Origin of the sequence: Micromonospora globbae (genome assembly GCF_036184225.1) — a bacterium.
Taxonomy (GTDB): Bacteria; Actinomycetota; Actinomycetes; order Mycobacteriales; family Micromonosporaceae; genus Micromonospora; species Micromonospora globbae.
The window spans coordinates 2,635,190-2,692,860 of sequence record NZ_CP108084.1 but is presented as its reverse complement, the minus strand read 5'-3'; the positions used below and the strand labels follow the sequence as shown (position 1 = coordinate 2,692,860).

Sequence of the window (57,671 nt, the reverse complement as noted above, 5' to 3'; positions counted from 1 at the left end):
GAGGGCGACACCCTGTTGGAGACATTGCTGATCAACCTGGTACCGTTCGCGCCCGGATGGCAGGTAGCCGACGAGCGGGACCTGCCGGTCTGGGAGCGCGAGGCGCACACGGCCATCGAGGAAGCCTACGCAACCCGCGGCCCGTTCGGGCTGCTGAGCCTCTACACATGGCAGTCGCGACGCATCCGGCTCTTCGGCGACCGGACGGGAATTACCGGCGCCATGATCTGCTACGGCGACCAGCTCGACTGGCAGGACCGGCACCTGCTGGAGCCGATGAGCGTGTGGGCGCGCAGCGCAACCCAGGAGAAGAAGCAGAAGCGCACCCCGATCTACACCCCCCGACCGCATGACCACACCCGGGCCCTGTGGCGTGGCCTGCAGAGCCTGCTCCCATCGGCGCCACCCGCTGGCGGCAGCGAGCCACCGCAGCGGCTGTCCCCAGTGGTCGTGCAATGGCTTGCCCATCTGGCCGTTACCGGGCAGGTCGAGCAAAATCGCCGGGTTCGGCCGCGGGCAACCAGCATCACCTACGGCTCCCAGAGCGCCGTCATCGACGAGGTATTCAGCGACGCGTTGACAATGAACGTGATGCTCCTCGACGAGCAGTCCCCGCTGCGTACGACCGCAGTGGACGCGGTCGCCGACGCCGAGCGGGCGGTCAAACAGATCCGCATGCTCGCCGCCAACCTCGCCATCGCCGCCGGAAGCCGCGACAGCGGGACCGGCGAAGCCGACCGTGCGGCCGAACGGGCGTACGCCCTGTTGGACCGTGCCTTCCGCAGCTGGCTGGCGCAGCTCGGTCCAGGCAGCGACCCCGTCGGCGAGCGCGCATCCTGGCAGCGTCTGGTGCGGCAGGCCATCGTGTGGCTCGGCGGCGAGCTCGTCGCATCGGCTGGCCCCACCGCCTGGGTCGGCCGGCCCGGCGTCACCAGAACGGGTGAAACAGTCCACTACTCCAGCTCCCAGGCCGAGGCGTGGTTCCGCCGCGGTCTCGCCGCGGCTCTGCCGATGGCGGACGAGCTCCAGGGCGAGCTGCGCCCGGACCAGAGGCAGGAGGCATCAGCATGACCGCGGTCGCAACCGAACAGCCAGAGCCACCTGCGCGAAAGGCATGGAGCCGGCGTCGACACGAACTCGGCGAACACGTGGCTCGCACGATCGGCGTCCTGCAGGCGCGAGTGCTACGCGACGTGCCAGAGCCCGAGGCGGTGAGCGCTCTCGCCCGGCTGCGTCGAGGAATCGGCCAAGCGCCCGGCTTCGACTACACCCTCGACCGCTACCTGTCCGTGCCCGACAACCTGCTCGGCCACCGGCCACCAAACGACGGCGAGGCCGCCGACAGCGAACACGCTGTCCACGACACAGTAACCCTGTACGCGCTGCACCAGCAGTCGCGGCGAGCGCCGATGCACGTGGCGGGCCGAGGGCTGGGCGCCTCTGTGGCCGCCCTTGTCCGCGCCTCCAGCGGGCCGGACGGGGTGCGCCGGCGCTTCGCCGCCCTGGGCACCGCCAGCACCTACTTCGAGAGCATCCACCACCTGCGCAGCCTCATCACGATGCTGCGAGACCACGAGATCGGGCTCGACTACGGCCTGCTCGCCGACGACCTTCAGACGCTGCGCCGGCCGCAGGGCCGGCCGCAGATGCAAGCCATCTGGGGCCGTGAGTTCTTCCGGAGCCGGCCTGCCGAGGACCTCAACGACCACACCGACGACCAAACCGACGACCTCGAGGAGAAGGCATCATGAGCCGCACCATCATCGACGTCTACGTGCTGCAGACCGTACCGCCGAGCAACCTCAACCGCGACGACACAGGCTCACCGAAGACAGCCATTTACGGCGGAGTCCGCCGCGCTCGGGTCTCCAGCCAAGCCTGGAAGCGGGCCGTCCGCGTCGCCTTCGCCGACCTGCTCGACAGGTCGCAGCTCGGTGAGCGCACCAAGCGGGTCGGGGAGTCGCTGGCCGAGCGAATCAAGGAACTCGACCCGAGCCTGTCCAGGGAGGCGGTGTCCGCGCTCGCCACCGACGTCTTCACTGCCGCCGGCCTGGCCAAGGCGGAGAAGAAGAAGGGCGAACCGAAGGACGCCGAATCCGGCTACCTACTCTTCCTCAGCCGCCGGCAGCTCGACAACCTTGCCGCGGCAGCGCTGGAGGCGTCCCGCGCCGGAACGAAGCTGGACAAAGCCACGTTCAAGGCGCTGGCGGACACCGACCACTCCGTGGACATCGCCATGTTCGGCCGAATGGTAGCCGACCTGCCCGACATCAACGTCGACGCCGCCTGCCAGGTCGCCCACGCCATCAGCGTGCATGCCGCCGACACCGAGTTCGACTACTTCACGGCCGTCGACGACCGCAAGGAGGCGGTCGACGAAGCCGGCGCCGGCATGATCGGCACCATTGAATTCAACTCATCCACCCTCTACAGGTACGCCACCGTCGACGTAAACGCCCTGCACCGCACCCTCGGCGACGCGACCGCCACCCGCCGCGCCGTCGAGGCGTTCCTAACCGCCTTCGTGCGCAGCATGCCGACCGGAAAACAGAACACCTTCGCGCACCGCACGCTGCCCGACGCGGTGCTGGTCCGGATGCGCGACACACAGCCGATCAACCTCGTCGGCGCCTTCGAGACACCCGTCCGCGAGACCGACACCGCCGGACGAATCAAACTGGCCGCAGCCGCCCTGGCCCAGCACACCGCCGCGGTGGAAAACGCCTACGGTGAGCGACCGACCGCCAGCTGGGTCACCCAGGTCGGCGAGCAGACCGCCGTACTGGCCGACCTCGGCAAGGCCGTCACCTTCGGAGAGCTGGTCAACGGCGTAGGGGAGCAGGTCGCCGTCGCACTCGGGCAGCCGGCATGACTGTACTGCTTCTCCAGTTGGCCGGTCCCCTCCAGGCGTGGGGATCACGCAGCCGCTTCGCCCACCGCGGCACCGAGATAGCACCGACCAAGAGCGGCGTGATCGGGATGCTCGCCGCAGCCAAGGGCATCCGACGCACCGAACCGCTCACCGAACTGCTCGGCCTGGAATTCGGGGTACGGCTGGACCAGCCCGGCCAGATCCTGCGCGACTTCCAGACCGCACGCTCACTCGACGGGCGACAACGCCTGCCACTCACCTACCGGTTCTATCTAGCCGACGCCGCATTCCTCGCCGGCATCTCCGGCGAGCCGGAGTTGCTGCACGGCCTGGCCCAAGCGCTGAAGCGACCGCAGTTCCCCCTCTACCTCGGGCGCCGCTCATGCCCGCCTGCCCGGCCGGTCAGCCTCGGCGTGCACGACGGAACCCTCGAACACGCGTTGACCTCGTGGCCCTGGCTCGCCGCCGAGTGGCACCGCCGCCCGGCGGCCCATACCGTGCGACTGGAGATCATCCGAGACGCCAGGCCAGGCGAACAGGTTACCGAAACCGTCCCCGACGAGCCGGTCAGCTTCAACCCCGAGCACCGCCAGCACACCTGGCGGTCAGTGGTGCGCCAGCACGTGGACATCACCAACGAATCCGCCACACGGGCCAGCGTCACCGAGCACGACCCCCTGAGCCTGCTGGGAGGCTGACCATGTTCCTCACACGCTTCCCGGTCAACCCCGCCCGCCGCGGCGCGCGGAAGCTACTCTCCTCACCGCAGGCCATGCATGCCGGCGTGCGCGCCGCCTTCCGCACCCCAGAAGAGTACGAGGGCCCCGACGCCCGAACGCTGTGGCGACTCGACACCCCGGCGCCTGCCACCGTTTACCTCTACATCGTCAGCCCGGGCCGGCCCGACCTCACCCATCTGGTCGAGCAGGCCGGCTGGCCCACAGCCGACGGTGAGCCCTGGGTGACCCGACACTACGACGCGCTCCTCGAGTCGCTGCGCCCCGGCCAACGCTGGGCGTTCCGGCTCACCGCCAACCCCACCCACAGCGGCCGCAAGACCGCCGACGCGAAGGAAACCCAGCGCTTCGCGTACCTACAGGAGGAACATCAGGTCGCGTGGCTGTCCAGCCGCGCCGCCCGGCACGGCTTCGAGTTGGCAACCCAGCGCGACGGCCGCCCGAACCTACGGCTGCACCGACGCCAGACGCAAACCTTCAAGCGAGGCATGGACGCCGTCACCCTCACCACCGTGACCTACGACGGGCTCCTACAGGTCAACAATGCAGACGCCTTGCGCCGTGCCCTAACCAATGGAATCGGGCACGCCAAAGCGTACGGCTGCGGCCTGCTCACCCTCGCCCCACCAAGCCCAACAGAGGCAGACAAATGAAAGTGCCAGGCATACCCCCAGCCGAACTCGCCGACCTCGCCCGCGCCGAAGACCGAATCAGCTTCCTCTACCTCGAACGCAGCATCATCCACCGAGACAGCAACGCCATCACCGCCACCGACGACCAAGGCGTCACACACATCCCCGCCGCGTCGGTCGGTGTACTGCTCCTCGGACCCGGCACCAGCATCACCCACCAGGCCATCGCCCTGCTCGCCGACCACGGCGCCACCGCCGTCTGGGTCGGCGAGCGGGGCATCCGCTACTACGCCCACGGCCGCTCACTCGCGGCGTCCAGCCGACTGCTCATAGCCCAGGCCGAAGCAGTCAGCCACCGCAATCGGAGACTGGCAGTCGCCCGCACCATGTACGCGATGCGCTTTCCAGGCGAGGACACCAGAAACCTCACCATGCAACAGCTACGCGGCAAAGAGGGCGCACGGGTCCGCCGGACGTACCGGGAACACGCCGAGCGAACCGGCGTCGCCTGGCGCTACCGTGACTACGACCGGGCCGACTTCGCCAGTGGTGACCCCATCAACCAGGCACTGTCCGCCGCGCACACATGTCTGTACGGGATCGTGCACGCCGTCATCGTCGCACTCGGCACCGCCCCAGGCCTCGGCTTCATCCACACCGGACACGAACGCGCCTTCGTCTACGACATCGCCGACCTATACAAGGCCGAGATAACCATCCCCGTCGCCTTCGACGTAGTGGCAGCTGGCTCAAGCGACATCAGCACCGACACCCGCCGCGCGGTACGCGACCGCGTACACGATGGCGCCATCCTCGCACGCTGCGTCCGTGATATCCGCATGCTGCTACTCCAACCGCAGAACGGCGGCGACATCGAGGACGACGACAGCCTCCGTCTCTGGGACGAAACCGGGATTGAACTGGCAGCTGGGCGAAACTATGCCGACGTAGGTGACGTGGACTTCTGATGACCGTCATCATTCTGACCGCGTGCCCACCCGGGCTACGCGGCCACCTCACCCAGTGGCTTCTGGAGATATCCGCCGGCGTCTACGTCGGACATATCAGCACCCGCGTACGTGACAGGTTGTGGGCACGCGTCGTCGACATGGCAGGCGCAGGCCGTGCCCTAATGGTATTCCAGGTACGAGGAGAGCAGCGCCTCTCATTCCTCGTGCACGACCACCACTGGATCCCAGTAGACCTGGACGGCGTAACGCTAATCCGCCGACCAAGCGGATCATCCGTTAACCCGGCACTGCCGGCAGGGTGGAGCAAGGCGGCCAAGCGACGCCGATTTGGGCGCCGTGGGCGGCCCACTTAGCCGAGATAGAGCACTTAAACCGCGGTTGATTCGACCGCCGGACTACCTCCCGGGGTGCGGAGGAGACGGACCGAGGATCCGCGGCGGCTGGACTACGGATCACCCCGTGCGCGCGGGGACCAACGCTCGGCCACCGGCACTAAACGAGGCGGAATAACGGATCACCGCCGCACGGGGAGCAGGAAACCGCGCTGACGGAGCAGTAGAAGGTGAGGGATCATCACCGCATGCGCGGGGAGCAGCATGAGTTCCTCGACGTCGATCGGGCCCTCGCACCCAGTTAACGGCGCAGCTCTCGCTCCTCGTCGAGCGGATTCCCCGCGTGCGCGGGGAGCGGTCTGTCTACGACGGCTGAAAACGGACCCTCGTAGCGTCGCGCGGGATCCAGTAGTTGTCGCAACACCTCCTAGATCATTTGGATGTGTTGATGGGACGGCGGGCGCAAGCGGCAATTGGATGTAAGGCCCGTACGTCCGCGCCCACGGATCACCCTCGCGTGCGCGTGGAGCACTCGGGCAGCGGGTCGTGGATGGATCCACCCGGGGTTACCCCCGCGTGCGCGGGGAGCAGTCGGCCGTCAAGCTGACCGACGAGCAGAAGACGGATCACCCCCGCGTGCGCGGGGAGCAGATGCCGCCCACGTCGAGCGTGGGAGGCTTCCGCGGATCATTCCCGCGTGCGCGGGGAGCAGCTGGTGGTCGACGCGTCCCGGTCCGGCGCGACCGGATCACCCCCTCGTGCGCGAGGAGCAGGCGAGGATCAGGGGGCCGTTCATGCGGTCGCCGGGATCACCCCCGCGTGCGCGGGGAGCAGGGCGCCCGCGCCGAGCGCCGGCTGGCCGACGGGGGATCACCCCGCGCGCGGGGAGCAGGACGACGGCCGAGTGTTCGGGCACGCCGCCCTGGGATCACCCCCGCGTGCGCAGGGAGCAGAGGAGGAGCACCCGAGCGAGGTGCAGGTGACCGGGATCACCCCCGCGTGCGCGGGGAGCAGCCGTGCGCAGGAAGGCGCTAGATGCGGGTCTCAGGATCACCCCCGCGTGCGCGGGGAGCAGGACACCCCGCGCGACCCGGGCCGGGTGCAGGCGGGATCACCCCCGCGTGCGCGGGGAGCAGAGGTTAGTTCACATGGTGTTCTGCACCGGTTGAGGATCACCCCCGCGTGCGCGGGGAGCAGAAGATCAACGGCGACGACACCAACGGGGTCCGGGGATCACCCCCGCGTGCGCGGGGAGCAGGAAGAGGACTTGCGCCGGCGGATGGCCGAGCAGGGATCACCCCCGCGTGCGCGGGGAGCAGGCCCGGTGGCGTCGGCTCGCCCGGCGATGGGCAGGATCACCCCCGCGTGCGCGGGGAGCAGGCCTGACGGGCGTACGCGCTCAGCGTCCCCGTGGGATCACCCCCGCGTGCGCGGGGAGCAGCAGGGAGGGGCGCAGTGCGTCCGGGGGCGTTACGGATCACCCCCGCGCGCGCGGGGAGCAGCGCGCGATCCTGATCGCCGGCGGCCGCCATCCGGGATCACCCCCGCGTGCGCGGGGAGCAGGCCCGCTCCGAGTTGGTCAGCTTGGCCTTGCTGGGATCACCCCCGCGTGCGCGGGGAGCAGGTCCTCATGGGCCGCCAGGTCGGCGGAGCTGACGGATCACCCCCGCGTGCGCGGGGAGCAGTTTCGACCGGAACGATCGAGCGGGTGCACATCGGGATCACCCCCGCGTGCGCGGGGAGCAGACGTCGGTGGAGCTGTCCACGGAGGCCGGCCCGGGATCACCCCCGCGTGCGCGGGGAGCAGCTGATGGCCACGAAGAAGGCGGTGAAGGGCCTGGGATCACCCCCGCGTGCGCGGGGAGCAGAGGACACACGACATGGAGTACACCGCCGAGCCGGGATCACCCCCGCGTGCGCGGGGAGCAGCTCGGGTATCTCCTGCTCGTTGTCGCTCACGACGGATCACCCCCGCGTGCGCGGGGAGCAGGTACGTCAGGCCGTGCGGGAACTCCTGATCCGGGGATCACCCCCGCGTGCGCGGGGAGCAGATCCGGCGTTGATCCGCAAGTGGGCGCAGTTGGGGATCACCCCCGCGTGCGCGGGGAGCAGTTCGACGCGGTCGGCTGGCTGACGTTGTACCGGGGATCACCCCCGCGTGCGCGGGGAGCAGTGTCAGCGTCGGCATTGTGCGGAACGGGAACGTGGATCACCCCCGCGTGCGCGGGGAGCAGGAGAACCTGCACGTCAAGGCGTACTCCGACCGGGGATCACCCCCGCGTGCGCGGGGAGCAGACGGTCGGCGTGCAGCGGCGCATCGCCGGCAACGGATCACCCCCGCGTGCGCGGGGAGCAGGTACGGGTCGACGAGCTGGACACCGGCGACCTGGGATCACCCCCGCGTGCGCGGGGAGCAGGACGGGCAGCTGCCGGCCGGGCCGGCGCTCGACGGATCACCCCCGCGTGCGCGGGGAGCAGCCTTCCGACAGGCGCCAAGTGCTGCTCTCGCGCGGATCACCCCCGCGTGCGCGGGGAGCAGGTCACCTGCACCTTGCCGATGTCGTAGACACCGGGATCACCCCCGCGTGCGCGGGGAGCAGCCACCAGCTGCCCGTAGTAGGCGATCTCGTCGGGGATCACCCCCGCGTGCGCGGGGAGCAGCCGGGAGCCTCGACTGGGATTTCCTGGCGTTCGGGATCACCCCCGCGTGCGCGGGGAGCAGCTGCTCGGCGCCGCGATGGTCGCGGCCGCCGTGGGATCACCCCCGCGTGCGCGGGGAGCAGGTTCTACGCAGCCTGGGGCTACCCCCGGGGTGAAGGATCACCCCCGCGTGCGCGGGGAGCAGGGCGCCTGCGGCTGCGGGCATCTCACTCACTCCGGATCACCCCCGCGTGCGCGGGGAGCAGTACCCCGGCGGCACGGTCAACCGCGTCGGAACCGGATCACCCCCGCGTGCGCGGGGAGCAGGGCGAGACGTACGTGTCGCTCAGCGCGGCGGCCGGATCACCCCCGCGTGCGCGGGGAGCAGGCGCTGCTGCACTTGTGCATCGCGCTCGCCGAGGGATCACCCCCGCGTGCGCGGGGAGCAGCGCTTCACCGCCCCGTGGCAGTCGACCCTCGACGGATCACCCCCGCGTGCGCGGGGAGCAGGCCGCCTCTCCCGGACAGCGCCTACCCACCCGGGGATCACCCCCGCGTGCGCGGGGAGCAGATGGGGCCGAGCATCGGCTTGTTGTTGGTGTCGGGATCACCCCCGCGTGCGCGGGGAGCAGCCGTCCGGGCCGGTCGCCTGGGTGCTGTACGACGGATCACCCCCGCGTGCGCGGGGAGCAGTCTATGTTTCTCCGGCCGACGGGAAAGCCTACGGGATCACCCCCGCGTGCGCGGGGAGCAGGTCGATCTTCACGAGGTCACCTCGCTCTCACCGGGATCACCCCCGCGTGCGCGGGGAGCAGCTCCCCCACAACCTGCACTCGCTCGCGATGAGGATCACCCCCGCGTGCGCGGGGAGCAGATCGAGCTTGGCGGGATCGCCGCTGAGTTCGGGGGATCACCCCCGCGTGCGCGGGGAGCAGCCGCTGTGCGCGCCTCCGATCCGCCCACTCGGCGGATCACCCCCGCGTGCGCGGGGAGCAGGCCGCGCGTACGACATTCGACGGGAGTGCCAACGGATCACCCCCGCGTGCGCGGGGAGCAGCCGTCCGCCCAATAGAACGTGATCGCTGCGTCGGGATCACCCCCGCGTGCGCGGGGAGCAGGACGCCCCGTTCTCGTGGCTCCAGACCGTCCAGGGATCACCCCCGCGTGCGCGGGGAGCAGGCCGGCCGGCTGTCCGGCCCGCTGGTCGGCCGGGGATCACCCCCGCGTGCGCGGGGAGCAGCCCCTCCGGGTTGGATCCCGGCGGGCCGGAGGCGGATCACCCCCGCGTGCGCGGGGAGCAGCCTGTTTTTGCCGTTGTTCTTTGACGCTGAGGAGGATCACCCCCGCGTGCGCGGGGAGCAGGACCGGAGCCGTGTCGGCGGCCTTCCGGGCCACGGATCACCCCCGCGTGCGCGGGGAGCAGAAGTACGGGTTTTGCGGACGGAAATGAAGGCAGGGATCACCCCCGCGTGCGCGGGGAGCAGTGACGGTGATCGACCGGCGCGCGGTGATGGAGCGGATCACCCCCGCGTGCGCGGGGAGCAGGAGGACACCACCGACTTCGACAGTGACGGCGAGGGATCACCCCCGCGTGCGCGGGGAGCAGCACACGTGGGATCTCGGCGACGAGCGGGTCACCGGATCACCCCCGCGTGCGCGGGGAGCAGAGCAGGATCGGGGACACGGTGCCGGCCGCCGGGGGATCACCCCCGCGTGCGCGGGGAGCAGGACACCCGGCGGGTTCTGCGCAACCCGGTTGCCCGGATCACCCCCCGCGTGCGCGGGGAGCAGTGAACCGACACGACCTGGCCGATCAACGCCCCGGGATCACCCCCGCGTGCGCGGGGAGCAGCACGAGCTGCTCGCCTCGGGCCGGCTGCTGCTGGGATCACCCCCGCGTGCGCGGGGAGCAGAGGGTCCGGGTGACCTGCGACGAGAGGGTCGCCGGATCACCCCCGCGTGCGCGGGGAGCAGATGACCGTGCCCAGCGTGTACGCCTGGCTGTCGGGATCACCCCCGCGTGCGCGGGGAGCAGGAGCTGTCGACGCAGGCGGCGCAGGCCAGGCAGGGATCACCCCCGCGTGCGCGGGGAGCAGTTGGAGGCGGACGCCGACGACATCCTCGCCACCGGATCACCCCCGCGTGCGCGGGGAGCAGCGTCGCCGCCTTCGTCCACACCGCCACCGGGTCCGGATCACCCCCGCGTGCGCGGGGAGCAGGAAGCAACCAGTGAAGACCGCAACCTAGAGGAGGGATCACCCCCGCGTGCGCGGGGAGCAGGCGGACCTTGTCGCCCTTGCCGTGGACGGTGACGGATCACCCCCGCGTGCGCGGGGAGCAGGGGTTCAACCTGTGGCCGTCGGAGATCGAGGCGGGATCACCCCCGCGTGCGCGGGGAGCAGGACGGCGGCACGGTCACGCGCGCCGGCGGCATGCGGATCACCCCCGCGTGCGCGGGGAGCAGTCCGAATACCGCTGCAACACGACGCGGTGCAGGGGATCACCCCCGCGTGCGCGGGGAGCAGACGTCGACGCACTCCTGTAGCAACGCGAGGAACGGATCACCCCCGCGTGCGCGGGGAGCAGGTCCGGCCGATGACGGACGCGGAGATTGACCAGGGATCACCCCCGCGTGCGCGGGGAGCAGTGATCGTGATCTACGAGGGGCAGCAGCTCACGAGGATCACCCCCGCGTGCGCGGGGAGCAGACTTCCTGATCTGGGCCTTTAAAGATCAACTACCTCAGTTTTGTTCACTTTCGTTGTCTGCTCGCTCACCTTGTTGCCTCGCAGTCGACTGAGTTGAGTCCCCAAAATCGTAACGTCCGGTGCGTCTCGCGGCCCGTATAGCCCTGCGACGGAGCCAGCTGGACCGGCGCCTCGGACGTCGACATTGACCACCTCGCACCCCTGGCTGATGCCTGGCGTTCCGGCGTCAACTTCTGGAACACCAGCTGCCGGCATGCCACGCGATCGTGGTGTTGGTGACGGCGGTGGCGGCGTGCTGGATCGCCTCGTGGAGGCGCCACAGGTCGACCTGAACCTGAGTGGGGTTGAGGCGGTACCGGTCATCGGTGTGATCGACGATGTTCAGTCCGCAGGCGTCCCGGACAAGACGCGAAGATCCGCGCCCGCGGCGAACGCGCGATCGCCACCCTCAAGACCTGGAAGATCCTGATCAAGCTGCGCTGCTGCCCACACCGAGCCACCGCGATCGTCCAAGCCATCCTCGTCCTGCACCACGTCGAAGCCAACCGCTACGCACGATGAAAATGGCTGTCAGTAGTACGTCGGCTGCCGCTCTTCCGGGTCCGCATGCACCACCTCGAAATGAACCGTGCCACCTGATCACCGGTTACGGGCGTCGCTGGGACGCAGCAGCATCTGGCGGTCAGCGGCTACACGCGCGGTTCACGGCACCCCCGTAATACAGCCCAGAAGGGTCGGCGACGCCAATCAGGTCGACATCAGTAGCCCCCTCCAGCCTGTCGGCGGCCAGCTGGATTTCCCCGTGGACGGCCGGTTCCGAAACTATGGAAGGTGACCGCGGGTAGCTGATCGTCCGGCGTTCACGAAGGCAACGATCTCGTCGAGTCCGGGGCGGTAGCCGTCGTTGGTGTCCACCTCGATCGTGGGCACGTCGAGCCGGACGGGCTGGAAGCCGTGGTGGCCGACGGCATGGGTCTGATGGTCGCCGAGGTATGCGTCGGCGTGGGCGCGCCGGGTCGCGTTCTCATGCTGCCGCCGCCGGATGCGGTCGAAGGCCGTCCGCGCGGTCGCCCCGCAGTGCACCACCCGAACGTCCGCGATCTCGATCAACGGCTGCAGGCCGGGACGCCACAGGCGGTCCTGGAAGGCCGCTTCGGCGACGGTGGTGACGCCTGCGGTCAGCAGCAGTTGAAGCACCTTGAAGAACGTGGGCAGGGTCCGAATGCTCAGCTCGTCGCCCGGTGCGGCAATGACGTCGCCGGCCGCGTGGACCATGCCCTCCTTGATCTCGTCCCGGCAGATCGCCGGGCAACCGATTCGCCGGGCGAGCAGATGGGCGAGTGTCGTCTTGCCAGCTCCCGACGGTCCGCTGATGACGACAAGGGTCGGCGTTGTTCCCATCACGTCGTTATAGCTCGGCCGGGTGCAGGGCACGGCATCGGTGCGGATCAGCTCCGAGTAGTCATCTACGGCCAGATATCTCCCCGCTCAGTGGCCGCCAGCGCGTTGAGGTCGCGTATGCCGATGGTGTGATCGGCGTACGGGACACGAAGCAGTCGGGTGCCCGATGCTGACCTTCACCGAGTGGGAGTGGTCTGCGTTCCTGGGAGGTGCCGCCCTTGGCGAGTTCACGCTCGATGAACTGAAGCGCTGAAGGTTGGTCGTATGTCTGCGATGACCGAGCGCCCGGTCGAGGCGTCACCAAAGCGAGGCTTGGGTCTTCTGCTTGCCTCAACCGGCGTCTCGGTCACCGGGGACGGCATGCTCTTGGCCGCCGCCCCACTGATGGCGCCGGCGCTGTCTCAAGATCCGCTGGCAGTCACCTGCTGCGGCTGCTGCGCCTGGTGATGGTCGGGGCATTCGTCGGCGGACCGGTCCTGGGCGTCGGAGCGGTGGCCGTCGCTGGCCTGCTTGCAGTGCAGGGGAGTGGTGGGCGGCTGCATTCACCGTGGTCGGCGGGGCCGTGCTGGCGGCCGTGCTCCACCGCCTCGGACTCGCTGGGCTCTTTACCCATCACGAGGCTGCCCAGGACTGGGCGCAACTGGAGGCGTGGGCAGGAAACCCGGACTGACCGTGTAACGGCGTGCTGGCTGATCGTCGGTGCGGGGTTCAGCGTCCTGGGTGTATCTGGGCCTGTCGGTACGACCGTCCTCGCCATCGTGTTGGCCGGGCAGGGGCTGGGCTGGCCCGCCGTGCTCGTCGCGGTGGGCGGGTCCGGCGGCGGCGTGTTGCTCTTGCGCATAGGGCTCGGCGCGCTCGGCTACGTCGACGACCGGCGCCGCGGCTGGGCCCGAGCGTGTTGAGGGCGATCACGGAGCCGTTTCATGGTGGCGGTCATACGGCGGCATGGCAGGCCAGCCGCCCGTGGGTCAGTTCGTGGACCGACATCTTCACTGGCGGGGGAGTGCAGTTGGTGCACCACTGTGACGGAGACGAAACTCCGACGACTGTAGGCCCGACAAGGAGGACTGCTCCAGGCGATGCCGGACAGCGGCGTGGCGGCGTGCCCCCAAGCGCCGGAGGGCCGCTGCCTCGGTGACTGAGGTAGCGGCCCTCCACCTGCTTGCCAACTACTCATGACCTGCCGACACCGGAGACGGCATCGGTCACACAGAGACACCCGAGGTGCGCCCCACGGCGCAATCGTCCACGACCGTGAAGCGCTCGACCGTCGATTCAGCCCGCGGTTCGGCCCTGGACGATCAGCGCCCAGGCGAGGCAACCGAGCGCGGCCGTGTTGGCCAGCGCGCGGACGATGTTCCAGGTGACCCAGGCGGATTCGAAGCGTTCACGAACGGTGGCCAGATCGGTGATGCCGCTGGGATCACCGGCCGCCGCCAGTTGGTCGTTGAGTGGGACGTTGGCGGCGCTGGTGATCAGGAGTGTCACCAGGTACAGCGCGAGGCCGCAGATAATCCACGGTAGTGCCGGCCGCCCCACACCGCGCCAGGCGAGCAACGCCGACAGGGCGAGGAGCGCCAGGGCGCCGAGGAAGCTCGACAAGAACCAGCCGTTGAGGATGGTCACGTTGATCCGTTGCATGACGTCGACGAACGTCTTGTCGTCGGCCCCGCGCAGCGCGGGCATGACTGCGTAGGCGAAGGCTGCGAAGAGGCCGGCCATCAGCCCGGTGGTGACGGTCGCGGCGATCAGCAACACGTGTTGGGCCAGCTTCATTCGGGTTCTTACCTCTGGTTCCAGATGCCGGTGGCGGCAGTACGGGCGGCGTACTCGGCGAAGTCCCGGGGCGGTCGGCCCAGCGCGCGATGCACCCCGTCGGCGAGGTGCGCGTTGCGCCCGTCCAACACGGTCGTGAACAGGTACATCAGCAGGTCGACGACGTTCTGCGGGAGGCCTTCGGCGGTGAGCGCGGCAACGTACTCCTCGGGGGACACCTGGACGTAGTCGATCCTCCGGCCGGTCGCCGTGGAGATCTCGGCGACCGCTTCGGCAAAGGTGAGCAGCCGGGGCCCGGTGAGTTCGTAGAGCTGCCCCGCGTGCCCGTCCCCGATCAGCGCCGCCACGGCCACCTCGGCGATGTCGTCGGCGTCCACGAACGGCTCGGGCACGTCCCCGACCGGCAGCACGACCTCGCCGTCTCGTACCGGGTCGAGGAGGTGGGCCTCGCTGAAGTTCTGGCTGAACCAGCTCGCCCGCAGGATCGTCCACTCGACGCCGGCGTCCTGGACGAGCTTCTCGCTGGTCTGAGCCTCCTCCTCGCCCCGGCCGGACAGCAGCACCAGTCGGGACACGCCGGACGCCACGGCCAGCCTGGTGAACTCACCGACGGTGTCCGCCGCGCCCGGTGCCGCCAGATCCGGATGGTAGGAGAGGTACACGGCGTCGACACCCTGGAGCACCGGTGCCCAGGTCGTCCGGTCTGTCCAGTCGAAAGGCTGCGCCGCGGAGCGGGAACCTTCCCGTACGGTCACCGGATGCTCAGCCAGCCGGGCCACGACGCGGCGGCCGGTCTTGCCGGTCGCACCCAGCACCAGAATCGTCCGCTGCCCCTGCTCGTTCGTCAGGTCTCGGTTGCTCGTCATGAGGATCATTCAAGTGCGGCGGCGTGAGAGCCGACATAGCTGAAGCGCGCAGTTCTGTGTGTAATCGTCTACGTGGACGCGATCGCCAGTCTCCTCGACGGACCCCGAGCGCACGGTGCGTTCCTACTCCGCTCGGTCCTCGCACCGCCCTGGTCGATGCGAATCGAGGACCAGGCGCCGCTGACCGTGGTGGCGATGGTCCGGGGCCATGCCTGGATCACCTCGGACACGAGCGCGCCGGTACGGCTCGACCAGGGGGACGTGGCACTTGTACGCGGGCCCGATCCGTACAGCGTCGCCGACGACCCGGCCACGCCGCCGCAGGTCGTCATCCGTCCAGGCCAGGTCTGCGTCACGCCTGACGGGCGGGAACTGACCGGCATGACGGAGCAGGGGGTACGCACCTGGGGCAACAGCCCGGACGGCCCGACGATGCTGCTCACCGGCACGTACACGATGCAGGGTGAGGTCAGCCAACCGCTGCTGGGCACGTTGCCGCCGCTGGTCGTCATACCCGGCGAATCCTGGGACTCCCCGCTGGTTCCGCTGCTGGCAGCCGAGATCGTGAAGAACGATCCCGGCCAGGAGGCGGTGCTCGACCGGCTGCTCGACCTGCTGCTCATCGCCGCGTTACGGGAATGGTTCGCCCGACCCGGCGCCGAGCCCCCCGGCTGGTACCGGGCGTACCGCGACCCGGTCGTCGGGCAGGCCCTCCAGCTACTCCACAACAGCCCTGCCCATCCCTGGACGGTGGCTTCCCTCGCCGCCCGGGTCGGGGTCTCCCGGGCGGCGCTCGCCCGCCGGTTCACCGCGCTGGTCGGCGAACCACCCATGTCGTACCTCACCGAGTGGCGGCTGTCCCTGGCCGCCGACCTGCTCCGCGAGCCGGACGCCACCGTCGGCGCGGTCGCCCGCCAGGTCGGCTACGGAAGCTCATTCGCGTTGAGTACCGCGTTCAAGCGCAGCCGCGGCGTGAGCCCCCGGCAGTATCGGATGGCCGTCCGGGCGTAGCTGCCGGATCCGGCTCACCAGCCATCAGATCGCCGTTCCCGGTGGGACTCGAGGAGAGACGCCGCCTCGGCCCGAACGGTGCCGGGAAGTCCACCACCATCCGGATACTTCTGGACCTCATCCGTCCCACGAGCGGCCGAGCCCGCCTGTTCGGCCGCGACCCTCGCGAACACGCCGCCGAACTGCACCGTCGGATCGGCTAGCTCGCCGGCGAATTCGTGGTCAACCCGCGCCAGCGGGTCGGCGAGTGCCTGGCCTTCCTGGTCGACCTGCGCGGCGGGGTACCCCAGGCGCGGATCGAGGAACTCGCCGCCCGCCCCGGCTTAGCAAAGTGGTTGTAGGAGCTCACGCCGCCCTACGCAACGCCGCCATCGGCGCACGCCGCACCGCCGGCGTCACCACTATCGCCGCCGTGAACCGGCATCACGCCCGCGACAGCGGCCGTCCGCTGGCCCTACTCGGCATCATCAGACGATTCTGCCGGGGCCCTGGCAGTTATCCCAGGCGCCGTATGGCGAGGGAGAGGATCATGCCGGCGCCGAACAGAGTCAGGAAGCCGCCCGCGATCCTCGTGAGCCACGGCACGATGCGATCCATGCGGGAAAGCGCACGGCGGGAGCCGAGCACAACGGCGACGAACACATCCCAGACCAGGACGATGGAGAACATCCACACGCCGTAGAGCGTGAGCGTCCACGGTGCGGCGGTTCCTACGGCGGCGGCGAGGCTGACATAGAAGAGTGCGTTCTTCGGGTTCAGCAGGCCGGAGGCGATGCCCAGGCCGGAGTTCCTCAGCCAGGTTGTGCGCTGCGCGCTCGGCGCGTGTTCGAGGTCGATTCGTGCTCGTGATCGGAGGAACGCGATGCCGATGAAGATCAGGAAGCCGCCGCCGGCGAGTTGGATCACATTGAGCAGGAGCGGGTGGGTGATGAGCGAGACGCCGGAGAACGCGGCGGCGATGAAGATCCCGTTCGCGGTGGCGATGCCCAGGCATGCGCCGGTGGCGCCTCGCCACCCGTTGGTCATCGCTGTGCGGGCGATGAGGAAGAAGTCGACGCCGGGAATCAACAAGGCCAGGAAGTGGGCGGCGGCGACAGCGAGGAACTGCTCCATCTCTCCCTCGATGCGTGACGATCAACCCGTCAAGCATCCAGGGCCGCATCCGCCGTGGTCTTGTACGTTCTTGCAGTCAGCCCCGATAGGAGCCGGGTGAGGCGGCGACGTGTGCCCGGAAGACGCGGTGGAAGTGGCTCTGGTCGGTGAACCCCAGCGCGTGGGCGGTTTCGGCGATCGACCGCCCCTCGCGCAGCAACCGACGCGCCATGACCACGCGGGCGTTCTGCCGCCATGCCAACGGGGAGAGACCGGTGACGCGTCGCATCGCGCGGATGAGCTGAAACTTCGACATACCGATCGACTCAGCCAGCTCGGTCAGGGCCGGGTTCGACTGGTCAGTGCGGAGTCGATACATGACCGAAGCGAGACGGGTGAGCAGCTCGGGGTCGGCGTAACTGGTCGCGAGATGCGCTGGTGCGGCAGCCTCGAGTTCGGTGAACAAGACCGCGAACTGTGCTTGAAGCGGTTCACGGGGCTCGTCGGTGAAGATCATGTCGTTGATCGCGCTGACCATGGAGTGCAGTTCGGGGTGACGCAGCACTCTGATTCCGTCGAACAGACGGCTCGCCTCCCCGCCCGGTGCGAGCGACGTTACCCAGGCCTGATCCATGTGGATCATCTGGTAGAGCCAGCGGCCCTGGTCGGGATTGCAGGCGTGAACCTGACCGGCGGGGATGATGATGACGTCACCCGGCTCCAGGCGCATCCTGCCGTCGAGCGGGCCGGTCAGCACCGAGGTGCCCGAGTCGATCGCACCGATGGAGAACGAGTCGTGGGCATGGGGCCGGTAGCAGGAGTTCTGCTGGCACGACCGCCTGGCCTCCAGATCAGGCAGCGCGGTGCTTCGCCAGAACTCCGCCACGCACCCTCCTTCTGTCGTCTCGCCGCATCAGGGGTAGTTGATTCCCGTCTCGTTCCAGGCTACGCCGCCGCGCTGACCGGCCCAGAAACGTCGCAACGTCGTCCCCGTAGGTCGGAGAGTTGTTCCCGACAGCACGGTTGGAGACCTCTCTGTCGCCGGCCGCTTGGCACAAAGATGCCGTTGGTTTGACAGACCCGACTGAAACGATCTCTCAGCGGGGGTCTGTCAAACGAACGGTGTAACTCGGGTTGTTGACGACTACTTTCGGCCTGCGGACAGGCGTCCTTCGAAGGCGATGTCGAAGGCGTTGAGGGCTGGTTTCCAGCGCATGGTCCAGCGCCGGCGGCCCTGCCCGGTCGGGTCGAGGCTCATGATCGCCAGGTAGACGCACTTGAGCGCCGCGGCCTCGTTGGGGAAGTGACCGCGGGCTCGCACGGCCCGGCGGATGCGGGCGTTGACCGACTCGATGGCATTCGTGCTGCAGACGACGGTGCGGATCTCGGTGTCGAAGGCCAGGAACGGCACGAACTCCGCCCACGCCTGCTCCCACAACCGGGCGATCGCCGGATACCTGTCGCCCCAGGCCTCGACGAACTCGGCGAACCGAGCTCGGGCGGCGGCTTCGGTGGGCGCGGTGTAGACCGGGCGCAGGGCTTTGGCGATGGCATCCCAGTGCTGCCGACCGGCATACCGGAAGCTGGCGCGCAGCAGATGGATCACACAGGTTTGCACGACAGCTTCGGGCCACACCTCGCCGATGGCATCGGGCAGCCCTTTGAGCCCGTCACAGACCACCATGCACGCGTCGGCGACGCCCCGGTTCTTCAATTCGGTGAGGACCTGCAGCCAGAATTTGGCGCCTTCGCCGCCGTCGCCGGCCCACAGGCCCAGGATGTCCCGGGTGCCCTCGACCGTGACGGCCAGGGCCAGGTAGATGGGCCGGTTGGCGACCTTCCCATCGCGGATCTTGGCTCTGTCGCCGATCTTGTGATGTGGACGGTCGTGGCAAGTCGACGCGCCACCCACTGATCATGTTCGGCGTGTTCGCTTGTGGAGCAGTTGCTGCCTCACCTGTCCGACCTGCTGATCGACGGCGTTGAACAGCGCCACGAGGCAGTTGTGATCTCCGCCCGGGTCCGATCAGCGACGGCGCAGTGCGGTAGCTGCCGGCAGTCATCGAGTCGCGTTCATGGCCGTTACCTGCGGCGATTGCGCGACCTCACGGTTGCCGGGGTGGCTGTGCTGCTTCAGGTGCGGGTGCGGCGGTTCCGCTGCGGCAACCGCGGTTGCCCGGCGGTGACCTTCGTCGAGCAGGTCGACGGCTTGACCGCTCCGCATGCCCGTCTCACCCAGGGGCTGCGGGAACTGCTCACCCGGATCGGGCTTGCGTTGGCCGGGCGTGCCGGCGCACGGCTGGCTGCCGCCGTCGGAGTGAACGTGGGCCGTGACACCCTGTTGCGGCTGGTGAAAGGCCTGCCGGACCCGGCAGGGACCGCGGTGACGGTCCTGGGTGTCGACGACTTCGCGTTCCGGCGCGGACGCCACTACGGCACCATCCTGGTCGACATGGCCACCCGCCGCCCAGTCGAGGTCTTCGACGGTCGTGACGGTGACAGCCTCGCCGGCTGGCTCGCGCAGCACCCAGAGGTGGAGATCATCTGCCGCGACCGTGCCGGTGGCTATGGCGAAGGCGCCCGGCAGGGCGCCCCGCACGCGGTGCAGGTCGCCGACCGGTTCCACCTCTGGCAGAACCTGGGCCAAGCGGTGGAGAAGACAGTCAACGCCCATCGCGCCCAGCTCGCCCGGCCAGGACCTCCGCCTCCCGAGGACACGCCGCCGCAGTTGGTGCGGCCGCTACCGGAGAAGAAGATCGTGACCCGGCTGCGTGAGCACTACACCGCCGTGCAGGAACTGGCAGCGCAGGGCATGTCCAAGGCGGCGATCGGCCGCAAGCTGGGGCTGCACCAGGCCACGGTGCGCAAGTTCGTCAACGCCCGCAGCCTCGCCGACCTGACCGCCGTCACCGAGCAACGCTCACACCTGGTCGACCCGTTCACCGGCTACCTGCACCAGCGCTGGAACGACGGCGAACGCAACGCCACCCAACTGTTCCGCGAGATCCAGCAACAGGGCTACCCCGGCGGGGAACTCGCCGTTCAGCGCTACCTGCGCCGCTTCCGCACCGGCCGCGGTCACGCCCCGCACCCCGGTCCGAAACCACCCACCGTCCGCCAGGTCACTTCGTGGATCATGACCCATCCCGACCACCTCGATCCTCGCGACGCCGCCAAGCTGCGCGACCTGCGCCACCGCGACCGTGACCTGAACCGGCTGGTCAAACACGTGCGCGCGTTCGCGGTGATGATGACCGGCCGCCACGGCAACCGCCTCGACGAATGGATCGTCGCCGTCGAACACGACACCCTCGCGCCGCTGGCCGCGTTCGCCCGCAACATGCGCCGCGACCTCGACGCCATCCGCAACGGCCTGACCCTGCCGCACAGCTCCGGCGCCGTCGAAGGCACCATCAACCGCCTGAAAATGATCAAACGACAGATGTTCGGCCGCGCCGGCCTCGACCTACTCCGCAAACGCGTCCTACTCGCGCACTGAGACTTCACAAGATCGGCGACAGAACCCGGATCTTCACGTGCACCGCGTCGAGGAAGATCACTGGGTAGACCGCATCGAGGGGACGGTTCTGCCACTCGGTCATCCCGTCGATGACCTTGTCGGTGATCGTCGAGATGGTCTGCCGCGACACGTCGGCGCCGTAGACCTCGGCCAGGTGGGCCTGGATCTCCCCGGTGGTCAAACCCTTGGCCGACAGGGAAATCACCATGTCGTCCACCCCGGACAACCGGCGCTGACGCTTGCGCACGATCTGCGGCGAGAAGCTCCCGTCGCGATCCCGTGGCACGTCGATCTCTACCGGGCCGACGTCGGTCAGCACAGTCTTGGCCCGCACACCATTGCGGGAGTTCCCGCCGTTCTTGCCCGCCGGGTCGCCCTTGTCATAGCCCAGATGGTCGGTGATCTCACCCTCAAGCGCTGACTCCAGGACCCGCTTGGTGAGCTGCTGCAGCAGACCGCCATCACCAGTCAACTGCAACCCGGCCGCCCGGGCCTGCTCCACCAACTGCGCGACCAGGCCTGCGTCGACACCGTCCGCCGGTAGTCCCGGCCCATTCTTCGCCACCGCGGAAGTATCCACGGCGGCCATCGATCCTTCAGACATCAGGTGCTGCTCCTTGATCAGGAGTTACACCGTTCGTCTTACAGTCCCCTCAGCGGCGCGAGTCTGGGCGGCAGCGAGTGCTGAGAACCGGCACGCCTATCGTGGCGAGCCGGAGGGCGCCGACGGTGACTTGGCTGTACTGGCCGTCGTGGCCTGGGTAGAGGAGTGCTGCTCGCTGCACGTGGAGTCGGTGTGCGTAGGTGCTCAGCTGGTAAAGCTCATCGGCCTTCGGTTTGGCGTGCCAGTGCCGGTACTTGGCGTCGTACACCGCCACGGGCTTGTGCTGTTCGTCGAGGATGACGAAGTCCGTGCGCCGTCATCGGCCGGGAGTGTGCGCTGGCTTGAAGGTCTCGGCGTGTCGGAGATCGAAAATGGGTGAGGTCTCCGGTAGAGCCATCCAACCTGACCTTGACCTGCAGGTACACATGCTGCCGGACCGACCGCACGAGGGCCCGCTGTAGCCGCCGCCCGGCGACCGTCCTTAATGCTCCGTTAACGCGCCCTTATCGCTTCCCCGGAGATGCTGCTGCCCGATCCGGCCCCGTGCCGCCGGACGCCATCTCCGAGGAGGACACCCATGCGTATCCGCACCATTCTGGTGCCGTCACTGGCGGCCATCCTGCTGGCGGCGGCCACCCCGACCGCCGCGGCGGCCGCCACCGCGAGCTTCGGGCCGCGGGTCGACCTGCCCGCCGGGTACGGCCCGATCTTCGTCACTCACGGCGACTTGGACCGGGACGGCCGGCCGGACATGGCGGTCGCCAACGAACTCGGCGGTACCGTCTCGGTGCTGCTCAACCGCGGCGCGGACGGGTTCCGGACCATGGCCGAGGTGGGCACCGGCAGCCGGCCGATGTCGGTGGCCATCGCCGACGTCAACGGTGACGGACGCGCCGACCTGGTGACCGCCAACCTCGGCGGCACCGTCGCCACCGCGCTGGGCCGGGGCGACGGCCGCTTCCGCGCGCCCCAGCACATCGACCTGGGCGGATCCAGCAATCCGTGGGCGGTGGTCGCCGAGGACCTGGACGGCGACCATGACGTGGACGTCGCCGTCTCGCTCACCGGCCGTTCGCAGGTGCAGGTGCTGCTCAACGACGGGCGCGGACGCCTCACCTTGGGCCAGACAGTGTCGCTGGAGTACAGCGACTTCGAGGGCCTGCGTGCGGCGGACCTCAACGGCGACGGTCTGGTGGACCTGGTCGGCAGCGAGAACTTCGCGGGCCGGGTGGGAATCCTGCTCGGCACGGGAGGGGGCGCCTTCGGCCCGCTGCAGCGGATCGAACTGATCAACGACACCAGCCGGGTGGTGGTGGACGACTACAACTCAGACGGGCGGCCGGACATCGTGGCGGCCCGTGGCAGCAGCTACGCCGACAGCGGCTGGCTGCTGCTGGGCAACGGTGACGGCACGTTCGCGGAGCCGCGGACCATCCCGGTGCGCTGGGCGGAAACGGTCGCGGGCGGCGACTTCGACGGCGACGGCAGGGCCGACCTGGCGTTCGCCACCTCCTCGGTCGTCTTCGTGCTGCTTGGCAACGGTGACGGCACGTTCGGCGAGTCCCTCGAACTGCCGGTGCTGGGCCGGCCGGGTGTGCCGACCGCCGCCGACTTCACCGGCGACGGCCGCGACGACCTCGCCGTGCCCAACGGCGACGGGTACCCGGGCACCGTCTGGTTCTTCCCCACCGCCTGACCCGGACCGGCGGCGGCACGGGTAGCGCCTACGCCGGTGGCGTCGCCCGCGCTGCGAGGGGCGATCGTCGTGGCGCGCGACGTCCACCCCTCGGTGACGTCGTCGTAGTAGGCGTCCCGTTCCCGGTCACCGGAGAGGGCGCGGGGGAGGGTGGCGCGCACGCCGTCGGGCAGCGCGTGCACCTCGAACCGGTCGCCGCCGTTGGCGACGAGCACGTGTGCCTCGTCGTCGACGGCCTTGGTGAAGTAGCTGGACTCGATCTCCTGGGTGACCATGGTCTGGTCGGTGTTGTTTGCGAACCGGTCAATGACGCCGGCGCTGGCAGTGCACTGGTAACGGCTGGGAGAGGGGGTCTACGAGGTTGCCCTGCGCAGCGCTGGTAGTTGCCCGAGCGTGGTCCTAGCCATCGCGACTGCTCGGTCCAGCCCGTCGGGCAGATCGGGTGGGAGCTGGCTGATCTCACGACAGATCTGCTCGGCGTCGTCCAGGAACCGTTTGATCGCGCCCTGGGGATCCCAGAAGCTGCCGTTTACTCCGCGTCCACGGCGGAGTGTGGCCAGATCGGCGGGCAGGTCCCGGGGTGACCGCGGGGGCTTGGCGATCCAGTCGGGCGGCTGCATTCCGCGTGCCGATATCTCCTGGTCGATGGCCCGCCGTAGCTCAGCGACCTTGGCCCGGAACTCGGCGATGCGTTTTTCGATCGCCGCCTTGGTCGGCACCTGCAGGAGATTGCCTGGGCAGGCCACGGCAAGTGGGCGAAACGGCACCTGCCGGCTGTCGGCGTTGTAGACCACGTGCAGGCGCAGCAAGTACAGCGAGGTCGCGCCGGGAGTTTCGTGGAGATAGCCGCTGCCCGGCGGGATCTCGGTATTCACCCGGACCTGGAAGCGGTCGGCCTCGCCTGGCCCGATCACCTGGGAGATGCCGACGGTGACCCGGGCTCCGTGGGCTTTCTCCGGCACCGGAAGCTCGACGTCGTAGGTCGCTGACGGGGGCAGCCACACACCCCCTGAGGTGTCCACGTAGGGCAGCAGGTCGCCGAAGGCTGTGATCCGGCGTGCCCACAACACTTCCACCACCATCTTTGTAAGCACTGCGGACTCGCCGCCACGGTTGAGCAGCTTCAGGTCAACAACCGGGGGGTCCATCCATCTGGACTGGCGCTCCGGCACCGAGATGTCGACCGGCTCCACCCGCGGGCCTTCGCCCGAGGACGACGTGGCCCTTGCAGGCTGGGCGTGCGGCGCCGGGTGGGCGGCGGCCTGCTCGCGGGCGGCCTGCTCGCGAGCGGCTAGGAGCTCGGCCGCCAGGGCCCTGGCGTCCTCGTCGTGCCGGCGCACGACATCGAGATCATGCCGGCGCCCGACATCCACAGACATGGCGTCGACCGCTTCCACATTCGCCCGTCGCGGTCGGCGCGCGTACAAGACAGCCCACGCCCCGATGACCGCCGCGATGATCGCACCACCTACGGCGATGAGTGACGCCATCATGCCGGAGAGTATGGCAGGGGTGGGTGAAACCGCAACACATGCCGCTCCCAAGACCGGCCCGAAGGGTGTATCCCAGGCTGATATCTAACAGTGACGCCTACGGATCCAGCGCGGTGATCGACCGCAGCCCGCTCTGCCGGGGATCCATCCGCGACAGCGGCGACTCGCCGGACGCCCGCAGTGCAGGTCGGTGCCACCGGCATACGACCCGGACGGCACCTGGCCTCCGCATCATCGGCCAGATCAGAACCTCAGACGGCAAATCGCGCCCGTTACCGGCCTGCACGCCACACGGAGACACGGGCGTCTCCGATCGGGAATCGCTGATCGATGTCATCGGCCATCTCCACCAGATCGGCTGGCAACTCCGGTTTGGTGAGCACATCGAGGCCAGCAGCAGGCTGAGGAATCGCGAGGCGGTCCGCCCCCTGACCGAGGCCGAGGTCGAGGAGATGCGTGAGGTGTTCTCAGGCATCCTGGGCCTGGTCTCGGACGAGGAGTTCTACGACTTGGGTGGGTGTGTTCGGCATCGCCAGCCTCTCGCAGAGGAATGCGTCGGCGTGCGAGGTGGTGTGGGTGGGGAGGTGATGCCCCAGTTTCCTTTCCCCATGAGAAGCAGCCGGTGACCGCCCTCGCGGGTCCCGTTCATTCGGCCGATGCTGGATCGAGGCGGGCCAGGTGGGCGCGGACGGCGTCGGTGCTGGTTTCCTCGTCCTCGGTCTGGTCGACCCCCAGCGTGGTTAGCAGGGCCAGGGCCTGTCGCCAGTGGTCGCGGGCCGACTCGAACCGGCCGAGGGCGTGTTGGGCGTGGGCGAGTCCGTCGTGGGCGCGGGCTTGGTCGAGGGGCTGTCCCAACTCGTCCGCCAGGACGAGGGCCCGCGCGTGCTGGTCGGCGGCGATCGCCGGATCGCCGGTGGCGTACCGGATCCGGCCCAGGCCCTGCCGGGCCTCGAACTCGAGGTTGCGATCGCGGGCTTCCCTGGCCAGGTCGAGCAGTTGCCGGAAATGGGCCACGGCCTCGGGGTACCGGCCCTGGGCGCGGAGGATGTCGCCTAGGCCGTTCAGCGCGTCCAGCTCACCTCGGTGATGGCCGGTTTCCCGGGCCAGCGCCAGAGCCTGTCGGTAGTACTCGGCAGCCCGCGCTTGCCGCCGCTGGGTGCGGTGCACCAGGCCCAGCCCGTTGAGCGCGTCCAGTTCGCGGGGCCGGTGCCCCGTCTCGCGGGCGATCCGCAGCACCTGCTCCAGGTGGTCGATGGCCTGCTCGGGGCGGCCCTGCCGGCGGTGGATGTGGCCGAGACCGTGCAGCGCGTCCAGCGTGCCGCGGCGATGGTCGGTTTCCTCGGCGATCCGCAGGACTTGACGGTAGCAGTCGGTGGCGTCGGCGAACCTGCCCTGGGAGCGGTGGACGTCACCGAGGCCGGCGAGGGCGTCGAGTTCGCCGGCCCGTTCGCCTGTCGCGCGAGCCATCCGCAGCGCCTGCCGGAAGTCGTCGATGGCCTCGGCGTTGCGCCCCTGGGACCGGTGGATGTGCCCGAGGTCGTTCCAGGCGGTCAACTCGTCCGCCGGCCGGCCGGCCGTCCGGGCCGACGCCAGTGCCTGGTGGTGCAGGACCTCGGCGGTCGGGTACCGGCCCCGGGTGTGCAGGTGCCGGTGCAGGGTGGTCGACAGGTACGGCAGGTATGCGGTCATGCCGTGCGCGCTGGCGTGATGCGCGGCGGCGAGCAGGTTGGGCAGCTCGGCGTCCAACCAGTCCAGCGCGGCCGCCTGGTCGGGCAGGTCGACGGTGGGGGCTTCGGCGGGTGGGCCGAGCGGCGGTGGCCGCCGTGCGTAGGGGTAGGCGATCGCCGTTGCTCGTGCCGCGGTCTCCCGGTAGTGGTCGAGCAGCCGGGCCAGCGCCGCGTCGATCGCCGCCTGGTCGGGGCCGGCCGCGCCGGCCGCGTGGGTGCGGACCAGGTCGTGGAACCGGTACCGGCCCGGGACCGGCTCCTGGAGCAGGTGGGTGTCGAGGAGTTGGTCGACCGTCCGCCCGGCCTGCCGCAGCGACACCCCGAGGAGCGCGGCGAGGGCGTATTGCTCGATGTCGGGGCCCGGGTGCCGGCCCAGCAGGCGGTACGCGTCCTGCTGGGCACGGTTCAGGTGCCGGTAGGACAGATCGAGGGCGGCGGTGACACTGCGCCGGCCGGCGTCGAGTTCGGCCAGTCGATGTTCCTCGTCACGCAGGCGCAGCACCAGGTGGTACAGACTCCAGGAGGGACGGGAGCGCAGCCGGGCGGCGGCGATGCGGATCGCCAGCGGCAGCCGGCCGCACAGTTCCACCACCTCGACCAGCAGTTCGGTCGGCGGGCTGCCGAGCCGGTCCCGGCCGACGGTCCGCTCGAACAACTCGACTCCGTCCGTGGTGGGCAGAATGTCCAGGGACAGCGCACCGGTGTGGTCCAGGCCGGTCAACCGGTGCCGGCTGGTGATCAGGACCAGGCAGCCGGGCGCACCGGGCAGCAGCGGCGCCACCTGCGCCTCGGTGGCGGCGTTGTCCAGCACGATCAGCATCCGCTGGTCGGCCAGCCGGGTGCGGTACAGCCCGGCCCTTTCTTGAAGCCCGGCCGGGACCTGCGGGCCCGGGACACCGAGGGAGCGCAGCAGTTGGTCGAGGACCTCGCCCGGCTCGCGGGGCGACATCCCGGGCGTGTGACCGTACAGATCGACGAAGAGCTGCCCGTCCGGGTAGCGGTCGGCGATTCGGTGGGCCACGTGGATGGCGAGGGCGGTCTTGCCGACCCCGGCCATCCCGTCGATGGCGCTGATCACCACCGTGGCGGCGTCCCACATCTGATCGAGGGCGGCCAGCTCGCGCGTCCGGCCGGTGAACGACGGCGGCGGGGTCGGGAGCTGCCGGGGTACCGGCCGGGCGATGTCCCGCCCGACCAGCACCGGTTCCCCGCGCAGGATGGCCCGGTGCAGGTTCCGCAGTTCCGGGCCGGGATCGGTGCCGAGCTCCTCGGCCAGCCGCGCCCGGGTGACCGCGTAGTGCGCCAGAGCCTCGGCGCCCCGGCCGGCGGCGTGCAGCGCCTGCATCGACACCGCGACCAGTGGTTCGACCAACGGGTGGTCGACCACCAGGTCGGACAGCCGCCCGAGGACGGCGTCGTGGTTGCCCAGTCGCAGCTCAGCCCGGGCCCACGCCACGACAGCGGCCAACCGGTGCTGCTGCAAGCCGTCCCGCAACCGGGCGAACCACCCGCCAGACAGGTCCGCCACCGGGTCGCCCCGCCACAGGTCCAGCGCTTGGCGCAGCAGCGTCACGCGTTGCGTGTCGTCGTACCGACCGTCGCGTGCCTGGTCCACCAGACGTTGGAAGCGGTGCAGGTCGACCCGGTCCGAATCGAGTTCCAGCAGGTATCCGGCGGGCCGACGGTCCAGCCGGGCAGCGCTGCCGTCCAGCTCGGCCGCCCGGTCGAGCAGGCGCCGGATCCGCATGATGTGCGCGTACAACGCGTTGCGCGCCTCGGCGGGCGGCGGATCCTCCCAGACCCGGTCCACCAGGGTTTCCACCCGGACCGGCCGTCCGGCATCCACCGCCAGCGCCGCGAACACCGCCCGCTGCTTGGGCGGGCCGAGGGCGAGCGGCTGGCCGGCCGCGCGCGCCTCCACCGCGCCGAGTAACCGGACCTCCATGCCCTCCTCCGCGTCCTGGACGACTCGTCGGTACTAGAGCGACGCTATGCGGCGCCGGCAGCTAAGACGTTCGTAAGGTCGCCAACCAGACCGTGCCGACAGGGTCGAGGAACAGCAGCCGGCGGCTCCGGGCTCGTACGACAGCAACCCCGCTGCCGCCGCCGAACCCTGAAGGAGGTACCCATGAAACTCGCCGCACGAATGATGGCCGCTCTCGGACTCGTCGCGGTGCTCGGCTCGGCACTGGTGGCCATCTTGCCGGCCGGACCGGTGTCCGCGGCCGAGCGCGACCGCCCCGCACAGGCCACCACCGTCGGTGACCGGACCGAGCGAATCCGCAAGGCCTACCGGATCGAGCCGGACGGCACGTTGCGGGAGGTCACACCGACGGCAGGGGTCGCCCCGGCCGCCGGCGAAACGTACGCCTACGTCTTCTACCCCTCCTACGAGTCGGACTGCTGGTACGGGGAGATGTGCATCTGGACCGGTGACTACTACAGCGGCTGGGGCCTCATCATGGGCGGCAGCTACGCCTCGTGCCAAGGCTGGCGGTTCGAGAACACCGTCTTCCAGGACCACACCTGGTCCATCTGGAACCGGGTGCCCGGCGGCACGTCCTCGATCTGGGACCGGTACGCCGACGGCTCCTACCGCTACACCAAGTACGCCCGGCTGGCCACCGGATACAAGCACGACACACGGTTCAGTCTGATCATGGACGCGTGGACGTTCGACCCGGCCAACAACTGCCGCAGCCTCAACCTGGGGCACGTGGACCTCTGACCGACAGGGTGCGGTCGCCCAATCCCGGGCGACCGCACCCGCCTGCGGCGTCCGTCGCGGCCGCGAGAGCCGCCTCGCCGAGCGGCGAGGACGTACCTCACGAGCACGGTTATCCGGTCACCAACCTTCCTCTCAGCGGGCGGACGACGAACCGTCCGATCAGCGGCCAGAGGAGCACCACCAGGATGGAGGCGTAGATCAGCATGGACACCCAGCCGCCGATCAGGCCGTGCAACTCGCCGCCGGAGAGTTGCAGCGCTCGCCGGCCCTGCAACTCCGCATGCGGGCCGAGTATGAGACCGACGATCAGCGGCAGGATCGGCAGGCCGAAGCGGCGCATGCCGAAGCCGAGCAGGCCCAGGGCTAGCAGCAGGAACAGGTCGAACGGCTGGGCGTTGACCGCGTACGCACCCATCGAGGCGAAGAAGATGATCCCGGCATAGAGGTACGGGCGCGGGATCCGCAGGAGGCGGGCCCACGCCGGGGCGAGCGGCAGGTTAAGCACCAGCAGCAGCAGATTGCCGATGAAGAGGCTGGCGATCAGTGTCCAGACCAGGGTGGACTCGCGAGTGAACAGCAACGGCCCGGGCTGGATGCCGAACTGCTCGAAGGCGGCCAGCATCACCGCGGCGGTGGCGTTGGTGGGCAGACCGATCGCCAGCATCGGGACCAGGGTGCCTGCGGCGGAGGCGTTGTTGGCCGCCTCCGGCCCGGCGACGCCCTCGATCGCACCCCGCCCGAACTCCTCCTTGTGCTTGGAGAGCTTCTTCTCGGTGATGTATGACAGGAAGGTCGGGATCTCTGCCCCGCCGGCCGGCACTGCGCCGAACGGGAACCCGAGCGCGGTACCGCGCAGCCACGGCTTCCAGGACCGCTTCCAGTCCTCCTTCCCCATCCATGGCTGACCGACCGGGATCACCTCACCGGACTTGCGGCGTAGGTGCGCGGCGATCCAGAGAGCCTCGCCCACGGCGAAGATGCCGACGGCCACCACGACCACGTCGATGCCGTCGATGAGCTGCGGGATCCCGAAGGTTAGCCGCTGCTGACCCGTCTGGTCGACCCCGATCACGCCGATGGTCAGGCCGATCAGCAGCGAGGCGAAGCCGCGGACCCGGGACGCGCCGAGAATCGCGGTCACCGCCACGAACGCCAGCAGCATCACTGCGAAGTAGTCGGGTGCGCCGAGGCTGATCGCGAACTGCACCACCGGTGGGGTGACCACCACCAGCAGGACGGTGGCGATGGTGCCGGCGACGAACGAGCCGATCGCGGCGGTGGACAGGGCCTGGGCAGCGCGCCCGGCCTTGGCCATCTTGTTGCCCTCGATAGCGGTCACCACCGAGGAGGACTCGCCAGGGGTGTTCAGCAGGATCGAGGTGGTCGATCCGCCGTACATGCCGCCGTAGTAGATGCCCGCGAACATGATGAGCGATTGGGTCGGCCCCAGGTTGTAGGTGACCGGCAGCAGCAGCGCCACCGTCATCGCGGGGCCGATGCCGGGCAGCACGCCGACCGCGGTGCCGATGGTCACCCCGAGCAGCGCGATCAGCAGGTTCATCGGGGTCAGCACATGACCGAACCCCTCGATCAGATTGCCCAGGTTTTCCATTACAGGATCCCTTGCAGGACGCCGGCGGGCAGGTCGACACCGAGCCCGATGGCGAAGGCATAGAATGTGATCAGCGACAGTGCGATGGAGATCAGTAGGTTCCGGATGTAGTGGCGGTTGCCGAGCGCGTAGGCCGAGCCCCAGTAGAGGATCGTCCCGCTGATCACCCAGCCGAGCCGGTCGATGAGCACCGCGTTGACCAGGAACGCCCCGATCAGCAGTAGCACGGTTCGCCAGTCGATCGGGGTGCTCAGATCGACGTCCTCGCCGGCCTCCGGCTCACCGGCGCCGCCGCGGAACACGTCCACCGCATAGACCGCCGCGACCGTCAGCAACAGCACGCCGAGCAGAATTGGTACCGCTTTGGGGCCGATTGGGTCCGCCGAGTTGATCGCGCTGCCGATCCGCGTCGTCGCGTCGACGATGACCAGCGCGCCGACCAGGGCGAGAAATGCACAGACGCCGTACTGCGCCGGGTCGGGCTTCCGCCCAGCGGCCGCCTCCGAGGTCGCCGCCGGGTCGGTTCCGGCGCGCGCTGGCTCGTCCGGCGTAGGCAGCGCGCCCGGCCCGGTCGGCTCGGTCGTGGCCCGCTGTGTCCGCTGGGCAGCGGCCGGTTCGGCCGGCGCGACCGTCGGCTGCACGGGGATCTCGGGTTCCGCCGGGGGTCGGAGCGGCGGGTCGCCGCCCCGTACCGGCCGGTTCGTCCTGTCGGTCATGCCAACCCGAGTTGCTTGAGCACGTCGGCCACTGCCTTGTCCTGCTCGGTCAGGAACGTGCCGAACTCGTCACCGGTGACGAACGCGTCGGTCCAGCCACGCTTTTTCAGCTCGGCCTTCCACTCCTCCGACTCGTGCATCTTGGTCAGCACGTCGATCCAGACCTTCTTGTCGGCCTCGCTGATTCCGGGCGGCGCGACGATGCCCCGCCAGTTGGTGAAGACCAGGTCGATGCCAGCGGACTTGAGCGTCGGCACGTCCCTGAGCGCCTCGATCGGCGCCTCGCTGGTCACCGCGAGGACCCGGATCTGGCCGGCCTCGACCTGGTCGAGGAACTCGCCGAACCCGCTGGCGCCGAAGGCCACCTTGCCGCCGAGCACGGCCGGCAGCAGCTCGCCGCCGCCGTCGTACGAGACGAAATTGACGTGGCGGGGGTCGATGCCGACGGTCTTGGCGAGCTGCATGGGCAGCAGGTGGTCCGGGCCGCCGGGCGAGGAGCCGCCGCCGACCGCAATGCCCTTGGGGTTGGCCTTCCACGCCGCGACCAGGTCGTTGATGGTCTTGTACGGGGAGTCCTTCGGCACCACGATGGCGCCGGCCTCCTCGATCATCTTGGCCAGCGGGGTGGTCTGGGTCAGCGTCGCGGTGGACTTGGAGGTGTACGAGGCACCGACCACGCCCAGCCCCATCTGCATGGCGAGCTTGCCGTTGCCCCTCTCGTTCACTGTCCGCTGGAGACCGACTGTGCCGCCCGCCCCGGGCAGGTTGAACACCTGCACGCCCGTGGCGATCTTGGCGTCCTCCATCACCTTCGCGGCAGTGCGGGCCGTGGTGTCGTAGCCACCACCGGGGGTGTTGGGGACCATGATCCGCAGTCCACTGACCGGCGTGCCGTCGTTGCCGGAACCGGATCCGTCCTTCTCGGCCGTGGCACCGCAGGCCACCAGGGCGAGCGTCGTCGCGGCGGCCACTGCGGTGACCAGCAGGGTTCTCCTTGTTGCCATGATGTTTCTCTTCCGTTTCGAATGAGTCCGGCTGCAAGATGGTGGCCTCCGAGCAGGTCGCCTGTCTGCGTTCTGTCACCAGCGGAAGTTGAGGTCTTTGTGGTCGCGGTCACGTCCTGGCGACGTACACTCGCCGGGCAGCTTCTCGTCCTTCAGCTAGCGATCATCGTCGTTGTGCTGGTGGCGGTCGCCGCTGTCTCGCTGGCCCAGTCGGCCGCCACCTTCAACCGGGTCGAGGGGCGCCGGGTCGCCGCCCTCGGCGAGGAACTCGCCGGCAGCCCGCTGCTACGCGACCAGCTCACCCAGCCGGCACCCGCCGAGGCGATCGCACCGCTGATACAGAACACACTGATCCGGTCCGGGGTGACCCACGTGACCGTGGCGAACGAGCGTGGCCGGGTGGTCAGCTCGACAGACCCGACGCTGGTCGGCAGCCCGGTGGTGCTCGGCGACCCCTGGGTGGCGCAGGGCCGGAGCTGGTTCGGCGAGCTGGAGGTCGACGGCACCCGGCAGCTGGTGGCCCAGGTGCCGGTGCTCGGCGACGATCCGAAGACGAAGAAGAACCTCGGCCGGTATCTGGGCGTGGTGGTCGTCGGTGAGGCGTCGCCGACCTGGTCGGCGCGGCTGGTGGGTGCCTCCTCGTACCTTCTCACCTACCTGGGCATCGCCTGTGGCCTCGGGGTGGTCGGGTCGTGGCTGCTGGCCCGACGGATCAAGCGGCAGACTCTGGGCCTGGAACCACGTGAGATCGCCGGGCTGGCCGAGCACCGCGAGGCGTTGCTGCACGGCATCGCCGAGGGGGTGATCGCGCTCGACACACAGCAGCGGGTCACCCTGATCAACGCGGTCGGTCGGCGGCTGCTCGACCTGCCAGAGAACTGTCTCGGCCGCAGCCTCCGCGAGCTGCGCATCAACGGCCGGCTGCGGGACGTACTGGCTGGCGCCGACAGAAGCCCGGACACCCGGGACCAGGTGGTGATCCGACGCGGCCGGGTGCTGGTGATGAACCGAATGACGGTACGCAAGGACAACCGCAGACTCGGCTCGGTCACCACGCTGCGAGACCGCACCGAGCTGGCCCGTCTGGAGCAGGAGCTCGGCTCGTTCCGCAGCACCACCGAGTTGCTGCGGGCGCAGACCCACGAGTTCGCCAACCAGCTGCACACCATCTCCGGGCTGATCCAGATCGGCGAGCACGACGAGGTGGTCCGCTACGTGGATGCGCTGAGCCGGCACCGAGCCTCCCTCGACCTGGCGGTCACCAGCCGGATCCACGACACCGCGATCGCCGCCCTGCTGATGGCGAAGTCGGCGGTGGCCGCCGAACGGCGGGTGGAGCTGCGGATCTCCGAGCGGACCGGGCTGAACCGCCTGCCGGCGGAGCTGTCGGCGGACGTCGCCACTGTGCTCGGCAACCTGGTGGACAACGCGATCGAGGCGGTGGCGGGCGGCGAGGTGGCCGACGACCCGGACGAGCGCCCGGCCTGGGTGGAGGTCGAGCTGCGCCAGGACACCTCCTCCGTGGAAATCGTCGTCCGCGACTCCGGTCCCGGGATTGCGCCTGAGCTGGCGCAGGAGGTATTCACCAATGGTTTCACCACGAAGGCGGCCCACAGCGGCGAGCGGGGTGTCGGCCTGGCGCTCACCCGTCTGGTGTGCCGCCGCCGCGGTGGCGAGGTGGCGGTGATGAACACCGACGAGGGCGCCATGTTCACCGCGCGGATATCGGTACTGGCCACCATGTCAGAGGAGGCGCGATGATCGACGTCCTGGTTGTCGACGACGACTTCATGGTGGCCCGGATCCATCGCGGATTCGTCGAGCGGATCGACGGGTTCCGGGTGGTGAGTACCGCCGGCACCGGCGAGCAGGCGGTGGCCGCGGTTGACGAGTTGCGGCCCAACCTGGTCCTGCTCGACCTCTACCTGCCCGACATGTTCGGCCTGGACGTGGTGGCCCGGATCCGGGCCGCCCGGCACGACTGCGATGTCCTGGTGATCAGCGCCGCGCGCGAGGCCGAGGCGGTACGCGCGGCCATCCGCTACGGCGCGGTCAACTACCTGCTCAAGCCGTTCGGCTTCGATGAGCTGCGCAGCCGGCTGGAGCAGTATGCCGTCCGCCGCACCGCACTAGGTACGGCGGTCGTCGCCGACCAGGCCGACATCGACCGGGTGCTCTCCCGTAGTGGCGCGGTCGCCGGCGCGCACACCCTGCCGCGTGGACTCAGCCCGGAAACCGCCGCGCTCGTGGAGCGGACCCTCCGTCAACAGACAGGCCCCCTCACCGCCAGCGAATGCGCCGACCTGGTCGGCATCTCCCGGGTCAGTGCCCGCCGGTACCTGGAACACTTCTCCAGCAGCGGACGGGCCGAGGTGACCTTGAAGTACGGAGCGGCCGGCCGTCCCGAACGCCGCTACACCTGGCTGGTCTGACGGGGCCGGGATTCGGACTCGCTCCGACTGGTAGCGGCCAGCAAGCGGAGGTCGACCGGCTGGTCGCTCTCAGCACCCGGCCTGGCAGCAGTGTTAGCGGGCCGGCCGGCCGTATGGGTCGTGGCTGAGCTGCTGGATGCCGCCCGGCGGAGGCCCGCTGTACGGGCCGGGGAACCCGTCGGCCGGCGTCGTGTGCAGCACCGCGGTCGGTGCGTCGCTCATGCCCGCTCCGGCCGGCGCCATGAGCTGAGTCGCCGCATGCGGATCCGGCTTGTCCAGCGTGTTCCGGCGGCGGATCCTCATCAGGGCCAGTGTGCCCAGGCCGGCAGCGACCAGTAGGCCGCCCAGGATGAACGGCAGCAGCGAACCGCTGCCCTCGTCGCTGACAGGTTCGAGGGCGGGGGGTGCGGCCGCGGCTGCGCTGGTCTCCGCGGCAGGCGTCTCGTCCGCCGCCGCCGTTGCGGTGGGCGACGGCGCGGTCGTGGCGGGCGCGGCCGCGGCGGTCAAGGTCAGCCGCACGCTCGCGGTGTCACCGGCGGAGCCCTGCACGGTCGTGCGGGCGGTGCGATAGCCGTCCAGGGCCGCGACGACCGTGATCCGGCCCGCGGCGATCGTCTTGCCGGCGCCCGACTTGATCGAGAACCGGCCGCTCTGGTCGCTCGTCGTACGGTATTCGTGCCCGGCACTGTCCCGGACGGTCAGGGCCACGCCCCCGATCGCCTTGCCGCTGGCGTCGCGGACCTGGCCGGACACCCCGTCCACCTCCGACGATGGCTCGTCCCCACCGGGCTGCGGCGCGCCCGCGCGGGGTTGCGACGTGCCCGGGGCGGGTTGCGACGTGCCCGGGCCGTGAACATAGACCATCTTGAAGTCGAAGCTGTTCTGCCCGTCGAGCCGCACGCCGACGGAGATGTTGAGACCGCTGATCTCGCCCGCGTGGACCTGGGGCGCGACAAGGGTGGCCTGGAAGTCCTGGCTCTGGCCGGGTTTGAGGTTCGGCTCCACCCGGCAGCCGGTGGTGCACTGCAAGCCGCCACTGACCACCACGATGGCCGTTTCGGCCCGGCTTCCGTTGTTCGTGACACGGAACTGAACGCGAACCTTGTCGCCGGGCTTCACGTTCTCCGCCGACACGCTCAGGATGCTGACGGGTGCCGGGGCGCCCGCCACGGGTGCCGCGGACATCGCGAGCGTCCCCCCGGCCAGCGCGATCAACGCGGCGGCCCGGGCCCATCGGGCACGTAAGCGAGTCGGCACTTCCTACCACCCTCTCCACGGCAGGCACCATCGGCCGATGACGCCGCGGGACACTATGCCCTGTCGGGATGGTTGCGCGACCCGCGGCCCCGGTCACGTCCCCTGACGTGTGCGCGCCACGGAGCACGCCGGCGTCGAGATCCGTGAGTTCGCCGTGGAGTGCCTGCGGCAGTTGCAGGGCGTGGGCGCCCGAGGTGTCTGCCGACTTCACCGTTTCCGCCCTGCCGGACGGTACGGAGGCGGGCCGCCACCCCGCACGCTGAGTGATCCGGTACGCCGGGGCCCGGCACCTGCCGGGCCCCGGCTCGGCTCTATTCAGCCATGGACGACGTATCCGCCCATGAGAACCGGGTACCGGGGTCGCTGGGGGGATCCCGGGGGGAGGTCGGTCTCGGGGTCGAGGCAGTGGGTGGGCGGCCGCTCCGGCCCGTTCTGCGCCTGAGCGTCGACGATCTCGTCCGGCTCATTTCCACCGTCGATGATCTTCACGTAGTAGCCATGGTTCTTCACATTGCCCTGGCCCTCAGGGACGATCGCGGTGAACACCGCGACGTTTCCGGTGACCTTCAGACACGTCACGTCGGCTCGTCCCTGCCCCACCAGCGTGCCGTCCGGCAGTTCGTGCCGGTATAGGAAATGGCCGCGCGTCGACCCGTCGGCGGCCGTCACCGCCTGGACACCGAACCAGATGCGGTGCCCAACCACGCCGGGCTCGTCGTACACGAAATGTCCCAACCCGGCGACGACCGACCACCCAGTTGCGACGCTCGTCGCCTCGGACTGCTGGGCCTGCGCGACGGAGGGCGACCCCGCCACCCCCGCTGCCGCAACCGCCGCCAACGCCACCACACGCATACCTGACCTGAACATGTCGCTCCTTCTGACTATCCCGTCCGCTGACCTGTTCAGCATCACCGCACGTCGATAGGAGTGAATCCCTCCACCGAGCCATCCGCCTCCCCCGTCGGAGGGAGTGGCGCGGCACGCCCCGTGGGGATGGAGGGATGGTGGCAGCCGTGATGCGGACTCGACCGAAGACGAGCCGGCTCGCACCGGCGCTCGTGTCCCCTTCGTCGCAGCGGTCCCGCGGCACCTGGCATACCGGCCGTCGCGGCGCCTGATCCCACCTCGTTGCGGGCCTGCGGATGTCGGCTGCCGACCGGGCCTCTGTCGCCGGCGCGGTCGCTACTCGATACGGACTCGATGGTCTTTGGCGAGGGCGTGCAGCGGGCACGGCTGTCTCGGCTCGCGCGGGCAGAGGACCCACACGTCGGTCGCTGTTGCCCGGTAGAGGCGGTACGGGGAGGATCCGGTCACGTCATCCCTGGTCAGCGCGGTGGCGCCCCGTTCCGGGGGCCCTGGGTAGACCTCCAGTCCGCGTTCGAGATCGTCGCCGGCCAGCTCGCTCGCCGTCCCGACCGCGTACAGGGCACGGCCGTGGTAGGGCCGGACGCTGGAGTCGAACACCACGATGCTGACCTGCGGGCGTTCGGTGAGGTTGCGGGAGTGCACCGCAGCGGTCTCCGAGGTCCAGTAGAACTCGCGCAGGCCGGCCGCGGCGAAATAGACCGGCGATGTCCACGGCCGGCCGTCCGGGTCGACCGTGCCCAGCGTCAGGTAACCGTTCGCGTCGAGCAGCGCCCGCGCGTGTGCCGCCAGGTCAACTGTCATCGTGGATCACCTTCTCGGACGACCTCGTAGGTGAGGTGCGTCGCCCGTGGCGACTCGGTGACCTGCCGCTGGATCAACGTCGTCGGGCCGGCGAGCGCGAACAGCCGGGTGCCGCCGCCGACCACCAGGGGTGACAGGTGGATGCGCAGCTCGTCGACGAGCCCCGCAGCCAGGCACTGGTCGATGACGTTCGCGCCGCCCATGACGACGACGTCCTTGTCGGCCGCGGCGGCTCGGGCCTGGTCGATGGCGGCTGCCACGCCGTCGGTCACGAACCGGAACCTGGACGCGAGCCGCACTGTGGCGGGCGGCTCGTGGGTGACGACGTAGCACGGCGGTGCGGCCGACTGGTTCTGGTCGTGCCCGTACCCGACGTCGTCGCTCCAGCCGTGTGGGCCGTCCACGATGTCGTACAGCCGTCGTCCCATGACCACCGCACCGGTCCGCTCGAAGCTGTCCGCCAGCACCGCTTCGTCGACCGGTGAGCGGGGCTCCTCCAGCACCCACGCGTGAATCGCCTCGCCGCCGATGCCGAGGCCGTGCTCCAGGTCCACCCCACGTGCGGTGACGTATCCGTCCAGCGACATCGAGATGTCCGCGATCACCTTGCTCATGTCCACTCCTTCAGGTGCGGCTGAGGTATATAACGGCGGGGCCGGGCGGGAACGGTGACGAGAACTCGACCGCGCCTTCCTGCTCGACGTTCAGCGCGTCACTCGATGTTGTCTCGCGAGTGGTTACGTCGAACCATTCGACCTGGTAGGTGCCGGCTGGCAGATCGACCGTGAACCTGTCACCGTCCGGCTGTAGCACGAGATACTCCGAGCCGGGGTTGACCAGGGCATAGCCGGTTGAGGCGAGGTCGCGCCGCGGCTGCATGTCGATCAGACCCATGCGCTCGGCGTACCGGCGGGTGTCGCCCATCGCCCACCGCGCCGGCTCGTAGTAACTGAATGGCGGCACACCGGCCTCGGCGGGTGACTCGGCCGCGGGTTCGAGGCCGGCGATGAGGCCGTAGTCCATGAGAATGGGGTGGTGGCCGCGCAGGAATGACTTCCACGCCCAGAGCGCGTCGCCCTGCCCGGGTGCGTAGTGATCGGTATCGCTGATGACCACCTTGGCGTCGTCGGCGACCGGGGGATCGGCGTACCAGCGCGAGGGTGGAGAGCCGGGCGTCATCGGGTGGCCGCCGCCGGCGAAGATCTCGTCGTCGTAGCCTGGCGAGATCCACTCGGCGCGGCTGCCCAGGAGCGGATCGTTGACCTTGGTCTGATCCGCCACCGGAAACTGCATGGTCATGCCGATCGGGTGCGGGTCGTAGCCACGCGCTGCCTCGTGCCGCTTGACCGTATCGATGACCCAGTATTGCCAATCGGTCGAGTCGCCCCACGACGGTGCCTTGTCCATGCCCAGGAACGCGGCGAACACATCGGTCACCGTGCCGTCACCGGACGATTCGTTGGCCACCTCCCACAGCACGTTGGGCAGGTCGTGGAGGGTGTCGACGTCGAGAACCTCGATGAGAAGGCCCGCTTACTGAAAGAAGGCGAGAGGTTGTTCATCGAGAGCTGCGTGAACGGTACGCCGTCGCCGGTCACCGGGTGGCGCGGGCCCGCGGGCCCGCCCACCCCATCTGCGGCGCCACCCGCTGGACACCAGGCCGGTCGCACCGCCTCGTAGCCGCCGAGGCGGCCACGAGGTCCCCGACGCGCGACCTCGGCGGCCTCCCGTGGACGCCGGCGTCGGCGCCCGCAGCTCGACCACGGCCGCCAGCGTGCGCCGTTGATGCTCGACCTCCGTCCGCCCCGTCCGGGCCAGGTCCCCGGGAGGCCGGCCAGTCCGCGTGACGATGCTGGACGAAGAGCTGTGTTGAGGTGGCGTGGTCGTGGAGGTACCGAGGCAAGCCGCATGTGGTCGCGAGCCAAAGGGAGACCCTGACCTGAATTGCATGGAGTCGGTGCTCGTGTGACACCTAGTTCAGCGGCGCACTGCCCCTGGCAGGCATCGGATCACCGTCTCCTGCCAGGGACGACGACTGGACCGGTGCGTCGTCCGGCGTGCCACCGGTTTGTGTGGGATGGGAGACGAGGATCACCGGCAGGATCGCGGCTACGGCGATACCGCTGATAGCGGCGAGTGCGGCGACAAGGTTCTGGTCGCCAGCATGGAGGATCCAGGTGATGATGGCGAGCCCCACGGCGGTCCCGATCTGCAGGGCGGTGGAGGCCGTGGCCGACGCTATGCCGGCGTGCGCGGGAGGGATGCCGGTGGTCGCGGCCGCGAACATCGCGGGGAAGACCAGGCCCATGCCGAGTCCGGCCAGCAGAATCCCAGGCGCCAGCGCGGGGTAGCGGGCATCGATGGCGGCGGCCATGAGGCCGGTTCCCGCCGCCCCCGTGACCAGCCCGGTGACCAGCACGACGCGAATTCCGAAGCGCAGCATGAGTCGTTCGCCGGTGATGTTGCCGGCGGCGATCGCGCCGGTGGGCAGGAGAAAGGCGAGGCCGGCTTCCAACGCGGTCATGCCCAGACCGTCGCGGAGGTGGATCGTCAGGACATAGGGGACGGATTGTAGGCTGATGGCGTAAAGCGTGATCAACAGCAGGGCTCCGCGTAGCGACCGGTGAGAGAACAGCGCGAGGGGCAGCAGCGGGTTGCTGTTTGTGGCCTCGGTCCGGAAGAACAGGAGCGCGAGGGCAAGCGTGGTGGCGGTGCACGCCAGTACCCATGCCCAGGAGGCATCTGGTTCGGACGCTTCGGTGATGCTCAGCACGAGCAGGACGGCGGCTGCCGTACCTGTGCAGGCACCCATCACGTCGAATCCACCGCGGCGGGTAGGGGCAGTGTCCCGGGAGAACAGGGCCGGTGCGCCGGCGAGGGCGATCGCTGTTAGCGGCACGTTGACGAGGAACACACCGCGCCAGCTGATCTCGGCGAGCACGCCGCCGAGGAGTGCGCCGAGACTCAGTCCGCTGGCGCCGGAGGCGGCCCAGATGGTCATGGCTCGGCTTCGCCGGCGGCCGGGCGGGAACGTCGACGTGACCAGCGCGAGTGTCGAGGGGAACAACGCCGCGGCGCCGAGTCCCTGCACCCCCCGGGCGGCGAGCAGCACCGCAGGCCCGGTCGCGGCAGCGCCGGCGAGCGAGGCGACGAGGAACAACGCCATCCCCAGCTGAAACACCCGCCGCCTGCCGAGCAGGTCGCTGAGCCGTCCGAACAGCAGCAGGAATCCGCCGAAAACGAGCGCGTACGCGCTGACCACCCACTGCACCTGCCGGTCGGTGAAGGTCAGCTCCCGTTGGATGTCCGGCAGCGCGACGTAGACGATCGTGAAGTCCAGGCCGGTGATCAGCGATGACAGGCCCAACAAGCCCATCCCGGCCCGGGCTCGGCTCGATGACTGCATCAGCCCCCCAAGGAAAGATAGTAAGCAGTTGGTGACGATCACCAACTGTATACTTCTTCCTCGTGGCCAGGAACCGTCGAATCGCCCGCGCGGAGCGTGATCCTGATCTCGGCATGCTCGCGGCCAGACTCCTGTGGCCACTGGAGGAGGAATTGTTCGCCCGGCTGGCGGACTGCGGCCATGGCCTGGTGCGCCCCCGCCACGGCGCGCTGCTCGCCTACCTGGACGAGACGGGAGTACGGCCGACGGAACTAGCCCGACTGACCGCTCAACACAAGCAGGTCGTCGGCCGCGTCCTCGACGAGCTGGAGGAACTCGGGTACGTGGAACGGCGGCCCGACCCCACCGACCGCCGCAGCAAACTTGTCGTGCTCACCGAGCGAGGCCGCGACGAGCAGGCGCACGCGGACCGCATCCTCGCCGACATCGAGGCCCGCTACGCGGCGAAGATCGGACCGGAGCGGTACGAACACTTCCGCAACCTCCTGCGAGAACTGGTACAACCGGCGCACCAACCCGCCCCTCGATCACCTGGCCACGGCTCTGAGGGGTAGCGCGCCCTCGCCGCCGGCCACTACCTGGCCGTGGTGCTCTCGCGGGAGCCGTGGCTCACCCCGGCCGCGGTGCCCTGGTACGCCAGGCTGGATGACATGCCGTCTGGGCCGCCAGGCCGGCACTGTGGTGGCATTCAGGCTGTGGCTGCGGCAGTGACGGTCACAGCATCGTGCCTGACCCGGCCGGTTTGTTGACCGCGCTTGCGCCGCGTACCGCGTCCCCACTGCCGGCACAGGCGCACGAGACGCCGTGGAACATCGTCAACCAGCCACCAGGACGGCAGGCGGTGAGGATAATCCCTCGTCATGCCGAAATCCGTCCGGTGATACTTCCAACCCATGAAGCCTGACGGTTCCAGCCGGCAGATCAGTGAAAACCCAGCATTGCGACGAGTCCTGGAACGCTATGGCCCGGAGCTGGTGGACCTGCTGGCCGACGGCATGTCGGGTAGCGATCTGACCACCCTGCTGCTCGAGGTGTTCCGGCGCCGTGCGGACCGGCTCTCGCCAGCAGAGGTGATGCGACGCTACCGCAACGATCGGTTCGTGGCGCCGGCACCGATCAGCTTCACCGCACTCCGCCGCGCCGAAGACGCGTTGATCTCCGCGTTGCCCGACAACGTCGACATTCTCGTGCTCGCCCCCGTCCTACCTCTGGCAGCCCATTCCGCCGTGGCGACCGTCGACCCGCGCAAGGTGATAGCGACGGTTCGCGGCAGCGAGGTTGCCGCGGACCCGACGAACGCTCTGGCCCTGGAGGCGTCCGTGCGACGTGCCCAGGCATTGGCCGCAGATCCTCGGTCAGACGTGCTGGTGCGGCTGGCGGCCAGTCAGCGGGTGACCCGTGCACAGCACTTCAACGGCCCTGGGATGCTGGCCCACTTCCAGATATTCGGCCTGGTGACCGCCGGGCGGGATACCGGCAACCGCTCCTTCGAACACCGGCAGCTCGCCGAACATCTGCGGTTCGCCACCCGGGCGCTGGCCGCGGCCGGGGTCCACCGCATACGGATCCAGCTCACCTGCCTGGAGGACGCGAGCCGCCCGATCATCGAACGGGTGCGTGCGGAACTCGCCGGGCTCCCAGGCGTTGCCGTTCACGAGGACCCCGACCGAACGACCGGACGCGGTTACTACACGGGCATCTGCTTCAAGGTCTACGCAGCTGCGGAAGACCAATACCTGGAAGTCGCCGACGGCGGCTTCGTCGACTGGAGCCAACTCCTGACCGGCAACCGCAAGGAACGCCTTCTGATCAGCGGCTTCGGTGTCGACCGACTCACTGAAGCCCTGACATCGCCCCCAGACACGGCCCAGCCCTCACCGCGCTGATTCAACCCAGGGCGGACAGGGCTGACGGTTTGTGTCACTCCACGCCCGCCGTTACGAGCACATGTGTTCGGTGGCTGGGTGATGGCTTCTCGTGTGCGACCGACGGTGATCGTTCACGCGGTGGGGGACCTGCCCTGCACACGGGGTGGGATTTGTCCCCGGACCAGCACGATCGGCGCGCCGCCAGTCCCGGACCAACCTCTCCGAATCCGCGTTGTCGTCGTGCAGGCTCGCGTCTACGGTGCAGTGATGATCTCGCGACAGTTGGCGGTGGCTTTCGACGCGCACGATCCGGCGCGTCTGGCGCAGTTCTGGGCCGGGATGCTCGGCCGGAAGGTCCTCGAGGACGCCGGTGGTGTGCTCCTGCCTGGCGACGACACCCAACTCGGCCTGCGGTTCGTCGCGAGCAGCGGCGAGCAGGTGGGGCCGAACCGCCGCATGCACCTTCACCTGACCAGCGCCAGCCAGGCCGACCAGCAGCACACGGTGGCGACGGCGCTCGGACTCGGCGCCAGCCACCTGGATGTCGGGCAGCGCCCCGAGGAGGGGCACGTTGTCCTGGCTGATCCCGAGGGTAACGAGTTCTGCGTGATCGAGCCGGGCAACAACTTCCTCGCCGGCTGCGGCTTGCTCGGGGAACTGGCCTGCGATGGCACCCGGGAGGTCGGCCTCTTCTGGAGCGAGGCGCTGGGCTGGCCGCTGATCTGGGACCAGAACGAGGAGACTGCGATTCAGTCACCGCACGGCGGCACAAAGGTGGCGTGGGGAGGCCCGCCCGTGGCCCCGAAGACCGTGAGGAACCGGCAGCGCTTCGACCTCGCCCCGGTCGATGGCGACCAGCAAGCGGAGGTCGACCGGCTCGTCTCCCTCGGCGCCACCCGGCTCGATGTCGATGCGGACGGTGCCGTCGTGCTGGCCGATCCCGACGGCAACGAGTTCTGCGTGCGAGGGAAATGATCACAGCGTGGCCGGGTCGCCCCAGTGACCAGGGCCATCGCGGAGATTACAGGTATTAGGAAGGGCGGCGACCGGCAGGCCATCGAGGCCAACCGCCAGCTCGGCGATCCACGCGCCGGTCCGCCGACCCGCGCCGCACCTGACGCGGTCGGCTGCTTGGAGACGAAGCGACCCGTCGGACTGGTGGCTGACCCACCGGGCCGGGCGGTTCCGAGGAATGCCCCTTGACGGGGACTCGACCGCCTCCGGCATGGATTCCGCGGCTACCACGCTCAGCCCACCGCCGAAGCGAACGGGTTGGGCAGGTCGAAGTCGGCACAGACAAGGTCCTGGTCGATGACCGCGCCGGCGACGGTGCCGCTGGCCGCTGCAGTGACCACCGCAGCCAGCGGCATGGGTACGGTGGCCCGCCGCGCCATGTCACCTGCCGCGTACACGCCCCGCACGCTCGTCTGCCCGAACTCGTTCACCTCGACAGATTCATCGGCGAGGCAATCGCCGTCGAGAGAACTATGGGGACCACACAAGCGGCGTCCCGAACGGGGGGCAGCGGCGCGGTGTTGGGCTTTCCCTGGGCCTCGTTGCCGTTTCCGGGATCACCCTCGTCCTCGGCGTCGACCCTCCGGGCTGCGGTCGATGCGGTGCTGCGCCGCGCCCTCGACGAGGCTGTCACGGTGGCGCGGGACCCCCAACCTGCGTTCGCGCCGCATCGAGATTGACGGACCACTAACCCGTAGTGTGGAATCTACTTCCACAATGTGGCAGACAAGGTTGAGGGGTGGAATGTGATGACCCCGACACGGATCACGTCAGTCGACTGCTTCGTCCTCAAGCTCTCGAACGATGAGCGGTACCTCGGCCCCACCAACGAGCCTGCGAACCCGACACCACCGGCCGGCTACGCCGTACGTCCACCGTGGCGCAGCATCTACTCGCCACGCTTCGAGACACTGCTCGTCCGGTTGACCACCGACTCGGGCGTCAGCGGGTGGGGCGAGGCCCTCGCCCCGGTCGCCCCCGAGGTCCCCGCCGAGGTGGTGCGCCGGCTGCTCGCACCGGCCCTGATCGGCGCCGATCCACGGCACGTGCGGCCGATCGGCGTGCGGCTGCGCGACCTGATGCGCGAACGCGGGCACCTGGGCGGGCACCAGGCCGACGCCATCGCCGCCGTCGACATCGCCCTGTGGGACCTGGCCGGCCGGCTGGCCGGACTGCCGGTGCACGAGCTGCTCGGCGGGGCATTCCGCGAGCACGTCCCGACGTACGTCTCCGGGCTGCCCCGCCCGGACGACGCCCAGCGCGCCGCCCTGGCCGCCGAGTGGGCGGCGAAGGGAGTCGAGCGGATCAAGCTGCATCTCGGCAAGGGAGTCGCGGCAGACCTGGCCACCGTGGACGCCGTGCGCGCCGCCGCACCGCAGGTGCGGCTCGCGGTCGACGCGCACTGGACCTACGACCTGGCCGCCGCGACCCGGCTGGCGCGCGGCCTCACCGCCCGCGGCGGGATCGAATTCCTGGAGGCGCCGCTGGCGCCGGAGGACCTGGCCGGTCACGCCGACCTCGCCCGCCGCACGGACCTGCCGGTCGCCGTCGGCGAGGCGATGCGCCACCGGTACGACGTCCTGCCCTGGCTGCGGCAGCGCGCCGTCGGCCTGGTGCAGCCCGACGTTGCCAGGACCGGCATCACCGAGGCGATGGCGATCGCCGAGCTGGCCGCGGCGCATCACGTGCCCACCGCGCCGCACCACTCGGTGGCGCTCGGTGTCGCACTCGCCGCAGGGCTGCATGTCAGCGCGGCGGTCGAGCACCTGAGTTGTTTCGAGTACCAACCCACGACGACGGAGGTCGGGCAGCGGATCCTCACCGCGCCGCTGCCGGGCGGTCCGGACGGTTTCGCCGTACCGACCGGCCCCGGCCTCGGCGTCGAGGTGGATCTTGCCACTGTCAGCGCACTCGCGGAGGAACGTTGAGCACCCTCGCACCCCGGGCCCGCGTACGCGGGCTGATCCCCATCCTCGCCACCCCGTTCGACGACGCCGGCGCGCTGGACGTACCGAGCCTGCGCCGGCTGGTGGAGTTCCAGCTCGCGGCCGGCGTCGACGGACTCGCCGTCTTCGGCATGGCCAGCGAGGGGTTCGCACTCACCGCCGCCGAGCGCGCCACGATCCTGACCGAAACCCGGGCGATCGCCGGCCCCGACGTGCCGCTCGTCGCCGGGATCAACGGCACCAGCACGGCCACCGCCGTCGAGCTGGCGCTGGCGGCCCGCGACGGCGGCGCGGACGCCCTGATGGTGCTGCCTCCCTACCTGGCCAAGCCCGCCGGCAACCAGCTCGTCGACTTCTACGGCACGCTCGCCGAGACCAGCGGACTGCACGTGATGGTGCAGGATGCCCCGGCCACGACCGGGGTGACGATGCCGGTCCCGCTGATCGTGCAGCTGAGCAAGCTGCCCGGGGTCGAGTCGGTGAAGGTGGAGACCCAACCCACCGCACCCAAGGTGGGGGAGGTGGTGACCGCCACCGACGGCGACTTCGACGTCCTCGGCGGCCAGAACGCCTTCTTCGTGCTCGAGGAGTACGCCCGCGGCGCCGTCGGCACGATGCCCGCCTGCGAGTTCACCGACGTGCTCGCGCCGATCCTGGCCGACTGGCGCGCCGGCCGGCAGGAGGCGGCGCACGCCGGGTTCAACCATCTGCTGCCGCTGGTCCGGTTCGGACTGCAACCCCGCCTGGCGTGGGCCGTGCACAAGGAGGTGCTGGTGCGCCGGGGCATCATCGACTCCGCCTTCGTCCGCGACCCGGCCCTGCCGCTGGACGCCGGCAGCCGCGCCGCGCTGGACGCGATCCTGGCGCACACCCCCCTGCCGGCCTGGCGATCGTGAGAGGCTGACGATCATGACGAAGATCGTTTCGGTGGACGTCTTTCCCCTGGCGATACCTCGGGCAGATGGCGCAGCGCGGGCGTACGCCACCCAGCCGCCCTGGCCCAGCGTGTACGGCAACCACCGGGAGACCCTCGTGGTCCGGCTGACCGCGGACGACGGCACGACCGGCTGGGGCGAGGCGCTTGCTCCGGTCGCACCCGAGGTACCCGGCGAGATCGTCCGCCGACTGTTGGCGCCGGTGCTCGTCGGCGCGGACCCCCGTCGGGTGCGCCCGCTTCGTCACCAGCTCGGCGACCTGATGCGCGAGCGCGGTCACCTCGGCGGCCACCAGGCCGACGCGATCGCGGCGGTGGACATCGCGCTGTGGGACCTCGCCGGCAAGCTCGCCGGCCGTCCCGTTGTCGAGCTGCTCGGCGGCGCCTTCCACGACACGGTCCCGACGTACGTGTCCGGGCTGCCCGGCCGCGCGGACGCCGACCGGGTCGCTCAGGCCCGGGACTGGGTGGCCCGCGGGGTCCGTCGGATCAAGGTGGGTCTCGGCCACGGCGTGGACGCGGACCTGGCGACGGTGTCGGCGCTGCGCGAGGTCCACCCCGACCTGCGGGTGGCCGTGGACGTCCACGGCGTCTACGCACTGCCGGACGCGGTGCGGCTCGGCCGCGGCCTGGACGACCGGGACGCCTGGTTCTTCGAGATGCCGCTGGCCTTCGAGGACGTCGCCGGTCACGCGGACCTTGCCGCGCGTATCGACGTGCCGGTGGCGTTGGGGGAGAGCCTGCGGCACCGCTGGGAGTTCGCGCCGTTCGTGACGGCCCGGGCGGTGGGCCTGCTGCAACCGGACATCGGCCGCACCGGCATCACCGAGGGACTGGCGATCGCCCAGTACGCCGAGACGCACCACCTGGGCGTGGCCCCGCACCACTCGGCCGGGCTCGGGCTCGCCCTCGCCGCCGGTCTGCACGTCGCCGCCGCCTGCGCCAACCTGGTCGCCTTCGAGTGGCATCCGACCCTGTTCAACCTGGTAAACACGATCCTCACCGTGCCGATCGAGGCGACGCCGACCGGGATCCCGCTGCCCACCGGGCCCGGGCTGGGGGTGTCGGTGGACCCCGAGGCGGTCGCCCGGTACAGCACGTGGACGACGCGATGAGGCGTGTCCTGCTGATCGGTGCGTCGACCCCGATCGGCCGGGCCGTCGCGGCCCGCTTCGCCGCCGCCGGGGACCAGGTCGTCGGTTACGGTCTGGAACCCGCCGGCGAGCCGAGCCTGCTGGCTGACCTGACCGGCGATTGTGCGACCGCGGACGGGGCCGCCGCCGCGGTCGAGACGGCGCGAAACCGGTTGGGCGGGCTGGACGTGCTGGTCGCCGCCGCCGGGGCGATGCCCATCGCCCCGGCCCACGCCACCAGCGACGCGCAGTGGCGCGCCGCCCTGGCCGGCTGCCTGGACACCCTCTTCTTTCCGCTGCGCGCGGCGCTGCCGCTGCTCGCGCCCGGTGCCGCGGTGGTCGCCGTCTCCTCGGTCAACGCGTTCCTGGCCGCCCCCTGGGTGGCCGCGTACGCCGCCGCCAAGGGCGCGGTGGAGGCCCTGGTACGCCAGGTCGCGCTGGACTACGGCGCGCGGGGGATCCGGGTCAACGCGGTGGCGCCGGGCATGGTCGGCGGCGAGCGGCTGCCCGACGCCGCCGGCGGTTACCCGATCGGGCGGACGCTGCGCCCGGACGAGGTCGCCGCTGCGGTGCACTTCCTCGCCTCCGAGGCCGCCAGCGGCATCACCGGCGTGGTGCTGCCGGTCGACGGGGGACTGTCGATCGCCTCGCCGGCCGCGTTCGTGCGGGCGGACCTGCGTCAGCGCCTGGCCGAGCTGGCCCCGTGACCAGCAAAGACGTGCCGGTCGGCGGGCGGTTCGCCCGCCTCTACCGGCTGCTGGACTGGCCGCCCCGGCTGGCCGGGCTGAACCTGTTGTGGCTGGCCGGGGTGCTCGCCGGGGGAGTGGTCGCCGGCCTGTCCCCGGCCACCGTCGCGCTCTTCGCGCTGGTGCGCGACTACCAGCGGGGCCGGCATCCGCGGCCGTGGCGCGACTTCTGGCGGCACTGGCGGGCGGAGTTCGCACGCGCGCAGCTCCGGCTGGGCCTCCCGCTGCTGACCGTGTGGGTGTTCGCGTTCTACCTGCTCGCCGCGCGAGGCACCCCGCTCGCCGGCGCGGTGGCCGTGCTCGCTGTGGTGTATCTGGCGGTGTTGGCCTACCTGCCCGCGGTGCTGGCGCACTTCGACGTGCCGGCCACCGCCGCGTGGCGGATCGCCGCGCTGACGGCCGCGAAAGCTCCGCTGTGGACGGTTGGGTTGGGGGCGACAGTGGTGGTGCTTGTCGCGGCGATGCTCGTCGCCGTGCCGGTCGCCGTCCCGTTCTTCCTGCCCAGCGTGCCGGCGGCACTGATCACGCTGGTCGCCGCGCGGATCTTCGACGTGCTCCCGGCACCTGTCACCAGAGCAGGGGAAGCCGAATGAGCGCGCCTGTTCGTCGGTTCGCCAGCTCACTGGCCGGCGTCGCCGCTCGCTACGGCCGGATTCCCGACTCGACCGCGATCTGGACGCTGGCCGCACCGGCGCTGGTATGACACGACCGCGCGCCGCTCCCTGCCGGAAAGCGGCGCGCGGCGCCGGGTGCTGGCCGTGCGACGGGCGGTGGGATGGGCCGCCCGGGCTCAGCCGACGGCCGACAGCGGCGCGGCGGTGGCGTGGTAACCGAGCCCGGTGGAGATCTGATCGGCGTACTCGATGACCTTCATGGCGAGTTCGTCCTGGCGGCGGGGCAGATCCATCGCCGACAGCGGGCCGGAGACCGACAGGGCCGCCACGACCTTGCCGGAGCGGTCCCGGATCGGGGCGGCCAGGCAGGCCCGGCCGAAGGCCAGCTCCTCCAGTTCGGTGGCGTAGCCGCGGCCGCGTCCTTCGGTGATCGCGGCGAGCAGGCCGTCCAGGTCGGCGATGGTCCGCGGGGTGTACGCCGGGTACTGGCTGCCGATCAGGGATCGGATCTCGTCGGCGGTCAGATCCGACAGCAGCGCCTTGCCCAGGGCGGTGGCGTGCAGCGGGCCGCCACGACCGACCAGGGTGAACGAGCGCGGCGCGAGCCGCCCTTCGAAGTTGCACAGGTAGAACAGTTCGGTGTCGTGGCGTTCGGCGACGTTCGCGCCGAGGCCCAACTCCTGGGCGAGGGTCTGGGCGACCTGCCGGGCCTGCCGGTGCACCGTCGACTGGTTGAGGGCGACGCCCGCCAGGGCGACCACCGTGGGCCCGATGCGGTAGAGGCCGCTGCGCTGGTCGTGGGTGACGAAGCCGAGCGCCTCGAGCGTCCCGACCAGCCGGGAGACGGTCGACTGTCCCAGCCCGGTGAGCTGGACCAGTTCGGACACACGCCGCTCCGGGTGCTCCTCGGTGAACGCGCGCAGCAGCGACAGGGCGCGCTCGACACTCTGCGTGCCGCCGCCGACTTCGCGGGTGGTGGAGCGTGGCATTCCGCCCATCCTCAGAACGTAGGAGTGCAATCCAGATTACGGATCATACATCGCCAAGCGGCGTGGGCCGTCGGCCGGCCGACGGCCCACGCCGCTTCTCAGCAGTCCGGCTCGCCGGCCGGGGCGACCGGTTCGAACCGGACGGCGTCGGCCCGGTGATGCCCGCTCTGCTGCGCCGAGAGACTCACCGCGGCGGTGGTCGGGTCGAGGTCCCACACGCCCAGCACCCGCCATTGCCCGGCGTCGGTGGTCTGGTCGACGGTGAGGGTGGCGGTGCCGGTCGTGTGCACGACCCGGTAGGTGGCCGCCGTGGTGGTGGTGGCGTTGGTCGGATACCAGACGCTGACCCGGTACCGGCCGGCCGGCAGCGTCGGCCGCCACGTCGCCACGGAGCCCGTGCCACCGCTGGCGAACCGGGTGGTGCTGCCGGCGTACCCCTTGAGCGTGCTGGCACTCCACGTGCCTTCCTCGGTGTAGCCGGGCTGGCCGTCGTCGACGACGACCGCCCGCGCCGGATCGGGCGTCCCGACCGGCACGGCGATCCGGTCCACCGCCCCGGCACCGTGCAGGGCCACCTCGTGCAGCGCGCCGACCGTGGCGTCGGGCGGCGCGGTCGCGGTGAAGCTGACCTGCTGTGCGGCGTTCGGTGCGAGGGCGACCGGGATGGAGGCAGGGGTGCTGCGCCACCCGTCCGGCAGGGCGAGGGTGGCGCAGCCGGTCGCGCCCGCCATCGAGGACGCGGTGATGGTCGCCGTGACCGTGGTGCTGCCACCGGGCGCCGGCACCGGTTCGGCGGCGAGCCCGGTGATCCGCGGTCGTACCGCGTCCGGATCCACCGGCCGCAACCGGACGGCGCTGACCCGGTGGTAGGCCGGATCGTCGACGACGAGCCGGACGAAGCCCTCCTCGCCGGCGGTGAACGGGAAGGTCCCGAGGACCCGCCACGTGCGGGGATCCTGCTGCTGATCGACCCGTACCGGAGTGTCACCGTCGCGGTGGTGCACCACGTAGTCGGCCTCGGTGGTGGTCTCGTTGTTGGACGGGTACCAGACGGCGACCTCGTACCACCCGGCCTCGGGCACGATCGGACGCCAGGTCGCCGTGCCGCCGAGCTTGCCCTCCGCGCTGTAGCGCGACGGGATCCCGTTGTACCCGGCCAGGCCGCTGGCCAGCCACTCACCGGTCTCGGTGTACCGGGGGCGGATGTCCTGCGGGGTGACGATGATGTCCTCGCTGGCGATCCTTACCTGTGCGGTGGCCTCGGCGCCGGTGTCCAGCGCCGCGCTCACCCGGTACGTCTGGTCGCGTGCGGCGGTGGCGGGTGAGGTGAGGGTGAAGCGGTACGCTCCTTCGCCGCGCGCGGCGACCTCGTAGGACACGCTCGCCGGGGTGACCGTCCAGCCGGCCGGCGGTGTCAGGCGCAGCGTGCCGCGGGCGGTGGTCGGGCCGACGTTGAGCACGCTGGCGGTGACCGTGGTGGCGTCACCCGGTTCGGCGAGTTCCGCCGGTGCCGCGACCAGAGCGCTCAGCCGGGTGGGTGGCCGGACGGTGAGCCGTCCCGCCGTGAGCGCGACCTCGCCGCCGCGCCAGCTCGCCGTCGTCGCCAGCGCGACCGTGCCGGGAGCGGCGTCGGGCGCGACCGACAGGTCGTAGCGCCAGGTCGCCGCGGTCCCGGCGGGCACGGTGGACGGTTGCTGTCCCGCCGGCCGGGCCGACCAGCCCGCCGGGAGGTCGAGGGCGACGGTCGGGTCCACCAGGGCAGCCGGGCCGTCGTTGCGGACGGTCACGGTGACGCCCAGGGTGTCGCCCGGTGTGGTGTGCGGCGAGGCGGGGGTCACCGCGCCGCAGACCGGCGTACCGGTGGGGCAGTGGCCGGTCACCGCCGGCGGCAGGCGCAGGGTGGCCTCGCCCGTTCCGGCGGCGTCGGTGCTGATCCGGTACGTGAAGGCCGCGCCGGCGTCGTCCACCGGGATCGTCCACTCGTTGGGGTAGATCCGGTCAGCCACCTGGTGCCAGGTGGCCCCGCCGTCGGTGGACCAGTGCAGGGTCGCCGGGGCCTCGGTGGCCGCCTGCACGTACGCGTCGTAGCCGCTGTCGTCCGGACGGGTCAGCAGCATGCCCCGGGCGGCCCCGATCGGGCTGTCGTCGTCGAAGCGGTAGCTGTCCTGGCCGACGTCGGCCTGCTCGCCACCGACCTGGTGCGTCACCCCCGGCACCTGCACGCCCCGCACGACGAGCGCGGTGATGCCCCGGCCGGCCACGGTGACCGGCAGCGTCGCGCCGTGCATCGTGGTGACGCTCCGGGAGCCGTTGTCGCGGATGACCTCGACCTGGTACGCGCGGTCGCGCTGCACCCCGCTGATCGTCGGATCGAAGCGCACCACGCTGTGCGAGGTCGTCGTGGCCTCGTTCGTCAGGCTGACGTAGAGGCTGTCGTTGCCGTGCCCGGTGATCCAGTTCAGTTGCGGGTCGGTGACGTCGACGATGCCCTTGGGCAGGTACGGCCAGACGCCGTCCTCACCGTAGAACTGGCCGGGCTGGTGTCCGTAGACGTGGAACTTGAAGTAGACGTAGTTGGTCTCGAAGGCGGCCGGAAAGCTGATCTTGCCGTTCGAGCGGTAGGTGTGCTCGGAGAGCAGGTAGTCCATCGCCAGCCCGAGCTGCGCCGGGATGTGGTGGTAGTAGATGGAGGTGAGTCCGGCCGGGCCGGTCAGCGGGAAGTCCGGGCGCATCTGGGCCGCGGTGAACTCCCGGTAGTAGTAGCCGGGGTAGTTGGTGAAGCGGCCGACCACGAGGTTGTGCGCCACGTCGGCGAGCAGCCGGTCGTCGGTGTGGGCGGCGAGGCGCAGCAGGAACGGCGCCCAGATGGGGTTCATCACCAGGCCGCCGCCGGGGTTCTCCCGACCCGCCGCGATCTTGTACGTGCTGAGCTGTTCGAAGGTCATGCCGTTGGTGGAGACCATCCAGGCCGGCACCTCCTCGGCCGGCACGTCCGTCTTCGGGTAGTCGTAGGTCACGCGGGGGTTCCACCGGTCCACCTGGGCGTCGATCCAGCCATCGGCGTTGACGGTGACGGTGCCCTCGGGGACCGGGCGCACCATGGTCTGCGTCACGAACCGTTTCGCCTCGGTGTAGGCGGCGTCGAGGTAGCGCTTCTCGTGGGTCTCCTCGTACAGCTCCAGCAGCTCGATCCAACCCTTGGAGTAGTTGAACTGGAAGCCGTTCTCGGCGATGTTCGTCGTGTACGGGGGATCGATCTGGGCGGCGATGTAGCGGTCCGCCTCGGCCTTGGCCTCCGCCAGGTAGGCCGGGTCGCCGGTGAGTCGCCAGGCCGCCAGCGGAGTGCTCACCGGCGTCCGGCTGTCCTTGCGCGGGTTGTCCTGGATCGACTTCAGGGCCAGTTCGTGCAGGCCGGCCACCTGTCCTCGCGTCTGCTCGTACAGCGGCACGAGGGTGGAGGCGTCCCCGGCCACGCTTGCGACGCGCCAGGCGTTGGTGTCGCCGTAGACCGGGTTTCCCTTGATCGGGGTCCAGCCGATCCCGTTGCGGGACACCTGGTACTCCAGTGACGGTCGCGCCCGCTTGTCGTAGAGCTCCCGGTCACCGGTGAGGTAGTAGGCGCTCAGCAGGACGCCGCTGGTGGCGGTGCGCACGGCCCGGTCGTTCTCGGTGTCCACGAAGCCCTTGGCCCGGTCCCACCAACCCGACAGCGAGCGCTGGTAGGTCTCGCTGTCGTCGGCGTCGGAGTCCCGCATCACCAGGTCGACGAGGTTGTGCACGGTGTCGGTGAGCGAGGTGTCGTAGATGTTGCGCCGGTAGGCGGAGTAGTCGTACTCGTCGCGTACCAGCTGGGTGTAGGCCTGGTACATCGTCGCGGGGCGGGCGTAGACGCCGAAGGTGAACTGGTGCCGTTGCCCGGTCTGCAGGGGCGAGAGCCGGCCGACCTGTGGCGCGAAGGCGGTGGGCTGCACGCCCCCACTGTCGTTGCGCAGGCTCATCCCGAACGGCTGCCCGTCCGCGCCGGCGTCGCGTTGGTGTTCGAACGGGATCACCTCGGCCGGCGCGTACACCCCGCTGGTGACCTGCTGCCCTGCGACGGTGCGTTCCATCAGGCAGGCCGGCGCCATCAGTTCCCACGCGCTCAGTGCCTCGGCGCCGTAGACGACGCGGGCGTGCTGGCGGCTGCCGCAGAGCACCTCGTCGACGTCGGCGAAGGGGGTGATGTCGAGGGACTGGTAGCCGACGACGAAGTGGTCGGCGCGGCGGGCGGTCAGTGTCCAGGACGCCTCCGGGTTGTCGCCCGCGACCGACCAGCGGACGGTCAGCTCGTAAGCGCCCGCCGCGCTGGTCCGCAGCTCGACCGTCCGCCCGTCGACCTGCTTCAGGTCGGTGAAGCCGACCCAGGCGGGGTTCATGGAGCTGTAGTAGTCGGTGGGGGTTCCGCCGTCCCCGCTGAGCACGAGCCACTGCTCGTCGAAGCGTCGCTGCGCGTCGGTGACCGGCAGCCAGCCACCGCGGGTGCGGACCAGGATCTCGCGCAGGTAGGTCTCGCCGCCGCGCCAGGTGGCGTGATGGAAGATCATCCGATGGTGTCGGCCTTCGATGCTGGCCACCCGGCGCAGCTGCAGGTCGGGCTTGTCCAGCTCCCGCAACGGGGTGGCGAACGGCGCCTGGTCCTGGGCTGCCGGCGCCGCGACGGCCACCCCGGAGGGCAGCACCAGCGCCGCGAGGGCGAGGAGAAGGGTGAGTGTGGAACGATGCCGCCTCGATAGTGTGGGCCTCACATCCATGAAGTGGATAGTTAATGCAATCGATGGCGCTGTCAAGGGTGTGCCGGGGCGCGACCTGCCTGCCCGCGCTGAGCAGCCAGCCTTCTGCTAAGAGCACCGCCACGGCTGCCGTGTGCCGAGTGTCCGCGCGGCAGCGGCATGCGTTTCAGACCCACATTGCGGATGCCTATTGCACAACATGGTCGGTGACGCTTACTGTCCTCACACGCTCGTCACCACGTCGAAACATGGATCAACACCTTCGTCCTCGTTGGCCGACCGGCACCGCCACCCGGTGACCGAACACAGGAGTAGGACATGATGGAACCAGAACTCACCCGCCGGTCCCTGCTGCGGATCCTCGGCGTGGGCGCTGCCGCCACCGCGGTCGGCGGGCTGACCACCGCCTGCAACCTGGTGGGCAGCAGCGACAAGCCCAGCGGGGACAAGGTGCGCATCAAGGTCATGCTGGTGCCCGACCCGACCGGCGCCTCCCAGTTCTACCGCGAACAGTTCGACCGCTTCGAGGAGAAGAACCCGGACATCGAGGTCCAGATCATCGAGAACCCGACCGACCAGCAGGTCAACGCGATCGAACTCAGCTTCCAGCAGGGCGACCCGCCGGACGTCTTCCGGGCACAGGACAACGGCTTCGACCGCATCTTCGACCGCGGCTGGATCGCCCCGCTCGACCAGTACGTCACCGACGAGTTCACGTCCCGATTCCCCGAGGGCAGCCTCGACCCTGCCACGTCCGGCCTGCACCGCGACGGCAAGCTCTACACCCTGCCGCTCGTCTGGGGCAAGTGGTCGGTGGTGCGGTTCCTGCTGGTCAACAACACCGCCGCGAAGGTGGGTGGGATCACGACCGCCCCGAAGACCTGGGAGGAACTGGAACAGGCCGCCGCCGCCATCACCCGCGCCGGCGGGGGCAGGACCTTCGGCTTCGCCGGGCTCTGGAGCAAGAGCAACCTGGCCCGCATGTTCCAGCACACCGCCGGCCCGTCCTCCATCGACAACGGCATCGACCTGCGCACCGGCCGGGCGGCCATCAACCACCCCTCGCTGGCCGCCGCCGTCGACCTGCTCACGCGGATGCACGCCGCGAAGACCATGACCCCCGGCTGGGAGAGCTGGACGGACGCCAGCAAGGTGCACACCGCGTTCGCCAAGGGCGAGCTGGCGATGTTCCTCGCGGCGCCGTACCAGATCAACGAGGTCCGAAAGCTCAACCCACAGCTCGACATGACCATCGCGGCCGTGCCGGTGCCCGCCGCCGGGCGAGGCGGCTACTCCGGGCAGACCGCCAGTTTCAGTCCCCTGTGGTCCATGTCCGCCCAGTCCAAGCACCCGGAGCAGGCGTGGAAGGTGATGGACTTCCTCGCCTCGAAGGACTTCCACCGCGCCTACTACGAGAAGTTCGGCACCCTCACCGCACTGGAGAGTGCCTGGCAGGACAAGGCGGCGAGCAACGCGGACCAGAAGGCGATCATGGACATCGCTGCGGAGACCGTACGGCTGATCCCCAACCCGGTGCTCGCCAGCAAGGGCGGCAAGGAACTGATGTCGGCCATCCGCGGCAAGCAGGACCTGCAATGGTCCGAAATCGCGCTCCCGGCGATCCTGCGCAACCAGCCCTTCGACCGCGCCGCCGCCGACCTCAACGCCAAGCTCGACGCCTTCATCGACGAGCAGGCCAAGGCCATTTCCGCCAAGGGGACACCGGCCTCGCGCGCCGACCTCACCTTCCCCACCTGGAACCCGCTGCAACCGTTCAACCCGAGTCAGAAGTGACCAGCACATCAACCGTCGGCCCGGGCGGCACCACCGAGCAGGTGGCGCCACCACCCCAGCGCCCTCCCGCCACCCCGCGGCGGCGCCGCCCCGGCACACTGCGCCGGCACGCCTGGCAGTACGTCTTCCTCGCCCCGATGCTGCTGCTGTTCGTGGCCTTCACCCTCTGGCCCATGGTCGCCAGCTGGTGGTACTCGTTCTTCGACTGGGACGGGGTGGGCCCTGCCACCGAGTGGGTCGGCTTCGCCAACTTCACCGAGGTGCTCACCAGCGGCCGGTTCTGGCACGCCTTCCGCAACTCCTTCCTCTTCTCACTGGTCGCGATCTGTGTGGAGATGCCACTGGCACTGCTCGTGGCGATCCTGCTCAACAGCCGTCGGCTGCGCGGACGCAACCTCTACCGGCTCCTGCTCTTCCTCCCGGTGGTGACCACCACCGCAGTCGTCGGCATCGTCTTCGCGGTCCTGCTGGACCCCGCCGGCGGGTTCATCAACGAGCTCCTGCGCTCCACCGGGCTCGTCGACTCGCCGGTGACCTTCCTCTCCGAGTCGTCCGCCCTGCCCACGGTCATGGCCATCGACGTGTGGAAGGGGTTCGGCATCACCCTCGTCTACTGGCTCGCCGCGCTGCAGACCGTTCCCGAGGATCTCTACGAGGCGTCGAAGGTCGACGGGGCGAACGGGCCCCAGACGCTGCGGCACGTCACCATCCCGGTGATCGCCCCGATCGGCGTGGTGATCCTGCTGCTCACCTTCCAGCGCAGCATGAACCCGTTCGACCTGGTCCAGGCGATGACGCAGGCCGGCCCCAACTACGCCACCGACGTGGTCGCCACCTACATCTACCGCTATGCCTTCAACCCCGAGCTGAACGCGCCCCGCTACGGCTTCGCCTGCGCCGCCGGCGTCGTGTTCGGGGTGATCACGCTGGTCATGACGGCGCTGCAGGGACCGCTGCTGC

The 57,671-nt window shown here is 70.0% G+C and carries 46 protein-coding genes, 4 pseudogenes and 1 CRISPR repeat array (2 of these 51 running past the window's edge); of the genes and pseudogenes, 28 read left to right on the top strand and 22 right to left on the bottom strand.

Translation table 11 applies throughout. The features are described 5' to 3' along the window. The 8 genes and pseudogenes from casA to OG994_RS11840 all read left to right on the top strand — a co-directional run. Nucleotides 1-1,071 carry the 3' portion of a type I-E CRISPR-associated protein Cse1/CasA gene (casA, locus tag OG994_RS11875; protein ID WP_328853226.1) on the top strand. It extends 630 nt beyond the left edge of the window, so 1,071 of the gene's 1,701 nt are visible here — the last part of the coding sequence; the start codon falls outside the window, past its left edge; its stop codon occupies nucleotides 1,069-1,071. Beyond that, the gene (gene casB, locus OG994_RS11870; RefSeq protein ID WP_328853225.1) at nucleotides 1,068-1,751 is read left to right on the top strand and encodes a type I-E CRISPR-associated protein Cse2/CasB; all 684 of its coding nucleotides are present in this window, start codon (nucleotides 1,068-1,070) and stop codon (nucleotides 1,749-1,751) included. The genes casA and casB overlap by 4 nt, the downstream gene beginning before the upstream one ends. After that, nucleotides 1,748-2,872, top strand: a complete 1,125-nt coding sequence (gene cas7e / locus OG994_RS11865) for a type I-E CRISPR-associated protein Cas7/Cse4/CasC (protein ID WP_328853224.1) — start codon at nucleotides 1,748-1,750, stop codon at nucleotides 2,870-2,872. Before casB ends, cas7e begins: the two co-directional genes overlap by 4 nt. After that, nucleotides 2,869-3,570 (top strand): type I-E CRISPR-associated protein Cas5/CasD, encoded by a 702-nt coding sequence (cas5e, locus tag OG994_RS11860; protein ID WP_328853223.1) that lies wholly within the window; start codon nucleotides 2,869-2,871, stop codon nucleotides 3,568-3,570. Before cas7e ends, cas5e begins: the two co-directional genes overlap by 4 nt. Nucleotides 3,571-3,572: 2 nt before the next feature. Then, nucleotides 3,573-4,262 (top strand): type I-E CRISPR-associated protein Cas6/Cse3/CasE, encoded by a 690-nt coding sequence (cas6e, locus tag OG994_RS11855; RefSeq protein WP_328853222.1) that lies wholly within the window; start codon nucleotides 3,573-3,575, stop codon nucleotides 4,260-4,262. After that, nucleotides 4,259-5,209, top strand: a complete 951-nt coding sequence (gene cas1e / locus OG994_RS11850; protein WP_328853221.1) for a type I-E CRISPR-associated endonuclease Cas1e — start codon at nucleotides 4,259-4,261, stop codon at nucleotides 5,207-5,209. Before cas6e ends, cas1e begins: the two co-directional genes overlap by 4 nt. Further along, entirely contained in the window at nucleotides 5,209-5,565 is a 357-nt protein-coding gene (cas2e, locus tag OG994_RS11845) for a type I-E CRISPR-associated endoribonuclease Cas2e (protein ID WP_328853219.1), read from the top strand. Before cas1e ends, cas2e begins: the two co-directional genes overlap by 1 nt. Before the next feature lie 903 nt (nucleotides 5,566-6,468). Next, nucleotides 6,469-10,892: a CRISPR direct-repeat array (repeat unit 28 nt; unit sequence GGATCACCCCCGCGTGCGCGGGGAGCAG). Nucleotides 10,893-11,300: 408 nt separating this feature from the next. Then, nucleotides 11,301-11,453: pseudogene (locus OG994_RS11840) on the top strand (IS5/IS1182 family transposase); the annotation flags it as partial. A gap of 261 nt (nucleotides 11,454-11,714) precedes the next feature. Here the strand turns inward: OG994_RS11840 and OG994_RS11835 are convergent. From OG994_RS11835 to OG994_RS11825, 3 genes are all read right to left on the bottom strand, one after another. After that, nucleotides 11,715-12,326: an AAA family ATPase gene (locus tag OG994_RS11835; RefSeq protein WP_328853218.1), complete on the bottom strand. Its 612-nt coding sequence runs from the start codon at nucleotides 12,324-12,326 to the stop codon at nucleotides 11,715-11,717. Between the two features lie 1,242 nt (nucleotides 12,327-13,568). Next, nucleotides 13,569-14,069 (bottom strand): anthrone oxygenase family protein, encoded by a 501-nt coding sequence (locus OG994_RS11830; protein ID WP_328853217.1) that lies wholly within the window; start codon nucleotides 14,067-14,069, stop codon nucleotides 13,569-13,571. Nucleotides 14,070-14,077: 8 nt separating this feature from the next. Beyond that, nucleotides 14,078-14,917: an NmrA family NAD(P)-binding protein gene (locus tag OG994_RS11825; RefSeq protein ID WP_328853704.1), complete on the bottom strand. Its 840-nt coding sequence runs from the start codon at nucleotides 14,915-14,917 to the stop codon at nucleotides 14,078-14,080. 90 nt (nucleotides 14,918-15,007) lie between these two features. Here OG994_RS11825 and OG994_RS11820 point away from each other — a divergent pair, with 90 nt between their 5' ends. The 3 genes from OG994_RS11820 to OG994_RS11810 are packed head-to-tail and all read left to right on the top strand — an operon-like array spanning nucleotide 15,008 to nucleotide 16,287. After that, nucleotides 15,008-15,946 carry an AraC family transcriptional regulator gene (locus tag OG994_RS11820; RefSeq protein ID WP_328853216.1) on the top strand — a complete coding sequence of 313 codons (939 nt, stop codon included), beginning with the start codon at nucleotides 15,008-15,010 and terminating at the stop codon, nucleotides 15,944-15,946. Nucleotides 15,947-15,987: 41 nt separating this feature from the next. Further along, nucleotides 15,988-16,149: an ATP-binding cassette domain-containing protein gene (locus tag OG994_RS11815; protein ID WP_407942581.1), complete on the top strand. Its 162-nt coding sequence runs from the start codon at nucleotides 15,988-15,990 to the stop codon at nucleotides 16,147-16,149. Nucleotides 16,150-16,164: 15 nt separating this feature from the next. Further along, nucleotides 16,165-16,287, top strand: a complete 123-nt coding sequence (locus tag OG994_RS11810; protein WP_328853215.1) for a hypothetical protein — start codon at nucleotides 16,165-16,167, stop codon at nucleotides 16,285-16,287. Nucleotides 16,288-16,441: 154 nt separating this feature from the next. On the opposite strand, the gene OG994_RS11805 is transcribed toward OG994_RS11810, so the two are convergent. The 3 genes and pseudogenes from OG994_RS11805 to OG994_RS11795 all read right to left on the bottom strand — a co-directional run. Further along, nucleotides 16,442-17,059, bottom strand: a complete 618-nt coding sequence (locus OG994_RS11805) for a LysE family translocator (protein ID WP_328853214.1) — start codon at nucleotides 17,057-17,059, stop codon at nucleotides 16,442-16,444. 76 nt (nucleotides 17,060-17,135) lie between these two features. Then, nucleotides 17,136-17,924, bottom strand: coding sequence for a helix-turn-helix transcriptional regulator (locus tag OG994_RS11800; protein WP_328853213.1), 789 nt, complete (start codon nucleotides 17,922-17,924; stop codon nucleotides 17,136-17,138). A gap of 258 nt (nucleotides 17,925-18,182) precedes the next feature. Further along, nucleotides 18,183-18,893: pseudogene (locus OG994_RS11795) on the bottom strand (IS256 family transposase); the annotation flags it as partial. Nucleotides 18,894-18,974: 81 nt separating this feature from the next. On the opposite strand from OG994_RS11795, the gene OG994_RS11790 reads away from it, so the two are divergent. Then, nucleotides 18,975-20,537 carry an ISL3 family transposase gene (locus OG994_RS11790; protein WP_204985350.1) on the top strand — a complete coding sequence of 521 codons (1,563 nt, stop codon included), beginning with the start codon at nucleotides 18,975-18,977 and terminating at the stop codon, nucleotides 20,535-20,537. A gap of 25 nt (nucleotides 20,538-20,562) precedes the next feature. Here the strand turns inward: OG994_RS11790 and OG994_RS11785 are convergent. Both OG994_RS11785 and OG994_RS31565 read right to left on the bottom strand, forming a co-directional pair. Beyond that, a pseudogene (locus OG994_RS11785) lies at nucleotides 20,563-21,147 on the bottom strand (transposase); the annotation flags it as partial. 64 nt (nucleotides 21,148-21,211) lie between these two features. After that, nucleotides 21,212-21,430, bottom strand: coding sequence for a hypothetical protein (locus OG994_RS31565; protein WP_407942604.1), 219 nt, complete (start codon nucleotides 21,428-21,430; stop codon nucleotides 21,212-21,214). 309 nt (nucleotides 21,431-21,739) lie between these two features. Between OG994_RS31565 and OG994_RS11775 the strand changes: the two genes are divergently transcribed. Then, nucleotides 21,740-22,858, top strand: a complete 1,119-nt coding sequence (locus OG994_RS11775; RefSeq protein ID WP_328853211.1) for an FG-GAP repeat domain-containing protein — start codon at nucleotides 21,740-21,742, stop codon at nucleotides 22,856-22,858. A 353-nt stretch (nucleotides 22,859-23,211) separates the two neighbouring features. Here OG994_RS11775 and OG994_RS11765 read toward each other — a convergent pair whose 3' ends face one another. Then, nucleotides 23,212-24,351 (bottom strand): hypothetical protein, encoded by a 1,140-nt coding sequence (locus OG994_RS11765; protein ID WP_328853210.1) that lies wholly within the window; start codon nucleotides 24,349-24,351, stop codon nucleotides 23,212-23,214. Between the two features lie 113 nt (nucleotides 24,352-24,464). Here OG994_RS11765 and OG994_RS11760 point away from each other — a divergent pair, with 113 nt between their 5' ends. After that, a complete protein-coding gene (locus OG994_RS11760) occupies nucleotides 24,465-24,977 on the top strand; it encodes a hypothetical protein (RefSeq protein WP_328853209.1) in 513 nt (170 codons plus the stop codon). 19 nt (nucleotides 24,978-24,996) lie between these two features. Here OG994_RS11760 and OG994_RS11755 read toward each other — a convergent pair whose 3' ends face one another. Then, nucleotides 24,997-28,023, bottom strand: coding sequence for an AfsR/SARP family transcriptional regulator (locus tag OG994_RS11755; protein WP_328853208.1), 3,027 nt, complete (start codon nucleotides 28,021-28,023; stop codon nucleotides 24,997-24,999). 183 nt (nucleotides 28,024-28,206) lie between these two features. Between OG994_RS11755 and OG994_RS11750 the strand changes: the two genes are divergently transcribed. Beyond that, nucleotides 28,207-28,806, top strand: a complete 600-nt coding sequence (locus OG994_RS11750; protein ID WP_328853207.1) for a hypothetical protein — start codon at nucleotides 28,207-28,209, stop codon at nucleotides 28,804-28,806. A 109-nt stretch (nucleotides 28,807-28,915) separates the two neighbouring features. On the opposite strand, the gene OG994_RS11745 is transcribed toward OG994_RS11750, so the two are convergent. From OG994_RS11745 to OG994_RS11735, 3 genes are read right to left on the bottom strand one after another with little or no spacing between them, the layout of a single operon-like run. Further along, the gene (locus OG994_RS11745) at nucleotides 28,916-30,418 is read right to left on the bottom strand and encodes a tripartite tricarboxylate transporter permease (protein ID WP_328853206.1); all 1,503 of its coding nucleotides are present in this window, start codon (nucleotides 30,416-30,418) and stop codon (nucleotides 28,916-28,918) included. Continuing rightward, nucleotides 30,418-31,134 carry a tripartite tricarboxylate transporter TctB family protein gene (locus OG994_RS11740; protein WP_328853205.1) on the bottom strand — a complete coding sequence of 239 codons (717 nt, stop codon included), beginning with the start codon at nucleotides 31,132-31,134 and terminating at the stop codon, nucleotides 30,418-30,420. Before OG994_RS11740 ends, OG994_RS11745 begins: the two co-directional genes overlap by 1 nt. Beyond that, nucleotides 31,131-32,138, bottom strand: a complete 1,008-nt coding sequence (locus OG994_RS11735; protein WP_328853204.1) for a Bug family tripartite tricarboxylate transporter substrate binding protein — start codon at nucleotides 32,136-32,138, stop codon at nucleotides 31,131-31,133. The genes OG994_RS11740 and OG994_RS11735 overlap by 4 nt, the downstream gene beginning before the upstream one ends. 174 nt (nucleotides 32,139-32,312) lie before the next feature. On the opposite strand from OG994_RS11735, the gene OG994_RS11730 reads away from it, so the two are divergent. Together OG994_RS11730 and OG994_RS11725 are read left to right on the top strand one after the other, a co-directional pair. Then, nucleotides 32,313-33,899: a sensor histidine kinase gene (locus OG994_RS11730; protein WP_328853203.1), complete on the top strand. Its 1,587-nt coding sequence runs from the start codon at nucleotides 32,313-32,315 to the stop codon at nucleotides 33,897-33,899. Next, nucleotides 33,896-34,570, top strand: coding sequence for a response regulator (locus OG994_RS11725; protein ID WP_328853202.1), 675 nt, complete (start codon nucleotides 33,896-33,898; stop codon nucleotides 34,568-34,570). Before OG994_RS11730 ends, OG994_RS11725 begins: the two co-directional genes overlap by 4 nt. 93 nt (nucleotides 34,571-34,663) lie before the next feature. Here OG994_RS11725 and OG994_RS11720 read toward each other — a convergent pair whose 3' ends face one another. After that, nucleotides 34,664-35,704 carry a carboxypeptidase regulatory-like domain-containing protein gene (locus OG994_RS11720; protein ID WP_328853201.1) on the bottom strand — a complete coding sequence of 347 codons (1,041 nt, stop codon included), beginning with the start codon at nucleotides 35,702-35,704 and terminating at the stop codon, nucleotides 34,664-34,666. A gap of 232 nt (nucleotides 35,705-35,936) precedes the next feature. Between OG994_RS11720 and thyX the strand changes: the two are divergent. After that, a pseudogene (gene thyX / locus OG994_RS11715) lies at nucleotides 35,937-36,094 on the top strand (FAD-dependent thymidylate synthase); the annotation flags it as partial. Between the two features lie 48 nt (nucleotides 36,095-36,142). Here thyX and OG994_RS11710 read toward each other — a convergent pair. The 5 genes from OG994_RS11710 to OG994_RS11690 all read right to left on the bottom strand — a co-directional run bounded on the left by OG994_RS11710 (nucleotide 36,143) and on the right by OG994_RS11690 (nucleotide 40,946). Beyond that, on the bottom strand, nucleotides 36,143-36,697 hold the full coding sequence (locus OG994_RS11710; RefSeq protein ID WP_328853200.1) for a hypothetical protein: 555 nt from the start codon (nucleotides 36,695-36,697) through the stop codon (nucleotides 36,143-36,145). A 315-nt stretch (nucleotides 36,698-37,012) separates the two neighbouring features. After that, entirely contained in the window at nucleotides 37,013-37,498 is a 486-nt protein-coding gene (locus OG994_RS11705) for a pyridoxamine 5'-phosphate oxidase family protein (RefSeq protein ID WP_328853199.1), read from the bottom strand. Next, the gene (locus tag OG994_RS11700; protein WP_328853198.1) at nucleotides 37,495-38,112 is read right to left on the bottom strand and encodes a dihydrofolate reductase family protein; all 618 of its coding nucleotides are present in this window, start codon (nucleotides 38,110-38,112) and stop codon (nucleotides 37,495-37,497) included. The genes OG994_RS11705 and OG994_RS11700 overlap by 4 nt, the downstream gene beginning before the upstream one ends. Nucleotides 38,113-38,122: 10 nt before the next feature. After that, the gene (locus OG994_RS11695) at nucleotides 38,123-38,965 is read right to left on the bottom strand and encodes a hypothetical protein (protein WP_328853197.1); all 843 of its coding nucleotides are present in this window, start codon (nucleotides 38,963-38,965) and stop codon (nucleotides 38,123-38,125) included. A 505-nt stretch (nucleotides 38,966-39,470) separates the two neighbouring features. After that, entirely contained in the window at nucleotides 39,471-40,946 is a 1,476-nt protein-coding gene (locus tag OG994_RS11690) for an MFS transporter (protein ID WP_328853196.1), read from the bottom strand. 20 nt (nucleotides 40,947-40,966) lie between these two features. On the opposite strand from OG994_RS11690, the gene OG994_RS11685 reads away from it, so the two are divergent. From OG994_RS11685 to OG994_RS11675, 3 genes are all read left to right on the top strand, one after another. Further along, nucleotides 40,967-41,458, top strand: coding sequence for a MarR family winged helix-turn-helix transcriptional regulator (locus OG994_RS11685; RefSeq protein WP_328853195.1), 492 nt, complete (start codon nucleotides 40,967-40,969; stop codon nucleotides 41,456-41,458). Nucleotides 41,459-41,797: 339 nt separating this feature from the next. After that, nucleotides 41,798-42,790, top strand: a complete 993-nt coding sequence (locus OG994_RS11680; RefSeq protein ID WP_328853194.1) for a hypothetical protein — start codon at nucleotides 41,798-41,800, stop codon at nucleotides 42,788-42,790. Between the two features lie 249 nt (nucleotides 42,791-43,039). Beyond that, entirely contained in the window at nucleotides 43,040-43,747 is a 708-nt protein-coding gene (locus OG994_RS11675; RefSeq protein ID WP_328853193.1) for a VOC family protein, read from the top strand. A gap of 272 nt (nucleotides 43,748-44,019) precedes the next feature. On the opposite strand, the gene OG994_RS11670 is transcribed toward OG994_RS11675, so the two are convergent. Further along, complete coding sequence (locus OG994_RS11670; RefSeq protein ID WP_328853192.1) at nucleotides 44,020-44,217, bottom strand: hypothetical protein; 198 nt, start codon at nucleotides 44,215-44,217, stop codon at nucleotides 44,020-44,022. A gap of 318 nt (nucleotides 44,218-44,535) precedes the next feature. On the opposite strand from OG994_RS11670, the gene OG994_RS11665 reads away from it, so the two are divergent. Genes OG994_RS11665 through OG994_RS11645 form a run of 5 tightly spaced genes read left to right on the top strand, consistent with a single transcriptional unit; the run spans nucleotide 44,536 to nucleotide 49,138 of the window. Further along, nucleotides 44,536-45,714 (top strand): mandelate racemase/muconate lactonizing enzyme family protein, encoded by a 1,179-nt coding sequence (locus OG994_RS11665; RefSeq protein WP_328853191.1) that lies wholly within the window; start codon nucleotides 44,536-44,538, stop codon nucleotides 45,712-45,714. After that, nucleotides 45,711-46,628, top strand: coding sequence for a dihydrodipicolinate synthase family protein (locus OG994_RS11660; protein ID WP_328853190.1), 918 nt, complete (start codon nucleotides 45,711-45,713; stop codon nucleotides 46,626-46,628). Before OG994_RS11665 ends, OG994_RS11660 begins: the two co-directional genes overlap by 4 nt. 13 nt (nucleotides 46,629-46,641) lie before the next feature. Continuing rightward, a complete protein-coding gene (locus OG994_RS11655) occupies nucleotides 46,642-47,781 on the top strand; it encodes a mandelate racemase/muconate lactonizing enzyme family protein (RefSeq protein ID WP_120331646.1) in 1,140 nt (379 codons plus the stop codon). Continuing rightward, nucleotides 47,778-48,506: an SDR family oxidoreductase gene (locus OG994_RS11650; RefSeq protein ID WP_328853189.1), complete on the top strand. Its 729-nt coding sequence runs from the start codon at nucleotides 47,778-47,780 to the stop codon at nucleotides 48,504-48,506. The genes OG994_RS11655 and OG994_RS11650 overlap by 4 nt, the downstream gene beginning before the upstream one ends. After that, entirely contained in the window at nucleotides 48,503-49,138 is a 636-nt protein-coding gene (locus OG994_RS11645; RefSeq protein WP_328853188.1) for a YesL family protein, read from the top strand. Before OG994_RS11650 ends, OG994_RS11645 begins: the two co-directional genes overlap by 4 nt. A 197-nt stretch (nucleotides 49,139-49,335) precedes the next feature. Here the strand turns inward: OG994_RS11645 and OG994_RS11640 are convergent, their stop codons facing one another. After that, nucleotides 49,336-50,148, bottom strand: a complete 813-nt coding sequence (locus OG994_RS11640; RefSeq protein ID WP_120331644.1) for an IclR family transcriptional regulator — start codon at nucleotides 50,146-50,148, stop codon at nucleotides 49,336-49,338. A gap of 98 nt (nucleotides 50,149-50,246) precedes the next feature. After that, nucleotides 50,247-54,938, bottom strand: a complete 4,692-nt coding sequence (locus OG994_RS11635; protein ID WP_328853187.1) for a golvesin C-terminal-like domain-containing protein — start codon at nucleotides 54,936-54,938, stop codon at nucleotides 50,247-50,249. A 297-nt stretch (nucleotides 54,939-55,235) separates the two neighbouring features. Here OG994_RS11635 and OG994_RS11630 point away from each other — a divergent pair, with 297 nt between their 5' ends. After that, the gene (locus OG994_RS11630; protein WP_328853186.1) at nucleotides 55,236-56,711 is read left to right on the top strand and encodes an ABC transporter substrate-binding protein; all 1,476 of its coding nucleotides are present in this window, start codon (nucleotides 55,236-55,238) and stop codon (nucleotides 56,709-56,711) included. Continuing rightward, nucleotides 56,708-57,671: the 5' portion of a carbohydrate ABC transporter permease gene (locus tag OG994_RS11625; protein ID WP_204985307.1), read on the top strand. 29 nt of this gene lie beyond the right edge of the window; only the first 964 of its 993 coding nucleotides appear in the window; it begins with the start codon at nucleotides 56,708-56,710; its stop codon lies beyond the right edge, outside the window. The genes OG994_RS11630 and OG994_RS11625 overlap by 4 nt, the downstream gene beginning before the upstream one ends.

What these genes read in the sequence shown, in the direction of transcription:
- OG994_RS11725 (WP_328853202.1), top strand. Translation starts at nt 33,896, where the DNA reads ATGATCGACGTCCTGGTTGTCGACGACGACTTCATGGTGGCCCGGATC.
- OG994_RS11630 (WP_328853186.1), top strand. Translation starts at nt 55,236, where the DNA reads ATGATGGAACCAGAACTCACCCGCCGGTCCCTGCTGCGGATCCTCGGC.
- OG994_RS11640 (WP_120331644.1), bottom strand. Translation starts at nt 50,148, where the DNA reads ATGCCACGCTCCACCACCCGCGAAGTCGGCGGCGGCACGCAGAGTGTC.
- cas2e (WP_328853219.1), top strand. Translation starts at nt 5,209, where the DNA reads ATGACCGTCATCATTCTGACCGCGTGCCCACCCGGGCTACGCGGCCAC.
- OG994_RS11680 (WP_328853194.1), top strand. Translation starts at nt 41,798, where the DNA reads ATGAAGCCTGACGGTTCCAGCCGGCAGATCAGTGAAAACCCAGCATTG.
- OG994_RS11750 (WP_328853207.1), top strand. Translation starts at nt 28,207, where the DNA reads ATGAAACTCGCCGCACGAATGATGGCCGCTCTCGGACTCGTCGCGGTG.
- OG994_RS11830 (WP_328853217.1), bottom strand. Translation starts at nt 14,069, where the DNA reads ATGAAGCTGGCCCAACACGTGTTGCTGATCGCCGCGACCGTCACCACC.
- OG994_RS11635 (WP_328853187.1), bottom strand. Translation starts at nt 54,938, where the DNA reads ATGGATGTGAGGCCCACACTATCGAGGCGGCATCGTTCCACACTCACC.
- cas5e (WP_328853223.1), top strand. Translation starts at nt 2,869, where the DNA reads ATGACTGTACTGCTTCTCCAGTTGGCCGGTCCCCTCCAGGCGTGGGGA.
- OG994_RS11655 (WP_120331646.1), top strand. Translation starts at nt 46,642, where the DNA reads ATGACGAAGATCGTTTCGGTGGACGTCTTTCCCCTGGCGATACCTCGG.
- OG994_RS11745 (WP_328853206.1), bottom strand. Translation starts at nt 30,418, where the DNA reads ATGGAAAACCTGGGCAATCTGATCGAGGGGTTCGGTCATGTGCTGACC.
- OG994_RS11710 (WP_328853200.1), bottom strand. Translation starts at nt 36,697, where the DNA reads ATGTTCAGGTCAGGTATGCGTGTGGTGGCGTTGGCGGCGGTTGCGGCA.
- OG994_RS11765 (WP_328853210.1), bottom strand. Translation starts at nt 24,351, where the DNA reads ATGATGGCGTCACTCATCGCCGTAGGTGGTGCGATCATCGCGGCGGTC.
- OG994_RS11665 (WP_328853191.1), top strand. Translation starts at nt 44,536, where the DNA reads ATGACCCCGACACGGATCACGTCAGTCGACTGCTTCGTCCTCAAGCTC.
- casB (WP_328853225.1), top strand. Translation starts at nt 1,068, where the DNA reads ATGACCGCGGTCGCAACCGAACAGCCAGAGCCACCTGCGCGAAAGGCA.
- OG994_RS11650 (WP_328853189.1), top strand. Translation starts at nt 47,778, where the DNA reads ATGAGGCGTGTCCTGCTGATCGGTGCGTCGACCCCGATCGGCCGGGCC.
- OG994_RS11675 (WP_328853193.1), top strand. Translation starts at nt 43,040, where the DNA reads ATGATCTCGCGACAGTTGGCGGTGGCTTTCGACGCGCACGATCCGGCG.
- cas7e (WP_328853224.1), top strand. Translation starts at nt 1,748, where the DNA reads ATGAGCCGCACCATCATCGACGTCTACGTGCTGCAGACCGTACCGCCG.
- OG994_RS11755 (WP_328853208.1), bottom strand. Translation starts at nt 28,023, where the DNA reads ATGGAGGTCCGGTTACTCGGCGCGGTGGAGGCGCGCGCGGCCGGCCAG.
- OG994_RS11735 (WP_328853204.1), bottom strand. Translation starts at nt 32,138, where the DNA reads ATGGCAACAAGGAGAACCCTGCTGGTCACCGCAGTGGCCGCCGCGACG.
- OG994_RS11740 (WP_328853205.1), bottom strand. Translation starts at nt 31,134, where the DNA reads ATGACCGACAGGACGAACCGGCCGGTACGGGGCGGCGACCCGCCGCTC.
- cas6e (WP_328853222.1), top strand. Translation starts at nt 3,573, where the DNA reads ATGTTCCTCACACGCTTCCCGGTCAACCCCGCCCGCCGCGGCGCGCGG.
- OG994_RS11775 (WP_328853211.1), top strand. Translation starts at nt 21,740, where the DNA reads ATGCGTATCCGCACCATTCTGGTGCCGTCACTGGCGGCCATCCTGCTG.
- cas1e (WP_328853221.1), top strand. Translation starts at nt 4,259, where the DNA reads ATGAAAGTGCCAGGCATACCCCCAGCCGAACTCGCCGACCTCGCCCGC.
- OG994_RS11700 (WP_328853198.1), bottom strand. Translation starts at nt 38,112, where the DNA reads ATGAGCAAGGTGATCGCGGACATCTCGATGTCGCTGGACGGATACGTC.
- OG994_RS11805 (WP_328853214.1), bottom strand. Translation starts at nt 17,059, where the DNA reads ATGGAGCAGTTCCTCGCTGTCGCCGCCGCCCACTTCCTGGCCTTGTTG.
- OG994_RS11705 (WP_328853199.1), bottom strand. Translation starts at nt 37,498, where the DNA reads ATGACAGTTGACCTGGCGGCACACGCGCGGGCGCTGCTCGACGCGAAC.